The 57671-nt window shown below is 58.5% G+C and carries 50 protein-coding genes (2 of these 50 only partly in view); 37 read left to right on the top strand and 13 right to left on the bottom strand.

What is annotated here, in order from left to right:
* A protein-coding gene (gene ung / locus F3J41_RS18605) for a uracil-DNA glycosylase (RefSeq protein ID WP_127834787.1) crosses the window boundary here: on the bottom strand, positions 1–377 show its 5' portion. The gene continues 301 nt to the left of window position 1, outside the view; 377 of the gene's 678 nt are visible here — the first part of the coding sequence; the start codon lies at positions 375–377; the stop codon falls past the left edge of the window.
* 263 nt (positions 378–640) lie between these two features.
* On the opposite strand from ung, the gene grcA reads away from it, so the two are divergent.
* Positions 641–1024 carry an autonomous glycyl radical cofactor GrcA gene (grcA, locus tag F3J41_RS18600; protein WP_021506514.1) on the top strand — a complete coding sequence of 128 codons (384 nt, stop codon included), beginning with the start codon at positions 641–643 and terminating at the stop codon, positions 1022–1024.
* Positions 1025–1209: 185 nt separating this feature from the next.
* On the opposite strand, the gene srmB is transcribed toward grcA, so the two are convergent.
* Positions 1210–2538, bottom strand: a complete 1329-nt coding sequence (gene srmB, locus F3J41_RS18595) for an ATP-dependent RNA helicase SrmB (RefSeq protein WP_021506515.1) — start codon at positions 2536–2538, stop codon at positions 1210–1212.
* Positions 2539–2675: 137 nt separating this feature from the next.
* On the opposite strand from srmB, the gene F3J41_RS18590 reads away from it, so the two are divergent.
* A complete protein-coding gene (locus F3J41_RS18590; protein WP_021506516.1) occupies positions 2676–3425 on the top strand; it encodes a tRNA1(Val) (adenine(37)-N6)-methyltransferase in 750 nt (249 codons plus the stop codon).
* On the opposite strand, the gene nadB is transcribed toward F3J41_RS18590, so the two are convergent.
* Positions 3422–5029, bottom strand: coding sequence for an L-aspartate oxidase (gene nadB / locus F3J41_RS18585; RefSeq protein WP_166712057.1), 1608 nt, complete (start codon positions 5027–5029; stop codon positions 3422–3424). The genes F3J41_RS18590 and nadB overlap by 4 nt on opposite strands.
* Positions 5030–5471: 442 nt before the next feature.
* On the opposite strand from nadB, the gene rpoE reads away from it, so the two are divergent.
* The 11 genes from rpoE to acpS all read left to right on the top strand — a co-directional run bounded on the left by rpoE (position 5472) and on the right by acpS (position 14813).
* Entirely contained in the window at positions 5472–6050 is a 579-nt protein-coding gene (gene rpoE / locus F3J41_RS18580) for an RNA polymerase sigma factor RpoE (RefSeq protein WP_010617748.1), read from the top strand.
* Positions 6051–6077: 27 nt separating this feature from the next.
* Entirely contained in the window at positions 6078–6734 is a 657-nt protein-coding gene (gene rseA, locus F3J41_RS18575; protein ID WP_166712016.1) for an anti-sigma-E factor RseA, read from the top strand.
* Complete coding sequence (rseB, locus tag F3J41_RS18570) at positions 6734–7690, top strand: sigma-E factor regulatory protein RseB (RefSeq protein ID WP_031279374.1); 957 nt, start codon at positions 6734–6736, stop codon at positions 7688–7690. The genes rseA and rseB overlap by 1 nt, the downstream gene beginning before the upstream one ends.
* Positions 7687–8151: a SoxR-reducing system protein RseC gene (gene rseC, locus F3J41_RS18565; RefSeq protein WP_059009948.1), complete on the top strand. Its 465-nt coding sequence runs from the start codon at positions 7687–7689 to the stop codon at positions 8149–8151. Before rseB ends, rseC begins: the two co-directional genes overlap by 4 nt.
* 218 nt (positions 8152–8369) lie before the next feature.
* Positions 8370–10169, top strand: coding sequence for a translation elongation factor 4 (gene lepA, locus F3J41_RS18560; RefSeq protein ID WP_058758277.1), 1800 nt, complete (start codon positions 8370–8372; stop codon positions 10167–10169).
* Between the two features lie 9 nt (positions 10170–10178).
* Entirely contained in the window at positions 10179–11150 is a 972-nt protein-coding gene (gene lepB / locus F3J41_RS18555; protein ID WP_152390555.1) for a signal peptidase I, read from the top strand.
* A gap of 118 nt (positions 11151–11268) precedes the next feature.
* Positions 11269–11949 (top strand): ribonuclease III, encoded by a 681-nt coding sequence (gene rnc / locus F3J41_RS18550; protein WP_021506523.1) that lies wholly within the window; start codon positions 11269–11271, stop codon positions 11947–11949.
* Between the two features lie 48 nt (positions 11950–11997).
* Positions 11998–12900, top strand: a complete 903-nt coding sequence (gene era, locus F3J41_RS18545; protein ID WP_058758278.1) for a GTPase Era — start codon at positions 11998–12000, stop codon at positions 12898–12900.
* 3 nt (positions 12901–12903) lie between these two features.
* The gene (gene recO / locus F3J41_RS18540; protein ID WP_058775641.1) at positions 12904–13641 is read left to right on the top strand and encodes a DNA repair protein RecO; all 738 of its coding nucleotides are present in this window, start codon (positions 12904–12906) and stop codon (positions 13639–13641) included.
* A 60-nt stretch (positions 13642–13701) separates the two neighbouring features.
* Positions 13702–14433, top strand: coding sequence for a pyridoxine 5'-phosphate synthase (gene pdxJ / locus F3J41_RS18535; protein ID WP_021506526.1), 732 nt, complete (start codon positions 13702–13704; stop codon positions 14431–14433).
* Complete coding sequence (gene acpS, locus F3J41_RS18530; RefSeq protein ID WP_010617758.1) at positions 14433–14813, top strand: holo-ACP synthase; 381 nt, start codon at positions 14433–14435, stop codon at positions 14811–14813. Before pdxJ ends, acpS begins: the two co-directional genes overlap by 1 nt.
* On the opposite strand, the gene F3J41_RS18525 is transcribed toward acpS, so the two are convergent.
* The 5 genes from F3J41_RS18525 to F3J41_RS18505 all read right to left on the bottom strand — a co-directional run bounded on the left by F3J41_RS18525 (position 14810) and on the right by F3J41_RS18505 (position 19061).
* On the bottom strand, positions 14810–15058 hold the full coding sequence (locus tag F3J41_RS18525) for a YfhL family 4Fe-4S dicluster ferredoxin (RefSeq protein WP_010617759.1): 249 nt from the start codon (positions 15056–15058) through the stop codon (positions 14810–14812). The two genes, acpS and F3J41_RS18525, sit on opposite strands and share 4 nt — an antisense overlap.
* 296 nt (positions 15059–15354) lie before the next feature.
* The gene (locus F3J41_RS18520; protein ID WP_227746453.1) at positions 15355–16776 is read right to left on the bottom strand and encodes a glucosyltransferase domain-containing protein; all 1422 of its coding nucleotides are present in this window, start codon (positions 16774–16776) and stop codon (positions 15355–15357) included.
* A complete protein-coding gene (locus F3J41_RS18515; protein WP_152390556.1) occupies positions 16773–17684 on the bottom strand; it encodes a glycosyltransferase family 2 protein in 912 nt (303 codons plus the stop codon). Before F3J41_RS18515 ends, F3J41_RS18520 begins: the two co-directional genes overlap by 4 nt.
* Positions 17681–18043 carry a GtrA family protein gene (locus F3J41_RS18510; protein ID WP_166712055.1) on the bottom strand — a complete coding sequence of 121 codons (363 nt, stop codon included), beginning with the start codon at positions 18041–18043 and terminating at the stop codon, positions 17681–17683. Before F3J41_RS18510 ends, F3J41_RS18515 begins: the two co-directional genes overlap by 4 nt.
* Before the next feature lie 178 nt (positions 18044–18221).
* Complete coding sequence (locus F3J41_RS18505; protein ID WP_021506531.1) at positions 18222–19061, bottom strand: MurR/RpiR family transcriptional regulator; 840 nt, start codon at positions 19059–19061, stop codon at positions 18222–18224.
* A gap of 216 nt (positions 19062–19277) precedes the next feature.
* On the opposite strand from F3J41_RS18505, the gene yfhb reads away from it, so the two are divergent.
* Both yfhb and tadA read left to right on the top strand, forming a co-directional pair.
* Positions 19278–19916 (top strand): phosphatidylglycerophosphatase C, encoded by a 639-nt coding sequence (gene yfhb / locus F3J41_RS18500; RefSeq protein WP_010618503.1) that lies wholly within the window; start codon positions 19278–19280, stop codon positions 19914–19916.
* 57 nt (positions 19917–19973) lie between these two features.
* Positions 19974–20468, top strand: coding sequence for a tRNA adenosine(34) deaminase TadA (gene tadA, locus F3J41_RS18495; RefSeq protein WP_071813580.1), 495 nt, complete (start codon positions 19974–19976; stop codon positions 20466–20468).
* Here tadA and mltF read toward each other — a convergent pair.
* Positions 20465–21922: a membrane-bound lytic murein transglycosylase MltF gene (gene mltF, locus F3J41_RS18490; RefSeq protein WP_021506534.1), complete on the bottom strand. Its 1458-nt coding sequence runs from the start codon at positions 21920–21922 to the stop codon at positions 20465–20467. The two genes, tadA and mltF, sit on opposite strands and share 4 nt — an antisense overlap.
* 270 nt (positions 21923–22192) lie before the next feature.
* On the opposite strand from mltF, the gene purL reads away from it, so the two are divergent.
* From purL to glnB, 5 genes are all read left to right on the top strand, one after another.
* On the top strand, positions 22193–26083 hold the full coding sequence (gene purL / locus F3J41_RS18485; RefSeq protein WP_166712014.1) for a phosphoribosylformylglycinamidine synthase: 3891 nt from the start codon (positions 22193–22195) through the stop codon (positions 26081–26083).
* A gap of 642 nt (positions 26084–26725) precedes the next feature.
* Positions 26726–28153: a HAMP domain-containing sensor histidine kinase gene (locus tag F3J41_RS18480; protein WP_058770860.1), complete on the top strand. Its 1428-nt coding sequence runs from the start codon at positions 26726–26728 to the stop codon at positions 28151–28153.
* A gap of 3 nt (positions 28154–28156) precedes the next feature.
* Positions 28157–28828, top strand: a complete 672-nt coding sequence (qseG, locus tag F3J41_RS18475; protein ID WP_021506537.1) for a two-component system QseEF-associated lipoprotein QseG — start codon at positions 28157–28159, stop codon at positions 28826–28828.
* 2 nt (positions 28829–28830) lie between these two features.
* Positions 28831–30162 (top strand): two-component system response regulator GlrR, encoded by a 1332-nt coding sequence (glrR, locus tag F3J41_RS18470; protein ID WP_125309206.1) that lies wholly within the window; start codon positions 28831–28833, stop codon positions 30160–30162.
* 77 nt (positions 30163–30239) lie between these two features.
* Positions 30240–30578, top strand: coding sequence for a nitrogen regulatory protein P-II (glnB, locus tag F3J41_RS18465; RefSeq protein WP_007886217.1), 339 nt, complete (start codon positions 30240–30242; stop codon positions 30576–30578).
* Positions 30579–30629: 51 nt separating this feature from the next.
* On the opposite strand, the gene hmpA is transcribed toward glnB, so the two are convergent.
* Positions 30630–31814, bottom strand: coding sequence for an NO-inducible flavohemoprotein (gene hmpA, locus F3J41_RS18460; protein WP_166712012.1), 1185 nt, complete (start codon positions 31812–31814; stop codon positions 30630–30632).
* Between the two features lie 336 nt (positions 31815–32150).
* Here hmpA and glyA point away from each other — a divergent pair, with 336 nt between their 5' ends.
* Both glyA and F3J41_RS18450 read left to right on the top strand, forming a co-directional pair.
* Positions 32151–33404, top strand: a complete 1254-nt coding sequence (glyA, locus tag F3J41_RS18455; RefSeq protein ID WP_021506540.1) for a serine hydroxymethyltransferase — start codon at positions 32151–32153, stop codon at positions 33402–33404.
* 124 nt (positions 33405–33528) lie between these two features.
* On the top strand, positions 33529–34665 hold the full coding sequence (locus F3J41_RS18450; RefSeq protein WP_058758286.1) for a 3-phenylpropionate MFS transporter: 1137 nt from the start codon (positions 33529–33531) through the stop codon (positions 34663–34665).
* Here the strand turns inward: F3J41_RS18450 and csiE are convergent.
* Positions 34662–35930 (bottom strand): stationary phase inducible protein CsiE, encoded by a 1269-nt coding sequence (gene csiE, locus F3J41_RS18445; RefSeq protein WP_166712010.1) that lies wholly within the window; start codon positions 35928–35930, stop codon positions 34662–34664. The genes F3J41_RS18450 and csiE overlap by 4 nt on opposite strands.
* A 158-nt stretch (positions 35931–36088) precedes the next feature.
* Between csiE and F3J41_RS18440 the strand changes: the two genes are divergently transcribed.
* The 3 genes from F3J41_RS18440 to F3J41_RS18430 all read left to right on the top strand — a co-directional run bounded on the left by F3J41_RS18440 (position 36089) and on the right by F3J41_RS18430 (position 38897).
* Positions 36089–36715, top strand: a complete 627-nt coding sequence (locus tag F3J41_RS18440) for a DUF1007 family protein (protein WP_166712008.1) — start codon at positions 36089–36091, stop codon at positions 36713–36715.
* Positions 36706–37683: a nickel/cobalt transporter gene (locus tag F3J41_RS18435; protein ID WP_166712006.1), complete on the top strand. Its 978-nt coding sequence runs from the start codon at positions 36706–36708 to the stop codon at positions 37681–37683. The genes F3J41_RS18440 and F3J41_RS18435 overlap by 10 nt, the downstream gene beginning before the upstream one ends.
* A 200-nt stretch (positions 37684–37883) precedes the next feature.
* Positions 37884–38897: a hypothetical protein gene (locus F3J41_RS18430; RefSeq protein WP_059009926.1), complete on the top strand. Its 1014-nt coding sequence runs from the start codon at positions 37884–37886 to the stop codon at positions 38895–38897.
* Positions 38898–38944: 47 nt separating this feature from the next.
* Here F3J41_RS18430 and suhB read toward each other — a convergent pair whose 3' ends face one another.
* Positions 38945–39748, bottom strand: a complete 804-nt coding sequence (suhB, locus tag F3J41_RS18425; RefSeq protein WP_058758291.1) for an inositol-1-monophosphatase — start codon at positions 39746–39748, stop codon at positions 38945–38947.
* A gap of 122 nt (positions 39749–39870) precedes the next feature.
* Here suhB and trmJ point away from each other — a divergent pair, with 122 nt between their 5' ends.
* From trmJ to sseB, 5 genes are all read left to right on the top strand, one after another.
* Positions 39871–40614, top strand: a complete 744-nt coding sequence (trmJ, locus tag F3J41_RS18420) for a tRNA (cytosine(32)/uridine(32)-2'-O)-methyltransferase TrmJ (RefSeq protein WP_031279390.1) — start codon at positions 39871–39873, stop codon at positions 40612–40614.
* 135 nt (positions 40615–40749) lie between these two features.
* On the top strand, positions 40750–41247 hold the full coding sequence (gene iscR, locus F3J41_RS18415; RefSeq protein WP_031279392.1) for a Fe-S cluster assembly transcriptional regulator IscR: 498 nt from the start codon (positions 40750–40752) through the stop codon (positions 41245–41247).
* Positions 41248–41336: 89 nt separating this feature from the next.
* Positions 41337–42506: an IscS subfamily cysteine desulfurase gene (locus F3J41_RS18410; RefSeq protein WP_166712004.1), complete on the top strand. Its 1170-nt coding sequence runs from the start codon at positions 41337–41339 to the stop codon at positions 42504–42506.
* A 57-nt stretch (positions 42507–42563) separates the two neighbouring features.
* On the top strand, positions 42564–43850 hold the full coding sequence (gene pepB / locus F3J41_RS18405) for an aminopeptidase PepB (protein ID WP_166712002.1): 1287 nt from the start codon (positions 42564–42566) through the stop codon (positions 43848–43850).
* Positions 43851–43902: 52 nt separating this feature from the next.
* On the top strand, positions 43903–44670 hold the full coding sequence (sseB, locus tag F3J41_RS18400) for an enhanced serine sensitivity protein SseB (RefSeq protein WP_058758294.1): 768 nt from the start codon (positions 43903–43905) through the stop codon (positions 44668–44670).
* A gap of 191 nt (positions 44671–44861) precedes the next feature.
* Here the strand turns inward: sseB and sseA are convergent, their stop codons facing one another.
* On the bottom strand, positions 44862–45701 hold the full coding sequence (gene sseA / locus F3J41_RS18395) for a 3-mercaptopyruvate sulfurtransferase (protein WP_058781731.1): 840 nt from the start codon (positions 45699–45701) through the stop codon (positions 44862–44864).
* Positions 45702–45847: 146 nt separating this feature from the next.
* On the opposite strand from sseA, the gene F3J41_RS18390 reads away from it, so the two are divergent.
* From F3J41_RS18390 to ispG, 7 genes are all read left to right on the top strand, one after another.
* Entirely contained in the window at positions 45848–50728 is a 4881-nt protein-coding gene (locus tag F3J41_RS18390; RefSeq protein ID WP_166712000.1) for an alpha-2-macroglobulin, read from the top strand.
* Between the two features lie 6 nt (positions 50729–50734).
* Complete coding sequence (gene pbpC, locus F3J41_RS18385) at positions 50735–53053, top strand: peptidoglycan glycosyltransferase PbpC (protein WP_371815500.1); 2319 nt, start codon at positions 50735–50737, stop codon at positions 53051–53053.
* A 169-nt stretch (positions 53054–53222) separates the two neighbouring features.
* Positions 53223–53654 (top strand): nucleoside-diphosphate kinase, encoded by a 432-nt coding sequence (gene ndk, locus F3J41_RS18380; protein WP_021506555.1) that lies wholly within the window; start codon positions 53223–53225, stop codon positions 53652–53654.
* Positions 53655–53841: 187 nt separating this feature from the next.
* Positions 53842–55011, top strand: coding sequence for a bifunctional tRNA (adenosine(37)-C2)-methyltransferase TrmG/ribosomal RNA large subunit methyltransferase RlmN (locus tag F3J41_RS18375; protein WP_021506556.1), 1170 nt, complete (start codon positions 53842–53844; stop codon positions 55009–55011).
* A gap of 75 nt (positions 55012–55086) precedes the next feature.
* On the top strand, positions 55087–55821 hold the full coding sequence (pilW, locus tag F3J41_RS18370; RefSeq protein ID WP_058770850.1) for a type IV pilus biogenesis/stability protein PilW: 735 nt from the start codon (positions 55087–55089) through the stop codon (positions 55819–55821).
* On the top strand, positions 55811–56833 hold the full coding sequence (rodZ, locus tag F3J41_RS18365; protein ID WP_166711998.1) for a cytoskeleton protein RodZ: 1023 nt from the start codon (positions 55811–55813) through the stop codon (positions 56831–56833). The genes pilW and rodZ overlap by 11 nt, the downstream gene beginning before the upstream one ends.
* Positions 56834–56871: 38 nt before the next feature.
* Positions 56872–57671, top strand: the 5' portion of a protein-coding gene (gene ispG, locus F3J41_RS18360) for a flavodoxin-dependent (E)-4-hydroxy-3-methylbut-2-enyl-diphosphate synthase (RefSeq protein WP_021506559.1). The gene runs 322 nt beyond the window's last position; 800 of the gene's 1122 nt are visible here — the first part of the coding sequence; it begins with the start codon at positions 56872–56874; the stop codon falls past the right edge of the window.

Genomic DNA, 57671 nt, shown 5'->3' with positions numbered 1-57671 from the left:
AACACCGTATTCAGCAGCAGCACACCCTGTTTCGCCCAGCTTTCAAGAAAGCCGTGCTGCGGACGCTGAAAGCCAGGAATGTCCTGTTCCAGCTCTTTGTACATATTCAGCAGCGACGGCGGAATGGCCACGCCCGGCAGGACCGAGAACGCCAGGCCATGCGCCTGATTCGGGCCGTGGTACGGATCCTGCCCGAGGATCACCACTTTAATATCGCCCAGTTCGGTGAGACGGAACGCGTTGAACACGTCCTTTTGCGGCGGATAGACCGTCACGCCCGCCGCACGCTCTTCGGCTACCGCTTTCAGCGTTTCCACGAAGTAAGGTTTTTCTTTCTCTTCAGCCAGCACATCGTGCCAGGTCAGCTTCTCAGCCATCATTGACTCCCTGCAAATTGATGTCTTTAGCTTAGCGTGTCCGGCAGGGCAGCAGAAGGGTAAAAATAAGTTGAACAATTACAGAAAAAGTTAATGATAAAAATTATTATAAATCAATTTATTAGAGTGGAGGCAAAAATTCTGGCCAGACGAAATTGATACAGGTCAAAACGAGCCGGTCAGCACGGTGATATACCAGAGCGTCACATAACCCGAAGAACCGCGCTGTGCTCCTGCCGCAGCGCTAAGCCCTGGAGGCCTCTATGATTACCGGTATTCAAATTACTCAGGCACAAAATCCGCAGCTGCTGAATTCGTTCTGGCTGCTGGACAATGAGAAAGCCGAAGCCCGCTGCCTGTGCGCAAAAGGCGATTTCACGGAAGATCAGGTTGTTGCAGTCAGCGACCTTGGCGAGATTGCTTACCGTGAAATTCCACTGGAGCAGAAACCGCAGGTGCGCGTGGAAGGCGGTCAGCACCTCAACGTTAACGTGCTGCGCCGTGAAACGCTGGAAGATGCGGTGAAGCATCCGGAAAAATATCCGCAGCTGACCATTCGCGTGTCGGGCTATGCGGTGCGCTTTAACGCGCTGACGCCAGAACAGCAGCGTGACGTTATCACCCGTACCTTTACCGAAAGCCTGTAATTGATCGGCTGACGAAAACGCACACAGCAATACAGGCCGCGCCGGTGCTTACTGGCGCGGCTTTTTTATTTCCTGAAGAGAGAAGAGGGCTGATTGAGGGGTTGTACGCCGCGAAAACGCGATTTCAGCAGGTCAGAAAGCAAAAAATCGCCTCAGGGAGGCGATTTAATTGCCACGATGCTGTTTTATTCCGCACCGCTCTCCGGTGTGCTGCTGCCGCTTGGCTTGCGGCGTTTACCGATATTTTTAGTATCGCGGTGACGTTTCTTCACGCGCGGTTTCTCTTCTTCTTTCGCTTTCTTCTCTTTGCGCTTCTCAAGCGCCTTTTTCGACGGTTTACCGGTGACTTTAGCACTCGGTGCACGCGTTTCCGGACGCAGCTCATCGATTACGCGCGATTTCAGCGGCTCATTGACGTAGCGGCTGATTTTACCCAACAGCGGATGGTCATGTGCCTCTACCAGCGAGATCGCGGTACCTTTGCGTCCGGCGCGGCCGGTACGGCCAATGCGGTGCAGATAGACATCGGCGGTGCGCGGCAAGTCATAGTTGATGACGTGGGTGACGTTATCAATGTCGATACCGCGCGCGGCGACATCGGTCGCGACCAGCACGTTAACGCGACCGTCATTCAGGCGTTTGATCGCTTCGTTACGGTTAGCCTGTACCATTTCGCCTTCGAGGTAGCTGCTGCGCAGGCCGGCTTCGTGCATCCAGGTCACCAGCTCATGCAGGCGCTCACGTTTGCGCACGAACACGATGGCGCGCTTCACTTCCGGCTGCTTCAGCAGATGCACCAGCAGTTTGGTTTTGTGCTCAAGGTTGTCGGCGCGGTAATACCACTGCTGAATCTTCTTGCGCTCGCTTTTGCTTGGATCGGCTTCAATCGCTACCGGATCGTTCAGCAGACGCTCGGCGAAATCTTTGATGTTGTCGCCTTCCAGCGTGGCCGAGAACAGCAGCGTCTGTTTGCGCCAGCGCGTTTCACCGGCAATGGTCTCGATATCCTGCGCAAAGCCCATATCCAGCATGCGGTCGGCTTCGTCCAGAATCAGCGTTTCTACCGCGCGGCAGTCAAAGTTCTCTTCTTTGATGTATTGCAGCAGGCGGCCGGTGGTCGCGACCACGATGTCCTGATTTTCACTGAACACTTCCGCGTGGTTCATATAGGCCACGCCGCCGGTGATGGTGGCGATATCGAGATGGGTATGTTTGGCCAGCTCGCGCGCCTGGTCGGCAACCTGCATCGCCAGTTCACGCGTCGGCGTGAGGATCAGAATGCGCGGCGGCCCTGATTTTTTACGCGGGAAATCGAGCAGGTGCTGTAAAGCGGGCAGCAGGTAGGCTGCGGTTTTCCCCGTTCCGGTTGGTGCCGAACCCAGAACGTCACGGCCTTCCAGCGCGGCAGGAATGGCCTCAGCCTGAATGGCAGTCGGGCGCGTGAAGCCTTTATCCTGCAGGGCTTCCAGCAGGCTTTCGTCGAGTTCGAGTTCGGAGAATGTGGTTACGGTCATGGTCTACCTCAGTTTGGGGCGCTGATTATAGACAGTTCAGCCACAATCTTCATCTGTTTGTGTTGCACAGGTGAAGGTGAATTCACTTCGCGACCACGTTACACTTCCGGCAGGAGCAAATTCAATGGTCGTTAAGCATGTCTCAGCCGCAACCGCCAGCGCGGGCGATGTTAAGAAAAGATGGGTTCACGTTTAAGCAATTTTTTGTCGCGCACGATCGCTGTGCCATGAAGGTCGGCACCGATGGGGTGCTGCTCGGGGCCTGGGCGCCGGTGGCAGGCGTACGGCGCATACTGGATATCGGCTGCGGCAGCGGCCTGATTGCGCTGATGCTGGCGCAGCGCACGCCGGATGACGTCAGTATCGATGCCGTCGAACTGGAGTGCAGCGCCGCCGCGCAGGCGCAGGAGAACGTCGCCGCGTCGCCGTGGGCGCATCGCATCGCGGTGCATGCGCAGGACATCGTCAGCTGGAGTGAGCAGGCAGAAAAACGCTACTCGCTGATTGTCAGCAATCCGCCGTTTTTCACCCCGGGTATGGCCTCGGCCAGCGTCGAGCGCGATACCGCGCGCAGCACGGCAACGCTTGATCATCCCACCCTGCTGCGCTGTGCGGCACAGCTGATTGAAGAAGAGGGGCTGTTTTGCGTGGTGCTGCCCGCGGATGCTGGCGAAAACCTGATTGCACTGGCGCGCGCCGAAGGCTGGCATCTGCGTTATCGCTATGATGTGGCACCTTACGCGCAGCGACCGCCGAACCGGCTGGTGCTGGGCTTTTCACCCGCCGCAGGCGAACTCGTGCAGGAGCGTCTCGCCATTCGTGATGAAGATAAAAGCTACTCGGCGGACTGGCTGAGCCTGGTAACCGATTTCTATCTGTTCCGCTAGGCTACCGGCTGCAGCACCGTAAGCTGTGCCTCGGGCAGCATATGCGGATAGTCGCGGGTGAAGTGCAGCCCGCGGCTCTCTTTGCGCGCCAGCGCACAGCGCACCATCAGCTCTGCCACCTGTACCAGATTGCGCAGCTCCAGCAGATTGTTGGAGAGGCGAAAATGCGCATAGTATTCATCAATTTCCTGCTGTAGCAGCGTGATGCGGCGCAGGGCGCGCTCCAGCCGCTTGGTGGTACGCACGATGCCCATGTAATCCCACATTAACAGCCGCAGCTCATGCCAGTTGTGCTGAATCACCACCCGTTCATCGGCATCGTCGACGCGGCTTTCATCCCACGCCGGCAGGTGATCGACGGCGTGCATCTGCGGCAGACGGCGCACAATATCTTCGGCCGCCGACCAGCCATACACCAGACACTCCAGCAGCGAATTCGATGCCATGCGGTTAGCGCCGTGCAGGCCGGTGTAGCTGACCTCACCAATCGCATACAGCCCGTCGACATCGGTGCGACCATGCTGATCCACCATCACGCCGCCGCAGGTGTAATGCGCGGCGGGCACAATCGGAATCGGCTGCTGTGTCAGATCGAGGCCAAACGTCAGCAGCTTGTCATAGATCATCGGAAAGTGGGCACGCACAAAGCTGGCCGGCTGATGGCTGATGTCGAGATACATGCAGTCGACGCCCAGGCGCTTCATTTCGTGATCGATCGCGCGCGCCACGATATCGCGCGGTGCCAGTTCGGCGCGCGCATCGAAATCCGGCATAAAGCGCGAACCGTCCGGGCGCAGTAGCCAGGCACCTTCGCCGCGCAGCGCTTCGGTCAGCAAAAAGTTTTGCGCCTGCGGATGAAACAGGCAGGTAGGGTGAAACTGATTGAACTCCAGATTGGCCACCCGGCAGCCGGCGCGCCACGCCATCGCGATGCCGTCGCCGGAAGCGACATCCGGATTAGTGGTGTACTGATATACCTTCGCCGCACCGCCGGTGGCCAGCACCACGCTGCGGGCGCGGCAGGTTTCAACCTGTTCGCGATTGCGATTCCAGATCCACGCGCCCACCACGCGCCGCGTTCCGGGCAGGCCAATTTTATCGGAGAGGATTAAATCCACCGCGTTGGCGCGCTCAATAACGCGAATATTGGGATGGCTGAGCGCCTGGCTGACCAGCGTGGTTTCGACCGCGCGCCCGGTGGCGTCGGCGCTGTGTAAGATACGGCGATGGCTGTGACCGCCTTCGCGCGTCAGGTGATAGCGCGCATTGCCGTTATCCTGTGGCTCGCGATCAAACGCCACGCCGTTATCGATCAGCCACTGTACGCACGGGCGCGCATTGCTGGCGATAAAATTCACCGTCTCGCGATCGCACAGGCCTGCACCGGCAATCAGCGTATCTTCGACGTGTGATTCAATGCTGTCGTTTTCATCAAACACCGCCGCAATCCCGCCCTGTGCATACAGCGTGGAGCCTTCGCTAATCTGCGCTTTACTCAGCACCGTTACCTGATAGTGCGGTGCCAGCCGCAGCGCCAGAGATAAACCGGCCGCGCCGCTGCCAACAATCAGTACATCACAGCTATGATCGGGAATGGGGTTCATGATGTTTAATTTACTAAACAAAAGGTCCCCCGAGCATAAGCCCGGACGCCGCTGGTGTGAAGTATTTTGAACAAAAAACGCGGGAAAATTCGACGCAATAATCAGATTGTAATGCGATTTCAGTAAGTTATGTCTGAAAATAAGCGATTAGTGTTTTTTATACCAAACACGCTGAAAATTCAGGGAATAAAGGTGAAAAATGCGGCGTCATAGGGTACTCTGCCAGCGATTATCGGTGCCGCCAACGACACCACCAGTGCGGTAAGTCGCTACACTGAAAGACCATCAACAACAACGATGTCAGGGCACCGGTACAGAAAATATCAGGTCGTGGTGAACTTCAGGCCAGAACGGGACTCTAAGCGCATGCTTGCTCACAATAAATGAGATGTGCTGGCAGTTCACTTACGCATAAAAGAGATTTGGGGAGACATTACCTCGGATGAGCGAGCAGTTAACGGATCAGGTTCTCGTTGAGCGGGTTCAGAAAGGAGATCAAAAGTCATTTAATTTACTGGTGATCCGATACCAGCATAAAGTGGCGAGCCTGGTTTCACGTTATGTCCCGTCAGGCGATGTGCCTGATGTGGTTCAGGAATCTTTCATTAAAGCGTATCGCGCACTGGAGTCGTTCCGGGGTGATAGCGCCTTTTACACGTGGCTGTACCGCATTGCGGTCAACACCGCGAAGAATTATCTGGTGGCTCAGGGGCGCCGGCCGCCGTCCAGCGATGTGGACGCGATTGACGCGGAAAATTTCGAAAGTGCGGGTGCGCTAAAAGAAATTTCGAACCCTGAGAACTTAATGTTGTCAGACGAACTGAAACAAATTGTTTTTCGGACGATTGAGGCGTTGCCTGAAGATCTGCGTATGGCCATCACCCTGCGGGAACTGGATGGTCTGAGTTACGAAGAGATCGCCGCCATCATGGATTGTCCGGTAGGTACCGTACGTTCACGTATCTTCCGGGCCCGGGAAGCCATTGATAATAAAGTTCAACCGCTTATCCAACGTCAGTGATAACGGCTACTGGAAGGGTACCAAAACATGCAGAAAGAAAAACTTTCCGCTTTAATGGATGGTGAAACTTTAGATAACGAGCTGCTGGCGTCGTTGTCGAAGGATGCAGATCTACAAAAAAGCTGGGAGAGCTACCATCTGATCCGCGACACCCTGCGGGGCGATGTGAGCGAAGTGCTGCATTTTGATATCTCCGCACGCGTTGCTGCCGCGATCGAAAACGAGCCGGTGCGCAAAGTGACTTCGTTGATCCCGGAAGCACAGCCGGAGCCGTCGCGCTGGCAGAAAATGCCGTTCTGGCGTCGCGGTGGCGGCTGGGTTGCTCAGGTCACGCAGATCGGTGTGGCGGCCTGTGTGTCGCTGGCGGTGATCGTCGGTGTGCAGCACTACAACAGCTCACCAGCGGGTAGTGCGACGGAAACGTCGGATGCGCCAGCCTTCAATACCTTACCGATGATGGGTAAAGCGTCACCGGTCAGCCTGGGCGTGCCGTCTGATGCTTTTGACACCAACAGCTCAAATCAGCAGGTGCAGGAGCAGCGTCGCCGCGTGAATGCCATGCTGCAGGATTACGAACTGCAACGCCGTCTGCATGCCGATCAGGTGCAGTTTGAAAGCAATGCGCCGCAACAGGCGCAGGCTAACGTTCCCGGAACTCAGTCGTTAGGAACTCAACAGCAGTAATGAAGCAGCTTTGGTGTGCCGTTAGCCTGCTGGCAGGCAGCCTGCTTTGGTCATCTACCGCCCCGGCGCAGACATCTGCGTCCGGGGCGTTGTTACAGCAGATGGAGCAGGCCAGCCAGAACCTCAACTACGAATTCGCCTATATCAATGTCTCACGTCTGGGCATTGAATCCCTGCGTTACCGCCATGCGGTCATCGACAATCGCGTATTCGCCCAGCTATTACAGATGGACGGACCGCGCCGTGAGGTGATCCAGCGCGGCAACGACATCAGCTATTTCGAACCGGGTCTCGATCCGTTCTCGCTGCCGGGCAACCACATTATTGATGCGCTGCCGGCGCTGATGTTCGCTGACTTCTCACGCCTCGGCGATGCCTACGATTTTATTCCGGTAGGGCGTTCCCGCATGGCCGATCAGATGTGCGAAGTGGTGCGCATCGTGTCGCGAGACGGCACGCGTTACAGCTACGTGGTGTGGCTGGACGTCGATACCAAATTGCCGCTGCGGATTGATTTGCTGGATCGCGACGGTGAGACGCTGGAGCAGTTCCGCGTCATCAGTTTTGCCGTTGATGAAGGCGTGCGCAATCTGATGCAGGGGCTGGAAAAAGCCAATCTGCCGCCGTCGCTATCGTTACCGGCGGGCGACAAAGTGCAGCTCAGCTGGCAACCTGGCTGGCTGCCGGCCGGTATGAAGCTGATTTCGCAAAGCCGGCGCGACATTCCGGCGATGAACAAAACCGTAGAATCCCGTCTGTACAGCGATGGCCTGTTCAGCTTCGCTATTAACATCACGCCTGCCGATAAAAGCAGTTCGCCACAGTCATTGCGCACTGGGCGTCGTACGGTGCAGACCGAAGTGCGAGATAATCGTGAGATTACCGTGGTGGGCGAATTGCCGCCGACCACTGCCAAACGTATCGCGGACAGCATAGATTCAGGTGCGACAAAATGATGAGAGAATGGGCCACCGTGGTGGCATGGAAAGAGGGCGTTGCTACTCTGCATTCGGAAGCGAAAACCTCCTGCAACAGTTGTTCAGCGCGCAAAGGCTGCGGCAGCCATGCGCTCAACCAGCTGGGACCGAAAAACGCCCATGTGATGACTATCGCCAGTCCGGAGCCGCTGCAGCCGGGCCAGCGCATTGAGCTGGGCATTCGTGAAAGCAGCCTGCTCGGTTCTGCGCTGCTGGTTTATATGACGCCGCTGTTTGGTCTGTTCCTGGTCGCGGGCCTGTTCCAGATGCTGTTCCACAGCGACCTGGCGGCGGCCAGCGGTGCGCTGCTGGGTGGCGTTGGCGGCTTTATTGTTGCCAAAGGGGTTTCCAGCCGGTTTGGCGATCGCGAAGCGTTCCAGCCGGTGATTCTCAGCGTTGCGCTCCCGCCTGATGCGCTACGAGTGGAAAACCCCCGCTGATCCCCGTTCGGGCCGCGTATTGCGCGGCCTTTTCATTTCGTCTTAATCGCTGAATTCTGTTGCGATTCCCCGCAGTTCCATTCTTTAACGCGCGGCGTTAACAGTGTAATATGCGTCGTCATTAATGAGGCTGACAGGGTTCCGGGTAAAGCTCACTTGCCTGAATGTGTCTGTGCTCACGTTTTCAACTGATTTTCTACGTGAAGATATTCATATAAATGAAGCACATACGAAATTTCTCCATTATCGCTCACATTGACCACGGCAAATCAACGCTCTCTGACCGTTTGATTCAGATTTGCGGTGGCCTGAGCGATCGTGAGATGGCGGCGCAGGTTCTGGATTCGATGGATCTGGAGCGCGAGCGCGGCATCACCATTAAAGCGCAGAGCGTTACGCTCGATTACCACGCGCCAAACGGTGAAACTTACCAGCTCAATTTTATCGACACCCCAGGCCATGTTGACTTCTCTTATGAAGTTTCCCGCTCGCTGGCGGCCTGTGAAGGGGCATTGCTGGTGGTTGATGCAGGTCAGGGCGTTGAAGCGCAGACCCTGGCGAACTGCTACACCGCCATGGAAATGGATCTGGAAGTGGTACCGGTACTGAACAAGATCGACCTGCCTGCGGCTGACCCGGAGCGCGTGGCGGAAGAGATTGAAGATATAGTCGGCATTGACGCCGCGGATGCGGTGCGTTGCTCGGCGAAAACCGGCGTCGGCGTACCGGATGTGCTGGAGCGTCTGGTGCGGGATATTCCGCCGCCGGAAGGTGATGCGGAAGGCCCGCTGCAGGCGCTGATCATCGACTCCTGGTTTGATAACTACCTCGGTGTGGTGTCGCTGATCCGTATTAAAAACGGCACGCTGCGCAAAGGCGATAAAGTGAAGGTAATGAGTACCGGCCAGGTGTACAACGCTGACCGCCTCGGCATTTTCACGCCAAAACAAATTGACCGTACCGAGCTGAAGTGTGGCGAGGTAGGCTGGCTGGTGTGCGCCATCAAAGACATCCTCGGCGCGCCGGTGGGCGATACCCTGACGCTGCAGCGCAATCCAGCGGATAAAGCGCTGCCGGGCTTCAAAAAAGTGAAGCCGCAGGTGTATGCCGGTCTGTTCCCGGTAAGCTCCGACGACTACGAAGCTTTCCGTGATGCATTAGGCAAGCTGAGCCTGAACGACGCCTCACTGTTCTATGAGCCAGAGAGCTCCACAGCGCTGGGCTTTGGCTTCCGCTGTGGCTTCCTCGGCCTGCTGCACATGGAGATCATCCAGGAGCGTCTGGAGCGTGAATACGATCTCGACCTGATCACCACCGCGCCAACGGTTGTGTACGAAGTGGAAACCACTGACGGAGAAGTGGTGTACGTCGACAGCCCATCGAAGCTGCCGCCGCTGAATAATATTGCTGAACTGCGCGAACCGATCGCTGAGTGTCATATGCTGCTGCCGCAGGAGTTTCTGGGCAACGTCATTACGCTGTGTATCGAAAAACGCGGTGTGCAGACTAACATGGTTTACCACGGCAAACAGGTTGCGCTGACCTATGAGATTCCGATGGCAGAAGTGGTACTCGACTTCTTCGACCGTCTGAAATCAACGTCGCGCGGCTATGCGTCGCTGGACTATAACTTCAAACGTTTCCAGACCTCTGACATGGTGCGCGTCGACGTCCTGATTAACTCAGAACGCGTTGATGCGCTGGCGCTGATTACGCACCGTGATAACTCACAGTATCGTGGCCGCGAGCTGGTGGAGAAGATGAAAGATCTGATCCCGCGCCAGCAGTTCGATATTGCGATTCAGGCAGCAATCGGCAACCACATTATCGCTCGCTCAACAGTGAAGCAGCTGCGTAAAAACGTCCTGGCGAAATGCTATGGCGGTGACGTCAGCCGTAAGAAAAAGCTGTTGCAGAAGCAGAAAGAAGGTAAGAAGCGAATGAAGCAGGTCGGCAACGTTGAGCTGCCGCAGGAAGCATTCCTTGCCATTCTGCATGTCGGTAAAGACAGCAAATAAGGAACTTTAATGGCTAACATGTTCGCCCTGATTCTGGTGATTGCCACTCTGTTAACCGGCATCATCTGGTGTATCGATCGCTTTAAGTGGGCCCCGGCGCGCCGGGCAAAGCAGGCGGCGGCACAGGCTCAGGCAGGTAATTCGCTCGACAGCAAAACGCTGGCCAAAGTGGCCGCGCAGCCGGGCTGGGTTGAAACCGCAGCGTCGGTGTTCCCGGTGCTGGCGGTGGTACTGATCGTGCGCTCGTTTATCTTCGAACCGTTTCAGATCCCTTCTGGCTCGATGATGCCGACGCTGCTGATTGGCGACTTCATCCTGGTGGAGAAATTTGCTTACGGCATCAAAGATCCGATCACGCAAACCACGCTGATCCCGACCGGCCATCCGCAGCGCGGAGATGTCGCGGTGTTCAAATACCCGAAGGATCCGAGCGTGGATTACATCAAACGCGTGATCGGTCTGCCGGGCGACAAAGTGATGTTTGATCCTTACAGCAAAACCCTGACCATCAACCCAGGCTGCGGCACGGGCAAGTGTGACACGGCGCTGCCGGTGACCTATACCAACATTGAGCCGAGCGATTTCATCCAGACCTTCAGCGGCTTTGATGGTAACGAAACCGGCAACGGTTTCTACCAGGTGCCGCAGGGCGAAACGCTGCGGGGCGGCCTGCGTCTTGGCACGCGCAAAGAGACGCTGGGCAACGTCACGCACGATATCCTGCTGGTGAACGAAGCGCAGAGCCAGGCGAGCATGTATTATCAGCAGCCGGGTCAGCCGCAGGCCACGTGGATTGTGCCGCAGGGGCAATACTTCATGATGGGCGATAACCGTGATAACAGCGCCGACAGCCGCTACTGGGGCTTTGTGCCCGAGAAGAATCTGGTCGGCAAAGCGGTTGCTATCTGGATGAGCTTTGAGAAACAGGAAGGACAGTGGCCGACCGGCGTGCGACTGAGTCGCATTGGCGGTATTCACTGATTTAAAAACGGTTGGCTTCCTGCGAGTCAGGGAGCCACTGCACACCAAACAGAACGAGCTGGACCTTCAGCCCTGTTTGGTATGCAGAGTCACAGACGCACAGAACAACTGGAATCGCATGAACCCCATCCTCATTAACAAGCTGCAGCGCAAACTGGGCTACACTTTTACTCATCCGGAATTACTGCAGCAGGCTCTGACTCACCGCAGCGCCAGCAGCAAACATAACGAGCGTCTTGAATTTCTTGGCGATTCTATCCTCAGCTATGTGATTGCCAACGCGCTGTATCACCGCTTTCCGCGCGTGGACGAAGGCGACATGAGCCGCATGCGTGCCACGCTGGTACGCGGCAACACGCTGGCCGAAATGGCGCGCGAGTTTGAGCTGGGCGAATGTCTGCGTCTGGGGCCGGGCGAGCTGAAAAGCGGTGGGTTCCGCCGGGAATCCATCCTCGCGGATACCGTGGAAGCGCTGATCGGTGGCATCTTTCTCGACAGCAATATTCAGACGGTCGAGAAGCTGATTCTCGACTGGTACCAGAATCGCCTTGAGCAGATCAGCCCGGGCGATAAGCAAAAAGATCCGAAAACGCGCCTGCAGGAGTATCTGCAGGGCCGTCATCTGCCGCTGCCGTCTTATCTGGTGGTACAGGTGCGTGGCGAAGCGCACGATCAGGAATTCACCATTCACTGTCAGGTGAGTGGGATGGCTGAACCGGTGGTGGGCGTGGGCTCCAGCCGCCGTAAAGCAGAGCAGGCCGCCGCCGAACAGGCGTTAATCAAGCTCGGCCTCGAATAAATTGTCATTTCGCAGCCTCAGCAGTGAGGCTGCCCAATCAGGACCCGAATGAGCGAACTCGAAACATACAGCGGCTTTATCGCGATTGTCGGCCGGCCTAACGTCGGCAAATCCACCTTACTGAACCAGCTGCTGGGGCAGAAGGTGTCGATCACCTCGCGCAAGCCGCAAACCACGCGCCACCGCATCATGGGTATTCATACCGAAGGCGCTTATCAGGCGATCTACGTGGATACACCCGGCCTGCACATGGAAGAGAAGCGGGCGATCAACCGCCTGATGAACCGTGCTGCCAGCAGCTCCATCGGTGACGTTGAGCTGGTAATTTTTGTGGTGGAAGGCACGCGCTGGACGCCTGACGATGAGATGGTGCTGAACAAGCTGCGTGATGGCAAAGTGCCGGTGGTGCTGGCGGTGAACAAAGTAGACAACATCCAGGATAAAAGCATCCTGCTGCCGCACCTGCAGTTCCTCAGCCAGCAGATGAACTTCCTCGAGATCGTGCCGATCTCCGCCGAAACCGGTAAAAACGTGGATGCGATTGCGGAGATCGCCCGCAAGCGCCTGCCGCTGTCGGATCACCACTTCCCGGAAGACTACATCACCGATCGCTCGCAGCGATTCATGGCCTCAGAAATCATCCGTGAAAAACTGATGCGCTTCCTCGGCGCCGAGTTACCGTATTCGGTAACTGTGGAGATCGAGCAGTTCGTCTCTAATGAGCGCGGCGGCTATGACATCAACGGTTTGATTCTGGTCGAGCGCGAAGGGCAGAAGAAGATGGTGATTGGCAACAAAGGTGCCAAAATCAAAACCATCGGTATCGAAGCGCGTAAAGACATGGAAGAGATGTTCGAGGCGAAAGTCCATCTTGAGCTGTGGGTCAAAGTGAAATCGGGCTGGGCGGACGACGAACGTGCGCTGCGCAGCCTGGGTTATACAGACGACTAATTGATGGAAGGCTGGCAACGCGCCTTTGTGCTGCATAGTCGCCCTTACAGCGAAACCAGCCTGCTGCTCGACCTGTTCAGCGAAAGTCAGGGACGCGTCCGCGTCCTTGCCAAGGGCGCACGCTCGCGCCGTTCACAGCTTAAAGGCGCACTGCAACCCTTCACACCGCTACTGGTGCGCTGGGGCGGCCGTGGCGAAGTCAAAACCCTGCGTAACGCCGAAGCGGTGTCGCTGGCGCTGCCGCTCAGCGGCATCACGCTCTACTGCGGCCTGTATGTTAACGAGCTGCTGTCGCGGGTGCTGGAGCAGGAAATTCCCTTCTCCGAACTGTTCTTCGATTATCTCTCCTGTATCCAGACGCTGGCGGCGGCCAATGGTTCGCCCGAGCCAGCGCTGCGCCGTTTTGAGCTGGCACTGCTGGGCCATCTGGGCTACGGCGTTGACTTTCTGCACTGCGCCGGCAGCGGCGAGGCGGTCGACGACAGCATGACCTACAGCTATCGCGAAGAGAAAGGCTTTATCGCCAGTCTGGTGGTCAATCAGCGCAGTTTCACCGGCCGCCAGCTGCGTGCGCTGTGGGAGCGCGAATTTCCCGATGCTGATACGCTGCGTGCCGCCAAACGCTTCACGCGCATGGCGCTGAAACCTTATCTGGGCGGTAAGCCGCTGAAGAGCCAGGAGCTGTTCCGTCAGTTTGTGCCGAAAAAACGACCGAACGTGGCAAACGACGAGCGCGGGTGATGCACCTGACAGGCTCCGCGCGTTACACTGCAAACATACTGAACACATTTAAGGATTGTCATGGCTGAGTTGCTGTTAGGGGTCAACATCGATCACATCGCCACCGTACGTAACGCGCGTGGCACAAACTATCCCGATCCGGTACAGGCCGCGTTTGTCGCGGAGCAGGCGGGCGCAGACGGCATTACCGTGCACCTGCGTGAAGACCGCCGTCATATCACCGACCGCGACGTGCGGATTCTGCGCGACACCATTCATACCCGCATGAATCTTGAGATGGCAGTCACCGACGAAATGGTGGGCATCGCCTGCGACATCAAACCGCATTTTGTCTGCCTGGTGCCGGAAAAGCGCCAGGAAGTGACCACCGAAGGCGGCCTTGATGTGGCCGGTCAGCAGGACAAGGTCAACGCGGCAGTCAAACAGCTGAGCGAGGCGGGCATTCTGGTGTCGCTGTTTATTGATGCCGATCAGCGCCAGATTGAAGCGGCGGTCGCCAGCGGTGCGCCTTACATTGAAATCCATACTGGCGCCTATGCTGAAGCAGCGGAAGGGCTGGCGCGCGATGCCGAACTGGCGCGTATCGCCAGCGCTGCGACCTTTGCCGCCAGTCGCGGCCTGAAGGTGAATGCTGGCCACGGTCTGACGTATCACAACGTCCAGCCGATTGCTGCGCTGCCGGAAATGCATGAGCTGAACATTGGTCACGCGATTATCGGTCGTGCGCTGTTCAGCGGTCTTGCAGCAGCGGTCAGCGATATGAAAGCGCTGATGCGGGAAGCGCGCCGCTAATGGCCATTCTGGGGCTGGGCAGCGATATCGTCGAGATCGAGCGTATCGCCGGCGTGATTGAACGCTCCGGCGATCGTCTGGCGCGCCGCGTGCTGAGCGAAGCTGAGTGGCAGCAGTATCAGGCGCATCAGCAGCCGGTGCGCTTCCTCGCCAAACGTTTTGCGGTGAAAGAGGCGGCGGCAAAAGCGTTCGGCACCGGCATTCGCGGCGGCTTAGCGTTCAATCAGTTTGAAGTGTACAACGATGCGCTGGGGAAGCCTGGCCTGCGTTTCTTTGAACAGGCCAAAGTGATTGCCAGCCAGCTGGGCGTGCAGCATGTGCACGTCACGCTGGCCGACGAGCGCCACTACGCCTGCGCCACGGTGATTATCGAAGATTAAGCGTGCAGCAGCACAAATTTCTCCCACAGCGCGTCGCGACTTTCCACGTGCTGCGGGTCTGAAAGGATAGTGTTATCAATCGGGCAGACGCTCTGACAGGTCGGCTCATCATAATGACCCACGCACTCGGTGCAGCGGTCAGCGTCGATCTGATAGATCGATTCACCCATGCTAATCGCCTGGTTCGGGCACTCAGGCTCGCACATGTCGCAGTTAATGCAGCGCTCAGTAATTATCAGTGCCATTGCATAAGCTCATCAGTTGCTTGTTTTCATTGCATGTTTCTTGGTTAATTCCGCTCTCTGGCGCAAAACGCCTGCTGAAATAGCGCTTTGCAGTGTGATTGTTCAATCGATGCAGGCGTAAACCAGCGGGGCGTTCCGCTGAGCGGCACGCATATTATCACGCCGGGTGGCGTTCAAAAAATGACTTAGCGTAGTATTCAGCCGCCAGCCGATCTGATGTCGCGCCATAGCCAGTAAACCACGCAACGGTAAGCAGAGCCGTTGCGTGGTAAGCGAAATAGTGGCGGCGCTGGCCTTTATTTTACCGGTGCCAGCACGTGGGTGGCATCCAGCGTCAGACAGTCACCTGGACATTGATCGCTGCCGTAGATAACGGGCGCCTTTGGCAAGGAAAACTTCATCGCGTGCTCTTTTTTAATCGCGTCGGCCATACCGGCAAAGGACCATGGCATACCCAGCGAAAGCGAACCGAACTCATCGTATTTTTTGGATTTTGCGACAGCAGGTAAGTTGTCACTATCGATACGATAATAAAGCTGGCCAGAATATTCTGCAGGCACGTTCTCTATGATTGCGTTGCTTAACAACTGATACTCGCGCTGCTGAGGCGTAGAAAAGCCCTTCTTAATATTCAGCATGCATGAGAGCACTGCAATAACGAGGCAAACGATACTGGCAGACGTGGTTATCTTCAGCTTATTAAAGATCACGAATAAGCCAGCAATGAAGGCTGAGGTAGTGATTAACGACAGCGCGATAACCGTGCGATAGGCTGCCCAGTCTTCGCTCACCAAAAGATTAGGAATGCCCGCCGCGACCAGGAAAAACAGGAACAGAAAAGCTTTATGCGGTTTGAAATCGGGTGCCTTCACAATGCCCACGATGATCAGTGAGCAGGAGATGATAATGCTGACAATCGAGCGCCCGGTATCAAAGTTGCACAGCGCATTTCTGAGCGGCTCAGCGATAAACCAGGTGATTTTTTTCAGCGGCGCTAAGGTGATATTGGTTCTGGCCAGTACTTCATTAAACAGCACGAGCGGCAGAACTTTCGCCAGCACCAGCGCCATCACCATGCCAAATCCCAGCATCAACATCAGCTTGATCACCGCGCTGCGCTGATAATTATTCCGGGTCATGCCCAGATCGAGCAGGGCAAAGAATAAAAAGCTCATGGCTGCGGGTTGGTAAATCGCAAAGGAAAGCGTCAGGCAAATAGCCGACAGTAGCACCCGGCCCAGGCCTTTGTTTTCCGCCAGTGTTGAATAACTGATGCCCGCCAGCAGCACGGACAGGACATAAGGAAAGCAGACTGTCCAGCCGACAAAAACCTGAAATGAGGGCAGCAAACAAATCAACGTGGCAAACGTCAGACGCTGGACCGCGCTGGCAAAAATGCTGCGACGCTCAAGGAAACGGATGATGTACCCGCCCAGTAAAATCAGACTGAATAAAGAAAGCACCCTGAGATACGTCAAATCCTGCACGTCATCGATCAGGAAAGCGAAGAAGTAGCGGATAGCACCATAAAAAGGTCGGCCCGATAAGATATCCCATTTGAAAATACTGAATGCATCGGTAGTGGATGCGTATAAATAGAACCAGTCGTCGGAAAATCCGTATGTTGATAAATAAACCGGGCTATAACCGATGAGTAAAGCGATGGCCAGTATCAGATACATGGCGGAGGGATGACGCTCAAAAACTGTTTTTTTCATTTCCTGCTCTTAATCACGTAGCGTGGTCTTTGTTTGGACTCAATGTAGATTCGGCCAATATATTCGCCCAGAACACCGATGCCGATAAGTTGCACTCCACCCAAAAACAGAATGGAAACCAGCAACGAAGGGTAACCCGCCACCGGATTGCCCCAGAGCAGTTTATCGATGATCATCCAGAATCCATAAAGAAAGGAGAGTAACGCGACGCTACCGCCGATGTAACTCCAGATGCGCAAGGGGAAGGTGGAAAAACTGGTTAATCCTTCTAATGCCAGATTCCACAATTTCCAGCCATTAAATTTCGACACCCCTGTGACGCGTTCAGCCCGATCATATTCCACAATCGCTGTTTTACCGCCCACCCAGGATAAAATGCCCTTCATGAACAGATTTCTTTCCGGCAGGCTTTTTATATGTTCTACCGTCTCGCGCGACAGCAGACGAAAATCGCCAACGTTTTCCTCTATTTTCGGCGAGCTGATTTGGTTGTGAAAGTGATAAAACCACTCGGCTGTTTTACGTTTGACATGCCCATCGGCGCTGCGATCTTTCCGTTTAGCCAGAACCAAATCGGCACCCGCTTGCCAGCGTTCAACCAGTTGATGGATAACGGCGATGGGATCCTGCAGATCAACATCAATCGGAATAACCGCGTCACCGGTGGCATGCTCCAGTCCGGCAAACAACGCGGGTTCTTTGCCGAAATTGCGGGTGAATGACAGCGCAATGACCAGCGGATCCGAGATGGCCAGGGCATTGATGATGTTTTCGCTGCCATCGCTACTGCCATCATTGATAAAAACAATTTCCACCTGATAGCCGGCTAATTCATGACGAACCGCCTGATAAAAGAGTGGAATGGTCTCCTCTTCATTGAAGACGGGCACGACGAGAGACAATTTCATTTTGCTTCCCTGAAAACGATGTAATTAGAGTAGATGAAGCCGCAACCCAGGCTAATAAAGGAAAAGAGTATCAAGGTAACCACCGGGGAAAGCGTGCAGGCGTCGGCCATCCAGCCAACCAGCGCCGCCATGCCTCCCATAAAGCTGACATAAAGCAGGTAACGCAAGGGCGTGGCTGCAGAAGAGAAGGTCCAGCGGGCATTAGCAAAAAAGGAAAACGTCACCGCAACGCAGAATGCACCAAAGTTTGCCATAGCCTGACCTGACTCGAACAGCTTGAGAATAAGCGCAAACACCGTCCAGTGAATCGCGGTGTTGATAACGCCAATTCCTGCATAACGGGAAATAAGTTTCAGCATGACGAGAGAGATGAGTAAATTTGCCCTGATCATATACATCGGAAATTATCCTGCAAGCCCGATGCTGAAAATGCGTTTAATCGGGCCGAAAAGGATAGCGACAGGCAACAAAATCATTGCCCCGCCCGATGATCAATTTCGGGCTAAGGCAGGGGGGAATATCCTGATCATGGGGCAATCAGACCAGCTTTTTCACCAGCTCCTCGCTGTGACGAATATGGCTGGAGGCGCGTTCCGGATCGTTCTGCACCAGCGCCATAAACAGCAGATCGGTCAGCGCCAGCTGGGCGCTGGTGGAGGAGATGGCCGCACTGCGCGTGCTCTGCTCCTCGGCGACGGTATACAGGCAGACCGTCGCGCACTGCTGCAGCGAATTCGGGGTAAAGCCGGTGAACGCCAGCACATCGGCGCCAATGGCTGCGGCTTCCTGTGCCGCGAGGTTGATCTCGCGACGTTCGCCGGTGTAGGAGATTGCCAGCAGCACATCGCCGGGAGCCATCGCCTGAACACTGGCCAGCAGCGCGTGCATGTCCTGCTCGGCGACGGCGTTGATGCCAATCTTCATCAGCTTCCACGAAAAATCTTTCGCCACCAGCCCGGAGGCGCCAATGCCGACCAGCAGAATACGGTTGGCGTTTTTCAGCAGCTGCAGCGTTTCCGTGAGTTTCTCTTCGCTGTTGATATCCAGCGTGGCGCGAATCGCCGAAATTTTTTCCGTCAGCAGCTTTTCGCCGACGACTTTGAGCGGATCGTCACTCAGAATGTGGTTGTGCACGGTGATGGCATCGCGGTCGGCCAGCGACTCACTCAGCGCCAGCTTCAGCGCCGGAAAGCCTTTGTAACCTAGTTTCTGGGCGAACTTCACCACGCTCGACTGGCTGACGCCTGACTCTTCCGCCAGTTTTTGTGAACTCAGATGCCGTGCCCGATCAGGCTGCGACAGCAAAAAATCCGCCAGCCGACGCTCGTTCAGCGCCAGGCGTGGGTAGAGCTGGCGAATTCGCAGCAATGAACTCATGTCCGATCCTTAATCCATAGTCCCGCACACAGCTTAGCCGCTCGCGGAAGGAAATGTCTGGCCAGGAATGTCAGATGACATCGCGCCGACGCAGAGAATAAACTATTCAAATGGCATTGTAGCCACTGGAATTAAAAATGACAGCTTTCGCCCCGGCGCGCGATGCTGGCTACACTGTAGAGCAGGTATCGCCGCGTTTAGAAAAAGGAGTCGGGTTTGACAAAGGGTTCGCATCGCCGCGTAGTATTTTTTGACCTGGACGGCACGCTGCATCAGCAGGACATGTTTGGCACATTTATGCGTTATCTGCTGCGCCGCCAGCCGCTCAATCTGGTGCTGGTGGTGCCGCTGCTGCCGGTCATCGGCATGGGTATGCTGATAAAGGGCCGCGCTGCGCGCTGGCCGATGAGCCTGCTGCTGTGGGCTATCACCTTTGGCCATCGTGAGGCCACGCTGCGCCAGCGTGAGGCCGAATTTGCCCGCTGGTTTCGCGAGCGCGTTACCGCGTTTCCGGTGGTGCAGCAGCGGCTGACTGACTACCTCAGCAGTGAAGATGCCGATGTCTGGCTGATTACCGGCTCGCCGCAGTCGCTGGTGGAGCAGGTCTATTTTGATTCCGCGTTTCTGCCGCGCGTGAAGCTGATCGCCAGCCAGATGAAGCCGGGCCGTGGTGGCCGGGTATTAGCCATGCGCTGTCTCGGCCATGAAAAAGTGGCGCAGCTCGAGGAAAAAATCGGTACGCCGCTACAGCTGTACAGCGGCTACAGCGACAGCAAGCAGGATAACCCGCTGCTGTTTTTCTGCCAGCACCGCTGGCGCGTGACGCCGCGCGGTGAACTGCAACAGCTGGAGTGAATCGCAGCTGGATTCCGTCTATAATGCGCCGCCTTGTTAATCCGCAGGAGTTGCCCGTTGAACCCACAAACTGATGAATACTGGATGCGCCACGCGCTTGAACTGGCGCGGCGTGCGTGGGAGCAGGGCGAAGTGCCGGTCGGTGCGGTGCTGGTGCAGGGTGACCGAGTGATTGGCGAGGGCTGGAACCGGCCGATTAGCCAGTGCGATCCCACCGCGCATGCCGAGATTATGGCGCTGCGTCAGGGCGGAAAAGTGATTGATAACTACCGGCTGCTCGACACCACCTTATACGTGACGCTGGAGCCGTGCGTGATGTGTGCCGGTGCCATGGTGCACAGCCGGATTACCCGTCTGGTCTATGGCGCGAAGGATGAGAAAACCGGTGCCGCCGGTTCGCTGCTGGATGTGATCGGCCATCCGGGCATGAATCATCAGATTGAGATTGCGCATGGCGTGCTGGCCGAGGAGTGCGCCACGCTGCTGAGCGACTTTTTCCGTATGCGGCGCGAACAGAAACGTGCGCAGCGGCAGGCGCTGCGCGCCGATTAGTTCATCGCAATCTTCGGTTCGACAGCCGGATAACCGGCACCGAGTTCCGCTTCCAGCGCCGACTGCTGCGCCAGCCGTTTCTCCTGCTCCTGCAGATAGCCTACCAGGCTGATCTGATACTTACGGATGTTCTCAACGTAGTTATAAGCTTCGTGGCCGCGCGCATAGCCGTATGTGGTCTGCGCGTAATAGCGCTTCTGGCTCAGCATCGGCAGGCGCAGCTTAACGTCGGCCCAGCTGTCCGGATTGCCGCCCTGTTTAAGCGTCAGCCGGCGTGCATCCAGCATATGTGCGTAGCCCATGTTATAGGCCGCCAGGGCAAACCAGATGCGTTCATCTTCCGGGATGGTCTCCGGCACTTTTTCCATCATGCGCCGCAGGTATTCGCTGCCGCCGCGAATGCTCTGTTCCGGATCGAGACGATCGTTCACGTCGAGGCTGTCAGCGGTATTGCGCGTCAGCATCATCATGCCGCGCACGCCGGTGGGCGAGGTCGCCTGCGGATTCCAGTGCGACTCCTGATAGGAAATCGCCGCCAGCAGGCGCCAGTCGATACTGGACGCGTACTTCTCAAACAGCGGCTTGATATCCGGCAGCGTGTTATCAATCGCCCGCAGGAAGGTGCGGGTATCGACATAATCAAAGGTGCCGACGTGGCCGAGATACTTCTCTTCCAGCCGCGCCATGGTGCCTTCTTCCCCCATCTGACTGTAGAAGTCGAGCATGGCGGCGTTCAGGCTATCGTCATCGTTACGCGGCAGATACCAGGTCACCGGCTCTTCATCGGTAATATCAAACGCCACCGCCAGCTGTGGATGGATGCGCTGCAGCAGGCCGATGGTCACCGAATCCCCCACGGTATAGTCAAGCTTGCCGTCGGCAACCGCTTCCAGCAGCGCTTTCTGGCCCATATCGGTGGAAATGGCCCAGTCGAGATCGGGATAGCTGTCCGCTTTGGCGGAACGTAACGTTGACAGATAGGCCGAACCGGACTGCACAATCAGCCGGCCTTTCAGATCACCAAGGTTTTTGGGCCGCGGCTTGTCGATGCGATACACCAGCTGCTGCGACACGGAATAGTAGCTCGGGCCACTCTGATAACGGCTGAGGCGCTCGCTGTTGTAGATCAGCCCGGCGGCCAGCAGGTCGGCTTTGCCGTCGTCGAGGTCGTCAAACAGGTCGCCGAGGTTGGGCCGCACCGTGACTTCCAGCTTCACGCCAAGATAATCGGCGAAACGCTTCGCCAGCTCGTAGTCCATACCGGCTGGTGCATTATTGATGGTGTAGTAAGTCAGCGGCGAGTTGACGGTACTGATGCGCAACACTCCCCGCGATTTGATCTGTGATAACGCGTCTTTTCCGCCCCCGTACCAGGGGATGGACGGCCACAGCGCCAGCGCAAGCAGCACGGTGATCAGACCGATAAACAGATAATTTAATTTCAGGCGTTTCAAATAGTTGTCTCGTAATGGCTCACAGGCCTCTGTCTTTTAAAGGCAGTATTTATGTTGTTTTGCACTCCCAGAGCGAGGGGCATTTTGCGCAACAAAGCGCAACAGGGCAACTTATATAGCAAGATTTGCGCAAAATTCAGGCAAATCCTGAGGCTCAGTTTTTCTGCGCAAACGGTTTCGTAACCCGTGCCATTTCTCTATAATACCGCCCGTTTTCCCTGTTGCGCCCCATGAAGCGTCGCCCGGCGCTTCGAAGACGAGAGATCTTTAATGATGGAAATTCTGCGTGGTTCGCCCGCTCTGTCGGCATTTCGTGTAAACAAACTGCTGACCCGCTTTCAGGACGCTCATCTGCCGGTGAGTGATATTTACGCCGAGTACGTCCATTTCGCCGATGTCAGCGCACCGCTCAGCGCGGAACAGCAAGCCCGCCTGCAGCGTCTGCTGAAATACGGTCCTTCTCTCGCCGAACATGCGCCACAAGGGCGTCTGTTGCTGGTGACGCCGCGTCCCGGCACCATTTCTCCCTGGTCATCGAAAGCCACCGATATCGCCCACAACTGCGACCTGCCACAGGTATTGCGCCTGGAGCGCGGTCTGGCCTTCTATGTACAGGCACCGCAGCTGACTGACGCGCAGTGGCAGCAGCTGGCCAGCCTGCTGCACGACCGCATGATGGAAACCGTGTTCACGGAGCTCAGCGCGGCAGAACAGCTGTTCGCGCATCATGAGCCGCAGCCGCTGAAAAGCGTAGACGTGCTGGGCGGAGGGCGCGAGGCGCTGGAGCAGGCTAACCGTACGCTCGGCCTGGCGCTGGCCGATGACGAAATTGATTACCTGCTTGATGCCTTCACCAGACTGGGCCGCAATCCGAACGACATTGAGCTCTATATGTTCGCTCAGGCGAACTCCGAGCACTGTCGCCACAAGATTTTTAACGCCGACTGGATTATCGACGGCGAAAAACAGCCGAAGTCGCTGTTTAAAATGATTAAAAACACCTTTGAGCAGCATCCGGAACACGTCCTGTCGGCGTATAAAGACAATGCCGCGGTGATGGAAGGCTCCGAGGTCGGGCGTTTCTACGCGGATGCGCAGCAGGGCGAATATGAGTTCCATCAGGAAGCCGCGCATATCCTGATGAAGGTGGAAACCCACAACCACCCGACGGCCATTTCGCCATGGCCGGGCGCCGCCACCGGTTCCGGCGGGGAAATCCGTGACGAAGGTGCCACCGGACGTGGCGCGAAGCCGAAAGCGGGTCTGGTCGGCTTCTCGGTTTCCAACCTGCGTATTCCCGGCTTTGAACAGCCGTGGGAAGAGGATTTCGGCAAGCCGGATCGCATTGTTACCGCGCTGGATATCATGACCGAAGGCCCGTTAGGCGGCGCCGCGTTTAACAACGAATTTGGTCGCCCGGCACTGAACGGCTATTTCCGTACTTATGAAGAGCAGGTCAACAGCCACAATGGCGTTGAGCTGCGCGGCTATCACAAGCCGATTATGCTGGCCGGCGGCATTGGTAACATCCGCGCCGATCACGTGCAGAAGGGTGAGATCGTGGTTGGCGCGAAGCTGATTGTGCTGGGTGGTCCGGCGATGAATATCGGCCTTGGCGGCGGCGCGGCGTCCTCGATGGCGTCCGGCCAGTCGGATGCCGATCTCGACTTCGCCTCGGTGCAGCGTGATAACCCGGAGATGGAGCGTCGCTGTCAGGAAGTGATTGACCGCTGCTGGCAGCTGGGCGAAGCCAACCCGATTCTGTTTATTCACGACGTCGGTGCCGGTGGCCTGTCTAACGCCATGCCGGAGCTGGTGAGCGACGGTGGCCGCGGCGGCAACTTCAACCTGCGCGACATCCTCAGCGATGAGCCAGGCATGAGCCCGCTGGAAGTGTGGTGTAACGAGTCGCAGGAGCGTTATGTGCTGGCGGTTGCGCCGGACAAACTGGCGCTGTTCGATGAGCTGTGCCAGCGCGAACGTGCGCCGTACGCGGTGATTGGTGAAGCGACCGAGGAGCAGCACCTGAACCTTGCCGACAGCCATTTCGATAACAAACCGATCGACATGCCGCTCGACGTGCTGCTGGGTAAAACGCCAAAAATGACGCGCGACGTGGCCAGCCAGCAGGCGAAAGGTGATGCGCTGGTGCGGGACGGCATTACCATTGCCGATGCGGTAAACCGCGTGCTGCACCTGCCAACCGTGGCGGAAAAAACCTTCCTGGTGACCATCGGTGACCGCAGCGTAACCGGCATGGTGGCGCGCGATCAAATGGTCGGGCCGTGGCAGATCCCGGTGGCGAACTGCGCCGTGACCACCGCCAGCCTCGACAGCTACCACGGTGAAGCGTTTGCCATGGGCGAACGTGCGCCGGTAGCGCTGCTGGATTTCGCTGCGTCCGGCCGCCTGGCGGTGGGCGAAGCGCTGACCAACCTGGCCGCGACCGCGATCGGTTCGCTGAAGCGCGTGAAGCTGTCGGCAAACTGGATGGCTGCAGCCGGTCACCCGGGCGAAGACGCAGGCCTGTACGCTGCGGTGAAAGCGGTGGGCGAAGAGCTGTGCCCGGCGCTGGGGATAACCATTCCGGTGGGTAAAGACTCCATGTCGATGAAAACCCGCTGGCAGCAGGGCACTGAACAGCGCGAAATGACCTCGCCGCTGTCGCTGGTCATTACGGCTTTTGCACGCGTTGAAGATGTGCGTCGCACCGTGACGCCACAGCTGCAGCCGGAAGGCGACAACCTGCTGCTGCTGGTGGACCTCGGCAACGGTGCTAACACCCTCGGCGCCACGGCGCTGTCACAGGTGTATCGCCAGCTGGGCGACAAACCGGCCGACGTGCGCGATGCCGCGCAGCTGGCCGGCTTCTTCAATGCAATGCAGACGCTGGTCAGCGAGCAGAAACTGCTGGCTTACCACGACCGCTCGGATGGCGGTCTGCTGGTCACGCTGGCTGAGATGGCCTTCACCGGCCACTGCGGTATTGAGGCGGATATCGCCGCGCTGGGCAGCGATGCGTTGGCAGCACTGTTTACGGAAGAGCTGGGCGCAGTACTGCAGATTAACGCTGCCGACCGCGCGGGCGTGGAAAAAGTATTTGCCGATCACGGTCTGAGCAGCAATGTTCACGTCATCGGTAAAGCGTTGCCGGGTGACCGTTTTGTTATCCGCTCCGGCGACAGCGCGGTATACAGCGAAAGCCGTACCACCCTGCGTACCTGGTGGGCTGAAACCACCTGGCAGATGCAGCGCCTGCGCGATAACCCGGCCTGTGCCGATCAGGAACATGAAGCGAAGAAAGACGATAACGATCCTGGCCTGAACGTGCAGCTGACCTTCCGTCCGGAAGAGGATGTGGCGGCACCGATGATCGCCACCGGCGCGCGTCCGCGCGTTGCCGTGCTGCGCGAGCAGGGCGTAAACTCGCACGTTGAGATGGCCGCTGCCTTCCACCGCGCAGGCTTTACCGCGGTTGACGTGCACATGAGCGATCTGCTGGCGGGCCGTCGTGGTCTGGAGGAATTCCACGCACTGGTCGCCTGTGGCGGCTTCTCCTACGGCGACGTGCTGGGTGCGGGCGAAGGCTGGGCGAAATCGATTCTGTTCAACAGCCGCGTGCGTGACGAGTTTGAAAACTTCTTCCATCGTCCGCAGACGCTGGCGCTGGGCGTATGTAACGGCTGCCAGATGATGTCGAATCTGCGTGAACTGATTCCGGGCAGCGAGCTGTGGCCGCGCTTTGTGCGTAACCAGTCCGAGCGCTTTGAAGCACGCTTCAGCCTGGTGGAAGTGGCCGCCAGCCCGTCACTGCTGCTGGACGGCATGGTCGGTTCACGCATGCCGATTGCCGTCTCGCACGGTGAAGGTTTTGTTGAAGTACGTGACGGTGCGCATCTGGCTGAGCTGGAAGCGAAAGGGCTGGTGGCGCTGCGCTTCGTCGATAACTTCGGTAAAGTCACCGAGACCTATCCGGCGAACCCGAACGGCTCACCAAACGGCATCACCGCCGTGACCAACGAAAGCGGGCGCGTCACTATCATGATGCCGCATCCGGAGCGCGTGTTCCGCACCGTCAGCAATTCGTGGCATCCGGCGGAGTGGGGCGAAGACAGCCCGTGGATGCGCATTTTCCGCAACGCGCGCAAGCAGCTGGGTTAAACCTGCATCCTGTCTCTTACCGGTGCCCATTCACGGGCACCGTGCCAAGGCCGCTCAACGCGGCCTTTTTTATTTTTTTGTCGCGTGGGCACTGCTCTCGATCCGCTGTTATTCGCTGACCTCTGTGGCATGTCGGAAAATGACGACAATCCCATGGCTGAGTTGTCGCCAAAAGGTGACATTTAAATCGTTGTTTTTTATGGGCGCGAAGTTAGCGCGTTAAAGCCGTTGCTAATCGGCGACACTTTTTCCAGACCAGCCGGTCCGAAAGCGTCGTTAATTCCCTCTCTGAGCTGGCAGTATGCTGATTAACAAGGCTATTTATTTTCTGGCACGATAGTTGCTATACTCATTACGTTGCTCATTCTCCTGTCTATGATTGCCCCGCACTGCGGTTGAGCTCATAAAATATCGAATGACGCACCAAACGGAGCCTGCCGTCCACCCAACCGATAATCGCTTGCTTTGCAACGTTATCAAGCACCGGACGCAACGTTGAGTTAGGCTCCACCTATTTTGCAGGCGATGCTGCGGCGTCGCTCTCACGGCAGGCCAAAAGGCCTGCCGTTTTCGTTTTCAGCCTTTCTAACCTTGCCGGACTTCGCTAGCATGCCTGCAACTCACCTCAAAGGAAGCGCGGTTGTGAAGAGATGGCGTCTGTTTCCCCGATCCCTGCGGCAACTGGTTCTAATGGCCTTTCTGCTGGTGCTGCTGCCGCTGCTGGTGCTGGCATGGCAGGCGTGGGAAAGCCTTTCAGCATTGAGTAATCAGGCGGCGGACACCAACCGCAACACCTTCACCGACGTGCGTCGCAGCGAGGCGATGGCGCGCACGGCGCTGGAGCTGGAGCGTAGCTATCGCCAGTATTGCGTGCTGGGCGATGCCAGTCTGGCACGCCTGTATCAAACGCAGTGGAGTCGCTATGGCCAGATGCTCAGCAGCCATGCCGCCAGCCTGCCCGATTTGCCAACGTTCAAAATATTGCAGAGCGCGCTGCCGCAGCTGGAAAAGCTGCAGTGTGATAACGGCAATCTGCTGGCACCGGCGGCGAGCGCGCTGGAGGCATTCTCCGCCGCCAACACCCGCATGGTGCAGGCCACGCGTGAAGTGGTGTTTTCACGCGGCCTGCAACTGCAGCGCGAAATTGCCGATCGCGGCCAGTTTTTTGGCTGGCAGGCGCTGATACTGTTTTTAATCAGTCTGGTGCTGGTGCTGCTGTTCACCGGCATGATTATCGGCCCGGTTAAGCGCGTCGAACGCATGATCAACCGGCTGGGTGAGGGCAAAACGCTGGGCAATAGCGTCAGTTTTCGCGGGCCACGCGAAATTCGCTCGCTGGGACAGCGCATTGTCTGGCTCAGCGAACGTCTTAGCTGGCTGGAGGCACAGCGGCATGAGTTTCTGCGCCACCTGTCGCACGAACTCAAAACGCCGCTGGCCAGCCTGCGCGAAGGCACCGAACTGCTGGCCGACCAGGTTGCCGGCCCGCTCAATGCGGAGCAGCAGGAAGTTGTCGCCATTCTCGACACCAGCAGCCGTCATCTGCAGCGGCTAATTGAACAGCTGCTCGACTACAATCGCCGGCTGGCGGAGAGTCCAATGCGGCTGGAACCGGTGGCTATCGACGCTATCATTGATAGCGTCGTCAGGGTGCACTCACTGCCCGCCAGCGCGCGCCAGATGCATACGCATATCGATCTGCAGGCCCGCTATTGTCTGGCGGAACCGACGCTGTTGCAGCGGGTGATTGATAACCTCTACTCGAACGCCGTGAACTACGGTAGCGAATCCGGTAACATCTGGCTGCAGAGCCAGCAGAAGGGCAACCAGGTGTGGATTGAGGTGGCCAACACCGGCACGCCGATTCCGGCTGAAGAGCAGGCGATGATCTTTGAGCCCTTTTATCAGGGGAGCCAGCAGCGCAAAGGGCCGGTGAAAGGCAGCGGGCTGGGATTAAGCATCGCCAAAGATTGCCTGCGCAGGATGCAGGGTGATTTGCAGTTGGTCACGCGCACGGACGCGGACGTCTGTTTTCGTATCATTTTGACTACCAGCGCCGGGAATGCCTGATTAATGAAACTCACATCCAGCCGATTTCTCGTCGGCGCACTGATCGCCATCGGCCTGAGCGCCTGTCAGGCGCCTCCCCAGAGCAGTACGCCGCGCGGTGCGGTGAACCTGCCGGAGCCGGACGTGCGCCTGGCGGATTATCTGGCCACCGATTGCCAGAATGTCTGGCAGATTGAAGCACCGGCGGCCATGAGCAATCCACTATACTGGCAGCGCGCTATCGACTGCGGTGAGCGGCTGTCGGCGGCCGAAGCGCGGGCGGAAGCGCGGCGCTGGCCGGTACAGAACTGGGCGCGCGCCTTTAAGCAGGGCATCCTGCTGGCGAACGGCAACGTGACGCCGGTGGAGCGCCGTCAGTACGTTGATACGCTCGACAGCTATAGCGCGGATTATCCGGCGGCGGTGCGTCCGCTGCTGCAGCTGTGGCGCAGTAACCAGGCCGCGCAGCTGGAGCTGAGCGAGGCGCGCGGCCGCTACGCCGCGCTGCAGCAAAGCAATGACGCCGAACTGGATCGCCTGCGTCAGCAGCAAACGCAACTGCGGCAAACGCTGGACGATACCCAGCGTAAATTGCAGCGACTGACTGACATCGAGCGTCAGCTGTCATCGCGCAAAGCGCCGGACAGCGGCGACAGCACACACGGTGCCAGCGATGCCCAAAGCGAGGAGCAGTAACCATGAAACAGGCCGCACGCTTACTGCTGGTGGATGACGATCCGGGCTTACTCAAGCTGCTCGGTATGCGTCTCAGCAGTGAAGGCTATCAGGTAGCGACCGCGGCCAGCGGGCCGGAAGCCCTGCGTCATCTGCAGAAAGAGAAAGTCGATTTGGTGATCAGCGATCTGCGCATGGATGAAATGGATGGCCTGGCGCTGTTTGCTGAAATCCAGAAGCGCCATACCGGACTGCCGGTCATCATCCTGACCGCGCACGGCTCGATTCCGGACGCGGTAGCCGCCACGCAGCAGGGCGTGTTCAGCTTTCTGACCAAACCGGTCGATCGCGATGCGCTATACAAAGCGATTGACGAAGCGCTGGCGCAGCGCGCGCCGGTCAGCGACGACGGCTGGCGCGAAGCGATCGTCACGCGTAATCCGCTGATGCTGCGGCTGCTGGAGCAGGCGCACATGGTGGCGCAATCTGACGTCAGTATATTGATTAACGGCCAGAGCGGCACCGGCAAAGAGGTGCTGGCGCAGGCGATTCATGCTGCCAGCCCTCGCGCCGGCAAACCTTTCATTGCCATCAACTGCGGCGCGCTGCCGGAACAGCTGCTGGAGTCGGAGCTGTTTGGCCACGCCAAAGGCGCCTTCACCGGTGCCGTAAGTGCGCGCGAAGGGCTGTTTCAGGCGGCGGAAGGCGGCACGCTGTTTCTCGATGAGATTGGCGACATGCCGCAGGCGCTGCAGGTAAAACTTCTCCGCGTGCTGCAGGAGCGCAAAGTGCGCCCGCTGGGCAGCAACCGCGATCTCGACATCAACGTGCGCATCATCTCTGCCACGCACCGCGATCTGCCGAAGGCGATGGAGAAGAAAAGCTTCCGCGAAGATCTCTACTATCGTCTCAACGTGGTGAATCTCAGGATCCCGGCACTGCACGAACGCGCCGAAGACATCCCGCTGCTGGCCAACCATCTGCTGCGCCAGTCGGCCGATCGCCACAAACCGTTTGTGCGCAGCTTCTCGGTCGATGCGATGAAACGGCTGGTGAGTGCCAGCTGGCCGGGAAATGTGCGCCAGCTGGTCAACGTGATTGAGCAGTGCGTGGCGCTTACTACGTCGCCGGTAATTAGTGACGCGCTGGTAGAGCAGGCGCTGGCTGGCGAGAACACGGCGCTACCGACCTTTGTCGAAGCACGCAACCAGTTTGAGCTTAACTATCTGCGCAAGCTGCTGCAGATGACCAAAGGTAATGTGACGCATGCGGCGCGTCTGGCTGGACGCAACCGTACCGAGTTTTATAAGCTGCTGTCGCGCCACGAACTGGACGCCAGCGAATTTAAAGAGTAGCTTGCTGCGGCAGCGTCAGGAACACTTATACTCATAGTTACCCGTCCATCATGGAGGGAGCGAAAAAAGGATCTGTGATGAAAAAGATCGATGCAATTATCAAACCATTCAAACTCGATGATGTGCGTGAAGCCTTAGCGGAAGTGGGCATCACCGGGATGACGGTTAGCGAAGTGAAAGGCTTCGGACGTCAGAAAGGCCACACCGAGCTGTATCGCGGTGCCGAATACATGGTCGATTTTCTGCCAAAAGTGAAAATCGAGATGGTGGTGGGCGATGATATCGTCGATACCTGCGTAGAAACCATCATGAAAACCGCGCAGACCGGTAAAATCGGCGACGGCAAAATCTTTGTCTTTGACGTGGCGCGCGTCGTGCGTATTCGTACCGGCGAGGAAGACGAAGAGGCCATCTGAGCCCTTCGCTCCTCACCAGACACAAAGCCTGCCGCGTGCAGGCTTTTTCATTTACAGCACTTTGTGCGGACCGAACACTTCGTAGTGGATACGGTCGGCGCTGATGCCGGCATCAGTCAGCTGGCGCGCAACAAACTGCATGAACGCCAGCGGGCCGCAAATCCAGAACTCACCCTCGGGCTGGGTCAGTGCGGTTGAGACGGTGGCTAAATCCATCAGACCCTGCGCGTCGTAACGTCCCGCGTCGTCAGCTTGCGGCTGGCGATACCAGACGTGGCGGCTAAAGCGCGGCAGTTGCGCGCCCAGCGCCGCGACCTCATCAGCAAACGCGTGCTGCGCGCCGTTTTCGGCGGCGTGCAGCCAGCATACCGCGGCCGAATGCTGCTGCTCCGCCAGGCTGGCCAGCATGGCTAACAGCGGCGTTTGCCCGACGCCTGCTGAGATCAGCGTCACCGGCGTCTGCGCTGCTGCCTGCAGGAAGAAATCCCCGGCCGGCGCGGCGCACTGCACGATATCGCCGACCTTCGCATGCTGATGCAGCCAGCCGGAGACGCTGCCCTGCGCTTCGTGCTTCACTGCAATGCGATAGGCTTTGCCATCCGGCAGATGCGTCAGCGAATACTGGCGGTGCTGAATGTAGTCGCTGTCCGCCGGGCGCAGACTGAGGGTCAGATACTGGCCGGGCAGGAAGTCCGCCACCGGCTCTCCATCATTCGGCACCAGCTCAATGCTTTTGATCACCGAGCTCTGCGCGGTAATCGCACGGATACGAAAATCGCGCGCGCCGCGCCAGCCGCCGACCTTTTCTTCCGACGCACGGTAAATCGCTGCTTCACGCTGGATAAACACCTCAGCCAGCACGCCATAGGCTTTGCCCCACGCCGCCAGTACTTCATCGCCTGGATTGAGCAGCTCTTTAATCGTCGCCAGCAGGTTTTCCCCGACAATCGCGTACTGCGCCGGCTGAATATTCAGGCTGGCATGCTTCTGCGCAATTTTCTCCACCGCCGGCAGCAGCGCCTCAAGATTTTCCAGGTTGCTGCCGTACGCGCAGATCGCGTTAAACAGCGCTTCACGCTGATTGCCGCTGCGCTGGTTGTTCATGTTAAACACGTTCTTCAGCTCGGGATGCTGCGTCAGCATCCGCTGATAAAAGTGACCGGTCAGCTGCGGGCCGAGTTGAGCAATCGCGGGCAGGGTAGATTTCACGGTGGCGATGGTTTGTGCGTCAAGCATGGGCTGATCCTCAGAGTAATTTTAAACATGTATTTTAAATGCATGTTATGCCTGTTGCCGCGCACTGTAAATCCCCCGTTTTGTCTGGGGTGACGAGTGCCAATCTGCTGGCGGGCGCGCAAAGCTGAAAAATTTTCCCGCTGCTGATGAACAAATATCCGGTTTTCTTCCCCGGCTAAAAAGCGTAAAAATCCCGTGCCAGCGCCTTGCCAATCGTTTGCGTAAAAAGAGGGGATTGGCGCTACCGTCCCCTGGCAAAACCGTTTACACTGTTGGCCTTCGCCCCCAGCCGGGGCTTAAACTGCCGTTAAAAAGTTGCTGAGTCAGGAGATGCGGATGTTAAAGCGTGATATGAACATTGCCGATTATGATGCCGAGTTGTGGCAGGCTATGGAGCAGGAGAAGGTGCGTCAGGAAGAGCACATTGAACTGATTGCTTCGGAAAACTACACCAGCCCACGCGTTATGCAGGCGCAAGGTTCACAGCTCACCAACAAATATGCCGAAGGCTATCCGGGCAAACGCTACTACGGCGGATGTGAATATGTGGATATCGTTGAGCAGCTGGCGATCGATCGCGCCAAAGCGCTGTTCGGCGCGGATTACGCTAACGTGCAGCCGCACTCCGGCTCCCAGGCTAACTTCGCGGTGTATACCGCGCTGCTGCAGCCGGGCGACACCATTCTGGGCATGAACCTGGCACACGGTGGTCACCTGACCCACGGTTCGCCGGTCAACCTGTCCGGTAAACTGTACAACGTTATCCCTTACGGCATCGATGAAACCGGCAAAATCAATTACGAAGAGCTGGCCGAACTGGCGCAGACCCACAAGCCAAAAATGATCGTGGGCGGCTTCTCTGCTTACTCTGGCGTGTGCGACTGGGCCAAAATGCGTGAAATCGCCGACAGCATCGGCGCCTGGCTGTTTGTTGATATGGCCCACGTTGCCGGTCTGATCGCTGCTGATGTCTACCCGAACCCGGTACCGCACGCGCACATCGTGACCTCGACCACGCACAAAACGCTGGCCGGCCCGCGCGGTGGCCTGATCCTGGCGAAAAACGGCGACGAAGAGCTGTACAAGAAACTGAACTCCGCGGTGTTCCCGGGTGGTCAGGGCGGCCCGCTGATGCACGTTATCGCCGGCAAAGCCGTGGCGTTCAAAGAAGCCATGGAGCCGGAGTTCAAGGCTTATCAGCAGCAGGTCGCGAAGAACGCCAAAGCGATGGTGGAAGTGCTGCTGGAGCGCGGTTACAACATCGTCTCAGGCGGTACTTACAACCACCTGTTCCTGATCGATCTGGTGAGCAAAGGTCTGACCGGTAAAGAGGCGGATGCCGCTCTGGGCCGCGCTAACATCACCGTGAACAAAAACAGCGTACCTAACGATCCGAAGAGCCCGTTTGTGACCTCCGGTGTGCGTATCGGTACGCCAGCAGTGACCCGTCGCGGTTTCAAAGAAGCGGAAGTGCGCGAACTGGCGGGCTGGATCGCTGACGTTCTCGACAATATCAACGACGAAGCCACTATCGAGCGCACCAAACAGAAAGTGCTGGATATCTGTGCCCGTCTGCCGGTTTATGCCTGATAAGCGCTAAACCCGCAGTGTGAAGAAGGATGGCGCAAGCCATCCTTTTTTTATTCCCTTTCGCAGGCGGCTTTGAGAAAGTAACGGCCATTCCGCGCACGGCGGAGCGTCAACAGGAGCAAACATGACCATCGGATCGGCCAGGTGGCTGGGACTGAGCTACTTCACCTACTTTTTCTGCTATGGCATCTATCTGCCGTTCTGGAGCGTGTGGCTGAAAGGCAACGGGCTGGATGCGGAAAAAATTGGCCTGCTGCTCGGCTGTGGCATGGTGGCGCGCTTTGCCGGCAGCCTGTTGATTGCTTCGCAGGTGAAAAATCCAGCGCAGCTGATTGTTGCGCTGCGCCTGCTGGCGCTGGCGACCTGTCTGTTCGCGCTCGGTTTCTGGCTGGGCAGTCAGTGGCTATGGCTGCTGCTGGTGATGATTGGTTTTAACCTGTTCTTCTCGCCGCTGGTGCCGCTGAGTGATGCGCTGGCGGCCACCTGGACACAGCAAATCGGGCTGGCCTATGGTCCGGTACGGCTGTGGGGCTCGCTGGCGTTTGTTATCAGCTCGGCGCTTACCGGTATGCTGGTCAGCGCCTGGTCATCGCAGGTGATTCTGCTACTGCTGAGCGCAGGCGCGCTGGCGATGCTGTCAGGCATGCTGCTGCCGCCACAAACCCGACCGCAGGGTGAGCTACGCCAGGGCGCGAGCGGTGGCTGGGCGGCGTGGCGCGACCTGCTGCGCGAAAACAGCGTCTGGCGTTTCATGCTGTGCGTAACGCTGATGCAGGGCGCACATGCCGCGTATTACAGCTTCAGCGCCATCTGGTGGCAGGAAGCGGGCTACTCCGCGTCGGTCGTGGGCTACCTGTGGTCGCTGGGCGTGGTGGCCGAAATCGTGATTTTTGCCCTGAGTAACCGGCTGTTTCGCCGCTGGAGCGCGCGCGATCTGCTGCTGCTATCCGGCGTGTGCGCGCTGGTGCGCTGGACGCTGCTGGGTGCCAGCACAACGCTACCGCTGTTGATTGTGGCGCAGATCCTGCACTGCGGCAGCTTTACCGTCTGCCATCTGGCGGCGATGCGCTTTATTGCCGCGCGCAAAGGCGCAGAAGTGATTCGTCTGCAGTCGCTCTATTCGGCGCTGGCAATGGGCGGCGGCATCGCGGTGATGACGATGGTGTGCGGCGTGCTGTTTACTCACCTGCACGGCCAGCTGTTCTGGGTGATGGCGCTGGTGGCGCTGCCGGCGCTATTCCTGCGGCCACGCGCGGCTTAAGACTCCAGCAGCTGACGAATGCGCTGCTGCTGGTGATCGCTCAGCGGCAGCTCAGCGTGGATCAGCGGCGGCGAGTAGAGCGGCAGGGCGGTGGCGTAGGGCGTCACCACCAGCGCCACATCGCGCGGTGCGCCCTCACGCTGAAAGTGCAGCATATCCTGATAGGTAATATTGATTGGCAGCAGCATCATTTCCCGCAGCTGCTGCTCCAGCAGCTGTTCCAGCGCCGCGTCAGCGCCGGTCAGTAACAGCACCTGTTTCTCCTGTAGCGCGCTCTCCTGCATCAGCCAGCCTCCAAACTGCACCGCCACCAGGCTCACTTCTTCCGCGCTAAACTGCGTGCCGAAATCGCTGCTGAAGTGCTGCAGCGCGCGCGCCGTGGTGCGCAGCAGGCGCGGATAGAGACGCGCCACGTCCAGCGCCACGCTGTTATCAATGCCGATGGCAAAGTGGCTGCGATCCAGCGCCTGCGCCAGGTGAGTATAGAGCTGTAGCTTCAGCTGCTGCTGATTTTTGATGCGCGTCTGCGCCAGTTGCTCAAAGCGGGCAATCAGCGCTTCCACCGCGGCCATCAGCTTGTGTGCCTGACTGTCCGCCAGCTGACTGCCGTCGGGCGCGTGAATCAGGCTGAACAGCAGCGTCCAGAAATCGGTTTCGCTGACGTCCGGTGCCAGATGGCAACGTTTCTGCCAGTGATGGATCACGTCATCCGCTGCGCTACGTTCAATCTTCGCCGCCAGCCAGGCGCGCTGGCGCTCGCTGAACAGCGCCGTCTGACACTGACACAGCGCATATTTCATGAAGATTTGCAGAAACAGCCGGTCGCGCGGCGTGAAATCGCGCGCCAGCCGCAGGCTGCAGTGCTGTATCAGCGCCTGCAGATTGGTTTCATCCCACAGCGCTTTCTCAATTTTCAGCACCTTCAGCCGCTGGCGCAGTGCCGGCGCAAAATGGGTGCAGACGAAATCCTGCGACAGGCGCAGCGCGCGGCGCAGCCAGTGCAGCAGGCACAGACGCCGGTCCAGTTCCGTGCCATGAATGCGAAAGCTGCCATCCACCATCTGGTGTAATTCCAGCTGGTGAAAGCGCTGTATCTCATCTCCGACATCCGCGATATCCTGTCGGGCGACAACAGGGTCCACGCCATTCAACTGGCAGAGCTTTTCAAGCGTTAACGCGGGAGCAGGCAGAAACAGCAGCAACAGCAGATGGCAACGACGCTGGGCGCGGCTGAAGAGGGGAGCAGTAGAATGCGCTGAACTCATCAATCGTGTTATCCGCAGGTCATTTTTCAGCTAAGAATAGCCAACTCCACGCGCTGACCCTGGCCTTTGTCATGACTTTTGTTCAGAGCTTCAGGGCGGGTCACAGTTTTTTCTGGCCCGGTATCCTTCTGACTTTAAAATTTGTTACTTTATAACATATGAAAATTGCGCTCGTTAGCTTTACGCTGTTGTTCAGCGGCGCCGTGTGGGCGCATCCACACAGCTTTATTGATATGCAGACCGAACTGCTCGGTAAGGACGATCATCTCAGCGCGATGAAGATGGTATGGACCATGGATGAAATCACCTCCGCCGATCTGCTGTACGATGCCGGCAACGCCAAACCCGGCGAGGTGGTGTGGAAAAAGCTGGCGGCGCAGGTGATGGCCAATGTGCTGGGCCAGCACTATTTTACCGAAGTGTGGCAGGATAAAAATCGGGTGAAGTTTCTCAACCTGCCGCAGGAGTATCAGCTGTCGCGCAAGGGCAACAAAGCAGTGCTGGAGTTCATTGTGCCGTTCGGCGAACCGCAGTCGTTAAGCGCCAGGCAGTACCGCATCCAGACCTTCGATCCCAGTTACTTTGTTGATATGTATTATGACAATCCGCAAGCCATCACCATGGATGAGACCGTGAAAGCCCATTGCCAGTTTGACTTACACACGCCCAAACCGAATGACTCGCTAAAACAGTACGCGCTGTCGCTGGATAAAGCTGACGCACCGCCCGAGGATATGGATCTCGGCCAGCAGTTTGCCCAGACGGTAACCCTGACATGTCATTGATTTCACTGCCTGGCGCTTCCCGTCGCTGGTGGCCGCTGTGGCTGCTGGCTGCGCTGCTGATTTCTGCGGGCGGGATGCTGTGGCTGCACTGGCCGCAGATTCTGCTGCAAAGCGTACTGTGGCAGAAGGTTCTGCACCGTGAGATGACGCAGCTCCTGCAACAGGTGGCGCAGCAGCCGCAGCAGGCCGGTGTCACGCTGATGCTGTTCAGCCTGGCCTATGGCGTGCTGCATGCGCTGGGGCCGGGCCACGGCAAAGTGGTGATCAGCACTTTTCTCGCTACCCACCCGGCGCAGCTGAAAACCAGCATGAAGCTGACGCTGCTGGCGGCGCTGTTGCAGGGCGCGGTGGCGATTGCTCTGGTGACGCTGATGCTGGTGGTGCTGCAAACCTCGTCGCGCCAGCTGCATCTCACCAGTTACTGGCTGGAGAAAGGTAGCTATTTGCTGGTGATGGCGCTCGGCGTCTGGGTGGGCTGGCGCGCGCTGCAGGGGTTACGCCGCGCGTTCCGTCCGGCGACCGGGCTCCAGATTCGCGCGGTACGGCCACATCATCAGCATCATGCTGACTGCGGCTGCGGTCATGCCCACCTGCCGAGCGCGCAACAGCTGGCCGGTGCGGTGAGCGGCAGAACCCAGGCGCTGGTGGTGCTGTCGATGGGGCTGCGGCCCTGTTCCGGTGCCATCATGATGCTGTTGTTTGCCAAAGTGATTGGCGTGTATGGCTGGGGCGTGGCCTCGGCGCTGACCATGGCGCTGGGCACCGCGCTCACCGTGTCGCTGCTGGGTTTGCTGGTGCAGCGCTCGCGCGTGCTGGCGGTGCGCCTCGGCAGGGTCAGCAGCAGAGGGGCAGCGGAATGGTTGTTGCCGGCCGTGATGCTGGCTGGCAGCCTGCTGTTGCTGCTGGCCGGCTTTATTTTATGGCACAGTGCTACGCCCGGCTTCGGTGGCGGTCTGCGTCCTTTTTAATTAATACGCTTTAAAAAATAAGCGCAGCATGTTCACTGAATATGCTGCGTTTTTTTCTGCCCGTTACGCATAGTTAAATTTCTGTTGCCTGGCGATCTGGTGAAAAGAGTTTTCTCTGTCTACGCTAGATAATATCAAAAAGACAGGGTGTGCTCTTATATGCGTTACTCTTTATCGTCAATGTTTGCGAGGAAATAAATATGCCTGAAACCTGGACTAATAATGGCAGCACGGAAACGGTAGTGGAAACGCATGGCGGTGTTCCGTTAAAACGCATTTCCTGGAGTGCCGTATTTGCAGGGGTGATTGCGGCCTTAATCATTCATATTCTGCTGGGGCTGCTGGGGACAGCGATCGGGGCCACGACTATCGATCCGCAGCAGGAACAAAATCCGCTGGAGCACCTTGGCACTGGTGCGCTGATCTGGACCGGCGTCAGCATGCTGATTGCGCTGGCGGTCGGTAGCTATGTTGCCGGGCGGCTGGCACAGCGCGAAGGTGCGCTGCACGGGCTGCTGATGTTTGGCGTCAGCACATTGATTACGCTGTGGCTGGCGATCTCACTTGCCAGCGGTATTATCGGTGGCGCCTTTAATATTTTAGGCTCCGGTTTTAACGCCCTGGGTAACGGTATTTCTGCGGTAGCACCTTCGGTAACCAATATGGCGAAAGAGAAGCTGCAGGAAAATAATATCAACCTTGATGATCTGCAAAATGAATTGCAGACCACGCTGCGCCAGACGGGCAAACCGGAATTGCAGCCGGAAAATTTACAGCAGGATGTAAATAGCGAAGCGAATAATGCGCAAAACCAGGCGAAACAGACGGCACAGAATCCACAGAATGCCGACAATGATATTGCCAATTGGATCCGTGGTGTACTGAGTCGTCATGCCGATACGCTGCAAGCTGCAGACCGTGATGCGCTGAAAAACATTATTAAAGCGCGGACCGGAAAAAGCGATCAGGAAGCGGAGCAGATCGTTAATCAGACTGAGCAGAGCTATCAACAAGCGATGCAGAAATATCAGCAGCTGAAGCAGGAAGCGGAGCAGAAAGCGCGTGAAGCCGCAGAGAAAGCCGCGGCGGCAACGGCGAAAGCCAGCTGGTTTGCCTTCTTCATGATGCTGATCGAGGCGGTGCTGGCGGCGGTCCTCGGTGGTGTCGGTCGGCGTACCCAGCCGCGCACCGTGTTAACCCACGAGCGTCGCTAATAAAGTCGGTAATAAAAAAGGCGGCTGATTTAGCCGCCTTTTTTTGCTTAGCGCTTCAGCGCTTCGCTCAGTTCTTCGCGCATACTGGCCAGCATCGCCTTCACCACACGCGGGTTACCGGCCACCAGGTTGCCAGACAGCATATAGCCGTGGTTACCGGTGAAATCGGTCACCAGACCGCCCGCTTCACGCACCAGCAGTTCACCGGCAGCGAAATCCCATGGCTTCAGGCCAATCTCAAAGAAACCGTCAACGCGACCTGCGGCCACATAGGCCAAATCCAGCGCAGCAGAGCCGGTACGGCGGAAATCAGCGCACTGGGTAAACAGTTTTGCCACGATGTTGATGAACGGCGTGGCGTGCTGCTTCAGCTTGAACGGGAAGCCGGTAGCCAGAATGGTGCCGTCGAGGTCACGCGCCGTGCTGCCGCGCAGGCGATAGCCGTTAAGCTGCGCACCCTGACCGCGTACCGCGGTGAACAGTTCGTTACGCATTGGATCGTAAACCACCGCCACTTCGGTGCGGCCTTTGATGCGCACGGCGATTGAAACAGCAAAGTGGGGCAGACGTTTGATGAAGTTGGTGGTGCCATCCAGGGGATCGATTACCCATTGAACATCCTGATCGTCGCCCGCCAGCTCACCGCTTTCTTCGGTGATGATGGTGTGTTGCGGGTAGGATTTGCGAATCACTTCGACAATCAGACGTTCTGCGTCGCGGTCAACATTGGTAACGAAGTCGTTGCTGCCTTTCTGGCTGGCTTCGACGGCGTCCGGGGTTTCATAATTCTTGGCAATTAAATTTCCGGCCTTGCGCGCTGCGCGCACGGCGATGTTGAGCATCGGATGCATCGGTATCTCTCACTGGATGTTAAAGAACGGGGTGAAAACGGCGCGGAGTATATCAGGGTGTTCAGCAAATGTCCTGCTTTTATGTTAGGATGCGCGCCATCATTTCCTTATCGCTATCTATTATGCTGCAAAATATCCGAATCGTACTGGTAGAAACCTCGCACACCGGCAACATGGGTTCCGTTGCCCGCGCCATGAAAACCATGGGCTTAAGCAACCTGTATCTGGTCAATCCGCTGGTGAAACCGGACTCGCAGGCTATTTCACTGGCTGCCGGTGCCAGCGATGTGATCGGTGAGGCGAAGATCGTCGATACGCTGGATGAGGCGATTGCCGGCTGTAGCCTGGTGGTGGGCACCAGCGCACGCTCGCGCTCGCTGCCGTGGCCGATGCTTGACTCGCGTGAATGCGGCATCAAAAGCGTGGAAGAGGGCCAGCAGGCGCCGGTGGCGCTGGTGTTTGGTCGCGAGCGCGTGGGCCTGACCAACGAAGAGCTGCAGAAGTGCCACTATCATGTCGCCATTCAGGCCAACCCGGAGTACAGCTCGCTCAACCTGGCGATGGCGGTGCAGATTATTGCCTATGAAGTGCGCATGGCGTGGCTGGACGCGCAGGAGAAAGCCAGTCCGCAGCCGCAGTATGAAGCCTCACCGTATCCGCTGGTTGACGATCTGGAGCGCTTCTATCAGCACATCGAGCAGATGATGCTGAACAGCGGTTTTATCCGCCAGGGCACACCGAGCCAGGTGATGAGCAAACTGCGTCGCCTCTATACCCGTGCGCGTCCGGAGCGCGACGAACTCAACATTCTGCGCGGCATGCTGTCGTCGTTTGAAAAACCCAAAAATGACAAGGGTAATAGTTGAGTAAAACACCAGGTTAAATAGTTGAGCGAAATACTCGGTTAAATAGTTGACCAAAATACTCGGGAATGTCAGACTGGCCTCCATTCTTCAGATAACCCGCCGACTCGCTGGCGGACGCTTACGAGGTTGTATGCTATGAGACTGACATCCAAAGGACGTTATGCCGTAACCGCTATGCTGGACGTTGCCCTGCACTCGCACGAGGGCCCGGTACCGCTGGCCGATATTTCAGAGCGTCAGGGCATTTCGCTCTCCTATCTGGAGCAGTTATTCTCGCGTCTGCGTAAGCACGGTCTGGTGGCCAGCGTGCGGGGGCCGGGTGGCGGTTATCTGTTAGGCAAAGACGCCGGGGCGATTGCAGTTGGTGCGGTGATCACCGCGGTGGACGAATCCGTTGATGCTACTAAATGCCAGGGTAAAGAGGGTTGCCAGGGCGGCGAGCGCTGCCTGACCCACGTTCTGTGGCGCGACCTGAGCGAGCGCATCAGCGATTTCCTCAACAACATCACGCTGGCGGAACTGGTGAATAACCAGGAGATCCTCGACGTGGCCGATCGCCAGAACAGCGTTGATAACCGTCGCTTCCAGCAGCATCGCGTGCAGGAAACCATCAACGTCAATCTGCGCGCCTGATCCTCTATCGTTCAGCCTCTGCTGTTAACCCAGGAGAGGCTGAATCGTGCTATAAAGACGTATGATTTTTTATACGGAGTTTTAGCGCAATGAAATTACCGATCTACCTGGATTACGCAGCGACAACGCCTGCGGATCCGCGTGTCGCCAGCAAAATGATGCAGTTCCTCACTTTGGATGGCACCTTCGGTAACCCCGCTTCCCGTTCCCACCGTTTTGGCTGGCAGGCTGAAGAGGCCGTTGACGTGGCGCGCAACCAGGTTGCCGAACTGATCAACGCCGATCCACGCGAAATCGTGTTTACCTCCGGTGCCACCGAAGCCGATAACCTGGCGCTCAAAGGCGCGGCGCAGCAGCATCAGGCGCGCGGTAAACACATCATCACCAGTCAGACCGAACACAAAGCGGTGCTCGACAGCTGTGCCCAGCTGGCGCGCGAAGGCTTTGAGGTCACCTTTCTGCAGCCTGGCGCGGACGGCATCGTCACGCCTGCGATGCTGGAAGCGGCACTGCGCGACGACACCGTGCTGGTGTCGCTGATGCACGTCAATAATGAAACCGGCGTGATTCAGGACATCGCCGCGCTGGGCGCGCTGTGTCACGCGCGCGACATCCTGTTCCACGTGGACGCCACGCAAAGCGTGGGCAAACTGCCGCTCGATGTCAGCGCGCTGCCGGTGGATTTGATGTCGTTCTCAGCGCACAAACTGTACGGGCCGAAAGGCATCGGCGCGCTGTGGGTGCGGCGTAAACCAAAACTGCAGATCGACGCGCAGATGCACGGCGGTGGTCACGAGCGCGGCATGCGTTCGGGGACCTTGCCGGTGCACCAGATTGTCGGCATGGGCGAGGCCTATCGCATCGCGCGCGAAGAGATGGCGGACGAGAGTGCGCGTCTGGCTACGCTGCGCCATCGTCTGTGGCAGGGCATCAGCACGCTAAGCGACGTACAGCTCAACGGTTCACTCGAACAGGGCGCGCCGAATATCCTCAATATCAGTTTTGCCCACGTCGATGGCGAATCGCTGATCATGGCGCTGAAAGATCTGGCGCTGTCGTCGGGATCCGCCTGTACTTCTGCCAGCCTTGAACCTTCCTACGTTCTGCGCGCCATGGGCGTGGATCAGCAGCTGGCCTACAGCTCGCTGCGCTTTTCGCTGGGTCGCTTTACCACGCAGGAAGAGATCGATTATGCCATCGGGGTGGTACATAAGGCGGTAACGCGCTTACGGGCGCTGACGCCGGCCACTTCCCGCTAAATTTTCGCCCTGCGCCGGTCAGTGTGCAGGGATAACAAACGCAAACGGAGCCACGCGATGACAACACAACCCATGACGATTACGCTCAGCTCCCAGGCCGCCGACGCGCGCTGGGGCGAGAAAGCCTTGCTGAGCAGCAATGAAAGTGGCATGACCATTCACCTGACCGGTGCCGATGCGCTGATGAGCATTCAACGTGCCGGACGCAAGCTGGACGGTCAGGGCATCCGCCACGTCGCGCTGAGCGGCGAAGGCTGGGATCTGGAGAAATGCTGGGCGTTCTGGCAAGGTTTCCGCAGCCCGAAAGGCCAGCGTCAGGTCGAATGGCCGACGCTGAGTGAGGCCGATCGGGCCGAATTCGATCGGCGCCTGAAGATCGTTGACTGGGTGCGCGACACCATCAACCTGCCTGCGGAAGATCTCAGTCCGGAGCAGCTGGCGCACAGCGCCATCGATCTGATCAGCGAAGTAGGCGGTGACGCGGTGAGCTATCGCATCATCAAAGGTGAGGATCTGCGTGAGCAGGGCTATGCCGGGATTCATACCGTGGGCCGCGGCTCGACGCGTCCGCCAGTGCTGCTGACGCTGGACTTTAACCCTGGCGGCGACGACAGCACACCGGTGTACGCCTGCCTGGTGGGCAAAGGCATCACCTTTGATACCGGCGGCTACAGCCTGAAGCAGAGCGCATTTATGGATTCGATGAAATCCGATATGGGCGGCGCGGCAACGGTAACCGGTGCGCTGGCGCTGGCGATTGCGCGCGGCCTGGATAAACGCGTGAAGCTGTTCCTGTGCTGCGCCGATAACATGGTGAGCGGCAACGCGTTCCGCCTTGGCGACATCATCCGCTATCGCAACGGGAAATCCGTTGAAGTGATGAACACCGACGCCGAAGGGCGTCTGGTACTGGCCGATGGACTGATCGACGCCAGCGAACAGCGTCCGCAGCTGCTGATTGATGCGGCGACACTGACCGGTGCCGCGAAAACCGCGCTGGGCAACGATTACCATGCGCTGTTTACCTTTGACGACGTGCTGGCGGAGTCGCTGCTGGGCAGCGCCACCAGCGAGAACGAAGCCTTCTGGCGTCTGCCGCTGGCCGAATTTCACCGCAACCATCTGCCGTCCAACTTTGCCGATCTGAATAACATCGCCAGCGCGGCACATGCAGCGGGCGCCAGCAGCGCGGCAGCGTTTCTCTCGTGGTTCGTCAGCAACTATCAGCAGGGCTGGCTGCACATTGACTGCTCCGCGACCTATCGCAAAAGCGCGGTGGATCAGTGGTCTGCCGGTGCGACAGGTCTTGGTGTGCGTACCATTGCCAATCTGTTACTGAAATAATCCCGACAACGGCAGGCTGCAACCTGCCGTCTTTTTTGGAAGCCTATCCCTTATGAGTAACCGTCTTGAAGAGGTGCTGAAGCTGGCGGCCACCGAGCCTGCGCACCGTCCGGAATTTTTTCAGCTGTTGCTGGAGGCCGATGTCTGGGTGCCGGGCGAAAGTCCCGCGGAGCAGTTTGATGCCACCTCGCCGGTAGAATTACAGCACTGGGAGAAAGAGGGCGGCGGCAGCGTGATCCCTTTCTTTACCTCAGAAGCAGCAATGAGCGAAGCCATCCAGGGTGAGCAGCCGTATCTGCGTTTACCGACGCGCACGCTGTTTGAAATGACGCTGGGCGAAACGCTGTTCCTCAATCCAAAACTGCCGGCCGGCAAAGAGTTTTCACCCGGCGAGATCGCGCATCTGCTGGGCGAAGAGGGCAGTGCGCTGAGCCAGCAAACGGTGCTGGAGGGCGGTCATGCGCTGCTTCTTTCAGAAGTGGCCGAGCCGCCAGCGCAGATGATCGATTCGCTGACCCAGCTATTTGCGAAATACAAACAGGTGCGTCGCGCCTACGTTGCCAGCATTCGTGAGCGTGCCGATGAACAGGCGAATCTGTTGATTGGGATTGAAGCCGACAGCGATATTGATGCGATTATTCAGGCGGCCGGCAGCGTGGCGACCGATACGCTGCCCGATGACGCGCCAATTGATATCTGTGAAGTGGTCAGCAACGAGCAGGGTGTCAGCCATTTCTTCACCGCGCACATTACGCCGTTTTATGAGCGCCGCTGGGGCAGTTTCCTGCGCGATTTCAAAGGCAGCCAGCGGATTATTTAGTGCCGGTGTGCATCAGTGCGCCGGTAAATCGCACCGATGCTACCAGGTGCGCATAAATGCGTCATCAACATCGTACCGATTTCACCCAGGTGCGCATTAATGCGCACCCTACATGTAGGGTCGCCGTTCACGGCGACCGGATAAATGTGTGTAACATCCGACAACGCGCACCTTACGGCGACCGGATACACTTATTTCTCAATCGGTAAATCGTCGCGGCTGCCCCATTCTCCCCATGAACCGTCGTACAGCGTCACGTCACGCACGCCCAGCGCGGTCAGCGCCAGAATCACCACCACCGCCGTCACGCCGGAGCCACAGCTGGCGACAATCGGCTGATCCAGCTTAATGCCTGCCTTTGCAAACAGATCGCGCAGTTCGGCGGCCGGTTTCAGCTCACCGTTGGCCACCAGATCGTTCCACGGCATATTCAGGCTGTGCGGGATATGGCCGCGCAGCAGGCCGGGACGCGGCTCATCCACTTCGGCATTGAAACGGTTGGCCGCGCGCGCATCGACAATCTGCGCGCCGCCCTCGTGGCTGATCAGCAGCACATCGGTCAGGCGCTTTACCTGGCTGCTGTCGTACTGTGCGTCGAACTCGCCCTCAGGCAAATCAACCGGACCGGTAGCCAGGCTGAAGCCAGCGGCTTTCCAGCCCTGCAGGCCGCCCGCCAGAATCGACACCTGTTCACAGCCAAAGGCGCGCAGCATCCACCAGGCGCGCGGCGCGGAGAACAGATTGCCTTCGTCGTACACCACCAGATGCTTATCCTGGCTGATGCCCAGCTCGCGCATCGCCACGGCAAAGGTCTCTGCGCGCGGCATCATATGCGGATACGGACTGGTGTGATCGGACAGCGCTTCGATGTTGAAAAAAGGCGCATCCGGCAGATGCCCGGCCAGATACTCCGCCGTGATATCGCGCACCGCTTCCTGACCTGGCGGCAGCATGCGGGCATCCAGCACCTGCAAACGCTCTTCGTGGTAATGTTCATTCAACCAATCAGCGGACACAAACATGGCTGTCATAGCAACCTCTTCTCCATCAGCGGCAAAGGCCCAGTGTCCGGGAATGTGAAGGCTATCTCAAGGGTAACATTGCTAAAGTTGGCGGCTTGATGTGAAATTGCGCAGCACAACACGTTTAACCTTTTGGGGCTGGTGAGGGAATTACCATGGCAAGATGTGTAAAACGACTGCTGTTCAGCGTGCTGATCGGCGGCGCATTACTGGGCGGCGTGCAGCCGTCGCTGCAGGCGGCTGATACGCCTGCGCCGCAGGCCGCGACACGCGCTCTCGCGGTGATCGATCTTTCCGAACTGCAGCTGGACGGCGCGGCGGCGCTGGTACTGACCTTCAACCGCGCGCTCGACGGTCAGCAGGATTTCAACCATTGGATCAGCCTCACCGACGACAGCAGCGGTAAGGTCGACGGAGGCTGGGAGCTGGCGCAGAACGGCAAAGTGCTGCGCTTCCGCCATCCGCAGCCAGCGCGCAAGCTCACCGTCACCGTCAATGCCGGCCTGAAGGCCGCGGATGGCAGTGCCTTAGCCAGCCCATTCAGCCAGACACTCACCACGCGCGACATCCAGCCGATGGTCGGTTTCGCCAGTCGTGGCTCGCTGCTGCCGCTGCGCCTGGCGCAGGGCCTGCCGGTGCTGGCGCTCAACGTTAACCAGATCGATGTTGATTTCTTCCGGGTGAAAAATGCCACGCTCGCGGATTTTCTCGCCCAGTGGAATTACGGCAACAATTTGTCGTACTGGGAATCGCGCGATCTGCTGAAAAACGCCGATCTGGTTTACAGCGGCCGCTTCGATCTCAACCCGGCACGCAATACGCGGGAAAAAATGCAGCTGCCGCTCGGCGACGTCGCGGCGCTGAAACAGCCGGGTGTTTATCTGGCGGTGATGAAACAGGCCGGCACCTACAACTATACGCAAGCGGCGACACTGTTCTCGTTAAGTGACATTGGATTGTCGCTGCATCGCTTCCCGGGCCAGCTCGAACTCTTTAGCCAAAGTCTTGCCAGCGGTGCGCCGTTAGAAGATGTCACCATTCAGCTACTGGATGAGAAAGGCCAACAGCTGGCGACTGGCAGCAGCGACAGCGAGGGTCATTTGCGTTTAGCGGCTAACGCCAAAGGCAAGCTGCTGCTGGCGACCAGTAAAGGCCAGACTTCGCTCATCGACCTTAATCGCCCGGCGCTGGATCTGGCCGAATTCCCGATTGATGGCCCGCAAGGCTACGACAAACAGTTCTTCATTTTTAGCCCGCGCGATCTCTATCGCGCCGGCGAAACGGTCATCGTTAATGCGCTGCTGCGCGATGCCGATGGCAAACCACTGCCGCCGCAGCCGGTGAAAGCTGAAGTGGTGCAGCCGAATGGTGAAGTGGCACAAACCTTCGTCTGGCAACCAGAGAACGGCGTTTATCAACAACGTTTTGCCTTACCGGCCTCGGCGATGACCGGTAAATGGACGCTGCGTATTAACAGCGGCGACAACCAGCCGCGCAGCTGGCCGTTCAATGTAGAAGATTTCCTGCCCGAACGGATGGCGCTGTCGCTTAAAAGCAACACTCAGCCACTGTCGCCAGATGCCGACGTCACCTTCGATATCGAAGGTCGCTATTTGTATGGTGCGCCAGCGGCAGGCAACGAACTTCAAGGCCAGCTGTTCCTGCGTCCGGCGCGTGAAGCGGTCGCTGCGTTGCCAGGTTACCAATTTGGCGACATCACTGAAGAACTGAAACGAAGCCTTGATGATGTGGATGAAAAGCTGGACGACAGCGGCAGGTTGCAGCTTAAGGTCGAAAGCAGCTGGGCGGAGAGCCACTCTCCGCTCAACCTGATTTTGCAGGCCAGCCTGCTGGAGACCGGCGGTCGTCCGGTAACGCGGCGCGCCACGCAAGCGATCTGGCCTGCGGCCGCGCTGCCGGGCATTCGTCCGTTGTTTAACAGCGAATCGGTGTACGACTATCGCACCGATCGTTATAACGATGAGCCAACCGTGCCGGAAAACAGCCTCGCCGAATTTGACGTGGTGTACGCCAATGCGCAGGGCGAAAAGCTGGCGGCGCAGGATCTTGATGTGCGTTTGATCCACGAACGTCGCGACTACTTCTGGAGCTTCTCCGACAGCGAAGGCTGGCAGTCACGTTACGATGAAAAAGATCTGCAGGAAGAGCAGCAGCGCATCAGCATTGCGGCGGGCGGCAGCCAGAAAGTCAGTTTCCCGGTAGAGTGGGGCACCTATCGTCTTGAAGTGCATGCCGGTGACAACATCGTCAGCAGCGTGCGTTTCCAGGCAGGTTACTGGTGGCAGGACAACACCAACGGCACCGGCGCGCTGCGTCCGGATCAGGTCAAACTGAAGATCGACAAAGCCGCCTATCAACCCGGCGACACCGCGCGTGTCACGGTGGAATCCCCGGCGGCTGGCAAAGGCTATTTGCTGGTGGAGTCGAGCAGCGGCACCTTGTGGTGGCAACCGCTGGATGTGCCAGCGGGCGGCGCTACCATTAATGTGCCAGTCAGTGCGGAGTGGAAACGCCACGATCTGTATCTTAGCGCGATTGTGGTGCGCGACGGCGACAAAGCGAACGGCACTACGCCAAAACGCGCGGTCGGCTTGTTGCATCTGCCGATGGCAACCGCCGCGCGCCGCCTGACGCTGGCGCTTGAGGCACCGGACAGGATTCGGCCGGAACAAACTGTGCAAGTGAAGGTTAAAGCCCGCCGCGAGGGCGGTGCGCTGCCGCAGCAGGTACAGGTGTTGCTGTCGGCGGTGGACAGCGGCGTGCTGAGCATTACCGACTATGCCACCCCCGATCCGTGGAACGGCTTCTTTGGCCGCAAGCGCTACAACGCCGATCAATATGACGTATTCGGACAGTTGATTGAGGGCGGTGGCAAACTGGCGGCGCTGCGTTTTGGCGGTGACGGGGATGATGCCGATGCGCTGTCGCGCGGCGGTAAAAAGCCGGTCACCGAGGCGCAGATTGTGGCGCAGCAGCTGCAACCGGTGACGCTGGATGCCAGCGGCGAGGGCACGCTGGAACTGCCGGTACCGGCCTTCAACGGCGAGCTGCGGCTGATGGCGCAGGTGTGGAGCGAAGACAGTTTCGGCGCGGCGGATCGTAAAATGGTGGTCGCCGCACCGCTGGTAAGCGAACTGGCGACGCCGCGCTTTCTTGCCAGCGGCGATCAATCAACACTGGCGCTGGATTTGACCAACCTCACCGATCAACCTCAAACGTTGAACGTCGCGGTCAACGCAAGTGGCTTGATTGCACTCAACGGCCAAATCCCGGCCAGGGTGCAGCTGGCGAAGGGGGCGCGAACCACGCTGGCGATTCCGGTTAAAGCGCAGGACGGTTTTGGTGAGGGCGACGTGCAGGTGACCGTTTCGGGGCTGAGCCTGCCGAATGAGACGCTGGCACCGAGCGTGCGCCGCTGGAAGATTGGCGTGCGTCCGGCTTATCCGGCGCAAACCCTGAGTTTCGATAACGTAATGAACAGCGGACAGCGCTGGCAGGTGATGGCAAGCGCGTTCAACGGCCTGCAGGCCAGCACGCTGAGCGGCCAGCTGTCGCTAAGTTCTCAGCCGCCGCTGAATATCGCCAGCTACATCAGCCAGCTTTACGCTTATCCCTATGGCTGTCTGGAGCAGACCGCCAGCGGTATCTGGCCTTCACTCTTCACCAATCACGCCCAGCTCAGCGCGATGGGCATCAAAACCAGCAGTGATGAGGCGCGCCGCGCGGCAATTGACACCGGCATTGCGCGCCTGGCCGGCATGCAGCGCGGTAACGGCAGCTTTGGCCTGTGGAGCAAAGAGAGCAGCGAGGAGTTCTGGCTCACCGCTTACGTCACTGACTTCCTGCTGCGCGCCAGCGAAGCAGGCTACAGCGTGCCGGAGGGCGTGATTAATCGCGCCGACCAGCGCCTGCTGCGTTATTTGCAGGATCCGGCGCAAATCGAAACCAGCTGGAGTAGCGATGCCGATGCGCTGCGTTTTAGCGTGCAGGCCTATGCGGGGCTGGTACTGGCGCGTCAGCAGCAGGCGCCGCTCGGCGCGCTGCGGGCGCTGTATGACCAACGCGCCCAGGCGAAGTCCGGACTGGCGCTGGTGCAGCTTGGCGTGGCGCTACAGCAGATGGGCGATACGCAGCGCGCGCAGCTGGCGCTGATGCAGGGCATCGCGCTGCAACGCCAGCCTGACATGTGGCTGGGCGATTACGGCAGCCCGCTGCGTGACCGCGCGCTGACGCTGGCGCTGCTGAGGGAAAATCAGCTGCTGCCGGCGCAGCAGGGGCCATTGCTGATTGAACTGGCGCAAACGCTGCACGGGCAGCGCTGGTTCTCCACTCAGGAGAACAATGCGCTGTTCCTCGCCGCGCGGACGCTGCAGCAGCATCCGGGTGAAGTCTGGCAGGCCACGCTGCAGGACCAGCCGCTGCGCAGCGATCGGCCGCTGAGTCTCGGGCTGAGCGCGCAGCAGTTGCAGCAGGGCCTGACGCTGACCAGCGACACGCCGTCGCCGCTGTACGGCACGCTCAATGTGGTCGGCTATCCGCGCACTGCGCCGTCACCGGTCAGCAACGTGCTCAGCATCAGTCGCGAATACTTCACGCTGGACGGCAAACCGGCCGATCTCAATAACCTTAAGAGCGGTGAGCTGCTGGTGGTGCGGCTGAAGGTGGGCGCCAGCCAGCGCGTCAGCGATGCGCTGGTGGTGGATCTGCTGCCGGCCGGGCTGGAGCTGGAAAATCAAAACCTGAGCGACAGCAGCGCCAGCCTGGGCGACAGTGCCGATGCGCTGAAAGAGAGCATGATGGACATGCAGCAGGCCAACATCAAACATCTTGAGTTCCGCGACGACCGCTTTGTCGCCGCGCTGGCGCTGGATGGCTACACCCCCGGCACGCTGCTGTATCTGGCGCGCGCGGTGACGCCGGGCAGTTACCGTCTGCCGCCACCGCAGGTGGAGTCGATGTATGTGCCCGCGTGGCGCGCCATCGGCACCACGCCGGAAAAACTTCATGTGCGTTAAGCACCCGTGACGCAGCGCCACCGACGCCTGTGCGGGCTGGCGCTGCTGTTACTGCTGCTGATGGGCGCAGTATGGCTGCTGGACCGGCTCGATCCGCTGCCGCTGCGCCAGTTACAGCCGGCGCGGGTGGTGGTAGCGGAAGATGGCACGCCGCTGTGGCGCTTTGCCGATCGACAGGGGGTGTGGCGCTATCCGGTGACGCTGGACGAGGTGTCACCGGCCTATATCGAGGCGCTGCTGACCTACGAAGACCGCTGGTTCTGGCACCATCCCGGCATTAACCCGCTGGCGATAGTGCGCGCCGTCGGGCAAAACCTGCTGCAGCACGGCATTGTCTCCGGCGGCAGCACGCTGACCATGCAGGTGGCGCGGCTGATTGATCCGCAGCCGCGTACCCTGCGTGGCAAAGTGGTGCAGGCGTGGCGCGCGCTGCAGCTGGAGTGGCATCTGTCGAAGCGCGAGATCCTGACGCTGTATCTCAATCGCGCCCCGTTTGGCGGCACGGTTGAGGGCGTCGGCGCCGCCAGCTGGATGTGGCTGGGTAAACCGGCGTCGCAGCTTACCCGCGGCGAGGCGGCGCTGCTGGCGGTGCTGCCGCAGGCACCCAGCCGTTTACGCCCGGACCGCTGGCCGCAGCGCGCTGAAGCTGCCCGCAATAAAGTGCTGGATCGCCTGGCGCAGTATCAGGTGTGGCCGGCGCATACCGTCGCCGAAATCAAACAGGAGCCGGTATGGCTGCCGCCGCGCCAGCTGCCGCAGCTGGCACCGCTGCTGGCGCGCCGGCTGCTGTCGCTGTCGCCCGACAGCAAAATTACCTCCACGCTGGATGTGTCGCTGCAGCGCGAACTGGAGAACCTCGCTGCGTCGCTGCAAACCCGGCTGCCGCCGCGCACCTCGCTGGCACTGCTGGTTGTTGACCACAGCAGCATGAAGGTGCGCGGCTACGTCGGCTCGGTGTCTTTCAATGACGACAGCCGCTTTGGCCATGTGGATATGATTGCCAGCGTGCGTTCGCCGGGATCGCTGCTCAAGCCGTTTGTCTACGGCATGGCGCTGGATGATGGCCTGATTCATGGCGAATCGCTGCTGCAGGATGTGCCACGCCGCTTTGGCGACTATCGTCCCGGCAATTTCGACAGCGGCTTTCACGGCCCGGTCAGCGCCAGTGAAGCGCTGCAGCGTTCGCTCAATCTGCCGGCGGTGCAGCTGCTGGAGGCGCTTGGACCGAAAAACGTCGCCGCGCGGCTGCGCAACGTCGGCCTGAATCTGCGCTTTCCGGCGGGTGGTGAACCGAATCTGTCGCTGGTGCTGGGCGGCACCGGCGCGCGGCTGGACGACATTGTCGCCGCCTACAGCGCCTTTGCCCGCCACGGTAATGCTGCACAGCTGCGCTGGCTGCCACAGCAGCCGTTGCTGCAGCGCCCGTTACTGTCGCCCGGCGCGGCGTGGATTGTGCGCCGCATTCTCGCCGGTGAGGCACAGCCTGCCGCCAGCGGGGCGGTCGCCGATATCGTGCCGCTGGCGTGGAAAACCGGCACCAGCTACGGTTATCGCGATGCCTGGAGCGTCGGTATCACGCCGCGCTATCTGATTGGCGTCTGGGTGGGCAGGCCGGATGCTACGCCGGTTGCCGGCCAGTTCGGTTACGCGTCGGCGGTGCCGGTGATGCAGCAGGTTAATCACCTGCTGGCGGGACACCTGCCGGCGCGCGGCGTGCCCGGCGATCCGCGCCCGGCGACGGTCAGCGCCGTCAGTATCTGCTGGCCCGGCGGCCAGCCGTTGCCCGCTGGCGACGAGAACTGCCGGCAGCGGCGTTACAGCTGGGTGCTGAATCAGACCGTGCCGCCAACGCTGCTGGCGCCGGGTCAGGAGGGCGTCAATGGCTTACGCCAGCGCTTCTGGCAAAACAGCAAAGGGCTGCGCGTGGCGGCGGATTGTCCGGATGCGCAAAGCCGGGAACGCGTGATGTGGCCGCTGCCGCTTGAGCCGTGGCTGCCACCGGGCGAACGGCGGGCGCAGCGCCTGCCGCCGATGGATGTGACCTGTCCGCCGCTGAATCAGGGGGACAGCGCGCCGCTGCTGGTAACCGGCGTGATCAATGGCCAGCGCGTGCAGCCGCTGCCCGGTAAGGTCGTATTGCTGCTGCCGGTGGCGGTGCAGGGCGGGCAGGGTATGCAGCGCTGGTGGTTTTTAAACGGGCAGCCGGTGGAGCTTGCTGCGGGAAAAAGCAGCGCCTCGCTGGTGCTGCGCGAGCCCGGTCGTTATCAGCTGGTGGTGATGGATGAGGCCGGGCAGCTGGCTTCGGTGTCTTTCACGCGCGGCTAAACGCAGCGCTATGGCATATTTTTTGCGTGTTTGCCCCGACAGAAATCAATTATTTTCAATAATTCCTCTCTTCACTCATAGGCAAGGCGCACCGATCTCCCTATAATCGGCGCGTTTTCTTACCGGGAGCGGGTTCCCGGTTTCTTCAGGATGCTAATCAGAGGTAATCATGGCAATCGAACGCACTTTCTCCATCATCAAACCAAACGCCGTCGCTAAGAACGTGATTGGTGCTATCTACAACCGTTTCGAAAGCGCTGGCTTCAAAATCGTTGGTGCGAAAATGCTGCACCTGACCAAAGAGCAGGCTGAAGGCTTCTACGCGGAGCACAAAGGCCGTCCGTTCTTTGATGGTCTGGTTGAGTTCATGACTTCTGGCCCGGTTGTGGTATCTGTTCTGGAAGGCGAAAACGCTATCCAGCGTCACCGCGATCTGATGGGTGCAACTAACCCGGACAACGCGCTGGCCGGTACGCTGCGTGCTGACTACGCAGACAGCTTCACCGAAAACGCCACCCACGGTTCTGACTCTGCAGAATCTGCGGCACGCGAAATCGCTTACTTCTTCGCAGAAAACGAAGTCTGCCCACGTACCCGCTAAGTGCGCGGTAGCGGATGCGGACAGACGTCTTTACACCTTGTAACCGGTGGCTAAGACGTTCCCCTGGCATCACGCAGCAGATGTAGTACAATTATGCGCCCTTGTTGAGCCTGGCTCAGCGAGGGCGCTGTTTTTTTCCTATTCTTAACCAGAGCCGTAACGTGTAACAACGAGGCCAGAGAACATTATGTCCGAACAGATTGTGACGCCGTCGTCCGCTTCCCCCGTGGTTGTTTCCCCGAAAAACGAAAAAATTAACCTGCTGGATCTTAACCGTCAGCAGATGCGCGAATTCTTTGTTGAGATGGGCGAAAAACCGTTCCGTGCCGATCAGGTCATGAAGTGGATGTACCACTACTGCTGCGATGATTTCGAGCAGATGACAGACATCAATAAAGTGCTGCGTGGCAAGCTGATGCAGCGCGCTGAAATTCGTGCGCCGGAAGTGGCGGAAGAGATGCGCTCCAGCGATGGCACCATCAAGTGGGCGATTCGCGTCGGCGATCAGCTGGTGGAAACCGTGTATATCCCGGAAGCCGACCGCGCCACGCTGTGCGTCTCCTCGCAGGTAGGCTGTGCGCTGGAGTGTAAATTCTGTTCGACCGCGCAGCAGGGCTTTAACCGTAACTTGCGCGTGTCTGAAATCATCGGTCAGGTATGGCGTGCGGCAAAAATTATCGGTGCCGCTAAAGTGACCGGCCAGCGTCCGATCACCAACGTGGTCATGATGGGCATGGGTGAGCCGCTGCTTAACCTTACCAACGTGGTACCGGCGATGGAGATCATGCTGGATGACTTCGGTTTCGGTCTCTCCAAACGTCGCGTGACGCTGTCGACCTCGGGCGTAGTGCCGGCGCTGGACAAGCTCGGCGATATGATCGACGTGGCACTGGCGATTTCGCTGCATGCACCGAATGACACCATCCGCGATGACATCGTGCCAATCAACAAAAAGTACAACATCGAAGCTTTCCTGGCGGCGGTGAAGCGCTACATTGGCAAATCCAACGCCAATCAGGGCCGCGTAACGATTGAGTACGTGATGCTGGATCACGTCAACGACAGCACCGAACACGCGCATGAGCTGGCGGCGCTGCTGAAAGAGACGCCGTGCAAGATCAACCTGATTCCGTGGAACCCCTTCCCGGGCGCGCCGTATGGCCGCAGCTCGAACAGCCGTATTGACCGCTTCTCCAAAGTGCTGATGGAGTACGGTTTCACCACCATCGTGCGTAAAACGCGCGGCGACGACATTGATGCCGCCTGTGGTCAGCTGGCCGGCGATGTTATCGACCGCACCAAGCGTACGCTGCGTAAAAAAATGGCCGGTGAAGCCATCTCTGTGAAGGCGCTCTGAAAGATCGCGCCCGCTGCTACGCATCGGGCGTCAGGCATGGCAGTCTCTGCGCTGAACTGACAGGGAGAGACTGAGATGCGTAAAGGATTACCCGCCGCGCTGCTGGCCGGCTTTGTTGTAACCGGGTGTGTCGAAGCACCGGCGCGGCACGGCGCGGCCGATATCCGCCTGCAGCTGGGATTGCACTATCTGGCGGTGAAGGATTATGCCGCGGCGCAGCGCAATTTGCTGCGCGCGCAGCAGGCCGCGCCGCGCGATTACCGGGTGCCGCTGGCGCTTGCGCGCGTCGCGCAGGCACAGCAGAATAACGCCCGGACGCGCCATTACTACCAGCGCGCGCAGCAGTTAGCGCCGCTGAATGGTTATGTGGCTAACAATTACGGTGCGTTTCTCTGCGGTTTGAGGCAGTATGACGAAGCGCATCAACAGTTTAAGCTGGCAACTGAAGCGCAGCACAGCGACGCCGCTCAGGATGCCCTGCTGTTTTCGGGCTATTGTTACCTGCAGGCGGGAGAGGATCGCGCCGCGCGCCAGCAGTTCGATCTCGCGCTGGATGCCGCACCGGAGCAGGGCAGTATGCTGCTGACGGAAGTGGAACGACGGCTTGAACAGCAGCAGTGGGCTTCAGTGCCGCTGCTTTTAGAAGTTTACCATCAGCATTTGCCGGCAACGGCAGAGAGTCTGGGGTTACAGATACGTTTCGCCGCGCAACAGGGAAACGCTGCTGACGTTACACGTTATGGCGACCGGTTGGCGCGAAGTTTTCCACAATCGATACAGTACCAGCGTTATTTAGCTAATGAATACTGAAGCCACTCAAGAGAATTCTGCAGTACATTCCACAGGTGAACGCCTGCGTCTGGCCCGTGAGCAGATGGGGCTGACCCAGCAAAACGTCGCTGAGCGCCTGTGCCTGAAACTTTCTACCGTGCGTGATATTGAAGAGGATAAATCCCCGGCGGATTTGGCCTCGACCTTCCTGCGCGGCTACATTCGCTCTTATGCGCGTCTGGTGCATGTACCTGAAGATGATCTGCTGCCGATGATGGCGAAGCAGGCTCCGGTGCGTGCGGCGAAAATTGAGCCGATGCAGAGCTTCTCACTGGGTAAGCGTCGTAAAAAGCGTGACGGCTGGTTGATGATCTTCACCTGGCTGGTGATTTTCGTGGTGGTCGGCCTGACCGGCGCCTGGTGGTGGCAGAACCATAAAGCCTCGCAGGCGGATCTGGTGTCGATGGCTGATCAGAACGGCAGCAGCAGCGACAACAGCCAGTCGATTCCGCTGGGTGACAACAGCACGGACAGCGCCGCCGACAGTGACACTAACGCGGCCGGTACGCCGATTGACACCGGTGCCGGTGCGGTCAGCACGCCAGACAACGCGGGCAGCACTAATACTGCGCCAGCAGCGACCAGCAGCAACACGGCAACCAGCAGCGACAACGCGGTGGTGTCGCCGAGCCAGGCGCCGATTGATAACGCACCGCCAGCGGCCACCTCACCGGCGCCGGCCAACAGCGTGCCGGCAGGCTCAATGCCAACCGGTACCGCTGCCGTCAGCCAGCCCGCAGGCGATCCTAACGCCGTGGTGATGAACTTCAAAGCTGACTGCTGGCTGGAAGTCACCGATGCGACCGGTAAGAAGCTGTTCAGCGGATTGCAACGTAGCGGCGGTAAACTCAGCCTGTCCGGCACCGCTCCGTATCGTCTGAAAATTGGCGCTCCGGGTGCGGTTGACGTGCAATATCAGAATCAGCCCGTTGATTTAAGTCGTTTTATCCGTAATAACCAGGTTGCCCGTCTGACGCTGGGTGCGCAATAACGCGCAGCGCGCTTTCCGGGTAATTGTGGAGAGAGAATATGCATAACGAAGCACCCATTATCCGTCGCAAATCTACACGTATTTACGTCGGCAAGGTGCCGGTTGGCGATGGCGCACCTATCGCCGTTCAGTCAATGACCAACACCCGTACCACGGACGTCGAAGCCACGGTGAATCAGATCCGTCAGCTGGAGCGCGTCGGCGTGGATATCGTGCGTGTGTCCGTGCCCACCATGGATGCGGCGGAAGCCTTCAAACTGATTAAGCAGCAGGTCAACGTGCCGCTGGTAGCGGACATTCACTTTGACTACCGCATCGCTCTGAAAGTGGCCGAGTACGGCGTCGATTGCCTGCGCATTAACCCGGGCAACATCGGTAACAACGAGCGTATTCGCCAGGTAGTGGATTGCGCCCGTGACCACAATATTCCGATCCGTATTGGCGTTAACGCCGGTTCGCTGGAAAAAGATCTGCAGGAAAAATACGGTGAGCCAACGCCGCAGGCGCTGCTCGAATCCGCGATGCGTCATGTTGATCACCTCGATCGCCTCAACTTTGACCAGTTTAAAGTGAGCGTCAAAGCCTCCGATGTGTTCCTGGCGGTGGAATCTTACCGTCTGCTGGCAAAAGCCATCGATCAGCCGTTGCACCTTGGCATCACCGAAGCCGGTGGCGCGCGTGCGGGTGCCGTGAAGTCGGCAATTGGCCTTGGCCTGCTGCTGGCGGAAGGGATCGGCGATACGCTGCGCATTTCGCTGGCCGCCGACCCGGTTGAAGAAGTGAAAGTCGGCTACGACATCCTGAAATCACTGCGCATCCGCTCACGCGGCATCAACTT

The sequence above is a fragment of the Pantoea sp. Ap-870 genome (assembly GCF_011752515.1).
Lineage (GTDB): Bacteria > Pseudomonadota > Gammaproteobacteria > Enterobacterales > Enterobacteriaceae > Pantoea > Pantoea dispersa.
This window is presented reverse-complemented; position numbering and strand designations above follow the sequence as displayed.

What these genes read in the sequence shown, in the direction of transcription:
- grcA (WP_021506514.1), top strand. Translation starts at nt 641, where the DNA reads ATGATTACCGGTATTCAAATTACTCAGGCACAAAATCCGCAGCTGCTG.
- srmB (WP_021506515.1), bottom strand. Translation starts at nt 2,538, where the DNA reads ATGACCGTAACCACATTCTCCGAACTCGAACTCGACGAAAGCCTGCTG.
- F3J41_RS18590 (WP_021506516.1), top strand. Translation starts at nt 2,676, where the DNA reads ATGTCTCAGCCGCAACCGCCAGCGCGGGCGATGTTAAGAAAAGATGGG.
- nadB (WP_166712057.1), bottom strand. Translation starts at nt 5,029, where the DNA reads ATGAACCCCATTCCCGATCATAGCTGTGATGTACTGATTGTTGGCAGC.
- rpoE (WP_010617748.1), top strand. Translation starts at nt 5,472, where the DNA reads ATGAGCGAGCAGTTAACGGATCAGGTTCTCGTTGAGCGGGTTCAGAAA.
- rseA (WP_166712016.1), top strand. Translation starts at nt 6,078, where the DNA reads ATGCAGAAAGAAAAACTTTCCGCTTTAATGGATGGTGAAACTTTAGAT.
- rseB (WP_031279374.1), top strand. Translation starts at nt 6,734, where the DNA reads ATGAAGCAGCTTTGGTGTGCCGTTAGCCTGCTGGCAGGCAGCCTGCTT.
- rseC (WP_059009948.1), top strand. Translation starts at nt 7,687, where the DNA reads ATGATGAGAGAATGGGCCACCGTGGTGGCATGGAAAGAGGGCGTTGCT.
- lepA (WP_058758277.1), top strand. Translation starts at nt 8,370, where the DNA reads ATGAAGCACATACGAAATTTCTCCATTATCGCTCACATTGACCACGGC.
- lepB (WP_152390555.1), top strand. Translation starts at nt 10,179, where the DNA reads ATGGCTAACATGTTCGCCCTGATTCTGGTGATTGCCACTCTGTTAACC.
- rnc (WP_021506523.1), top strand. Translation starts at nt 11,269, where the DNA reads ATGAACCCCATCCTCATTAACAAGCTGCAGCGCAAACTGGGCTACACT.
- era (WP_058758278.1), top strand. Translation starts at nt 11,998, where the DNA reads ATGAGCGAACTCGAAACATACAGCGGCTTTATCGCGATTGTCGGCCGG.
- recO (WP_058775641.1), top strand. Translation starts at nt 12,904, where the DNA reads ATGGAAGGCTGGCAACGCGCCTTTGTGCTGCATAGTCGCCCTTACAGC.
- pdxJ (WP_021506526.1), top strand. Translation starts at nt 13,702, where the DNA reads ATGGCTGAGTTGCTGTTAGGGGTCAACATCGATCACATCGCCACCGTA.
- acpS (WP_010617758.1), top strand. Translation starts at nt 14,433, where the DNA reads ATGGCCATTCTGGGGCTGGGCAGCGATATCGTCGAGATCGAGCGTATC.
- F3J41_RS18525 (WP_010617759.1), bottom strand. Translation starts at nt 15,058, where the DNA reads ATGGCACTGATAATTACTGAGCGCTGCATTAACTGCGACATGTGCGAG.
- F3J41_RS18520 (WP_227746453.1), bottom strand. Translation starts at nt 16,776, where the DNA reads ATGAAAAAAACAGTTTTTGAGCGTCATCCCTCCGCCATGTATCTGATA.
- F3J41_RS18515 (WP_152390556.1), bottom strand. Translation starts at nt 17,684, where the DNA reads ATGAAATTGTCTCTCGTCGTGCCCGTCTTCAATGAAGAGGAGACCATT.
- F3J41_RS18510 (WP_166712055.1), bottom strand. Translation starts at nt 18,043, where the DNA reads ATGCTGAAACTTATTTCCCGTTATGCAGGAATTGGCGTTATCAACACC.
- F3J41_RS18505 (WP_021506531.1), bottom strand. Translation starts at nt 19,061, where the DNA reads ATGAGTTCATTGCTGCGAATTCGCCAGCTCTACCCACGCCTGGCGCTG.
- purL (WP_166712014.1), top strand. Translation starts at nt 22,193, where the DNA reads ATGATGGAAATTCTGCGTGGTTCGCCCGCTCTGTCGGCATTTCGTGTA.
- qseG (WP_021506537.1), top strand. Translation starts at nt 28,157, where the DNA reads ATGAAACTCACATCCAGCCGATTTCTCGTCGGCGCACTGATCGCCATC.
- glrR (WP_125309206.1), top strand. Translation starts at nt 28,831, where the DNA reads ATGAAACAGGCCGCACGCTTACTGCTGGTGGATGACGATCCGGGCTTA.
- glnB (WP_007886217.1), top strand. Translation starts at nt 30,240, where the DNA reads ATGAAAAAGATCGATGCAATTATCAAACCATTCAAACTCGATGATGTG.
- hmpA (WP_166712012.1), bottom strand. Translation starts at nt 31,814, where the DNA reads ATGCTTGACGCACAAACCATCGCCACCGTGAAATCTACCCTGCCCGCG.
- glyA (WP_021506540.1), top strand. Translation starts at nt 32,151, where the DNA reads ATGTTAAAGCGTGATATGAACATTGCCGATTATGATGCCGAGTTGTGG.
- F3J41_RS18450 (WP_058758286.1), top strand. Translation starts at nt 33,529, where the DNA reads ATGACCATCGGATCGGCCAGGTGGCTGGGACTGAGCTACTTCACCTAC.
- csiE (WP_166712010.1), bottom strand. Translation starts at nt 35,930, where the DNA reads ATGAGTTCAGCGCATTCTACTGCTCCCCTCTTCAGCCGCGCCCAGCGT.
- F3J41_RS18440 (WP_166712008.1), top strand. Translation starts at nt 36,089, where the DNA reads ATGAAAATTGCGCTCGTTAGCTTTACGCTGTTGTTCAGCGGCGCCGTG.
- F3J41_RS18435 (WP_166712006.1), top strand. Translation starts at nt 36,706, where the DNA reads ATGTCATTGATTTCACTGCCTGGCGCTTCCCGTCGCTGGTGGCCGCTG.
- F3J41_RS18430 (WP_059009926.1), top strand. Translation starts at nt 37,884, where the DNA reads ATGCCTGAAACCTGGACTAATAATGGCAGCACGGAAACGGTAGTGGAA.
- suhB (WP_058758291.1), bottom strand. Translation starts at nt 39,748, where the DNA reads ATGCATCCGATGCTCAACATCGCCGTGCGCGCAGCGCGCAAGGCCGGA.
- trmJ (WP_031279390.1), top strand. Translation starts at nt 39,871, where the DNA reads ATGCTGCAAAATATCCGAATCGTACTGGTAGAAACCTCGCACACCGGC.
- iscR (WP_031279392.1), top strand. Translation starts at nt 40,750, where the DNA reads ATGAGACTGACATCCAAAGGACGTTATGCCGTAACCGCTATGCTGGAC.
- F3J41_RS18410 (WP_166712004.1), top strand. Translation starts at nt 41,337, where the DNA reads ATGAAATTACCGATCTACCTGGATTACGCAGCGACAACGCCTGCGGAT.
- pepB (WP_166712002.1), top strand. Translation starts at nt 42,564, where the DNA reads ATGACAACACAACCCATGACGATTACGCTCAGCTCCCAGGCCGCCGAC.
- sseB (WP_058758294.1), top strand. Translation starts at nt 43,903, where the DNA reads ATGAGTAACCGTCTTGAAGAGGTGCTGAAGCTGGCGGCCACCGAGCCT.
- sseA (WP_058781731.1), bottom strand. Translation starts at nt 45,701, where the DNA reads ATGACAGCCATGTTTGTGTCCGCTGATTGGTTGAATGAACATTACCAC.
- F3J41_RS18390 (WP_166712000.1), top strand. Translation starts at nt 45,848, where the DNA reads ATGGCAAGATGTGTAAAACGACTGCTGTTCAGCGTGCTGATCGGCGGC.
- ndk (WP_021506555.1), top strand. Translation starts at nt 53,223, where the DNA reads ATGGCAATCGAACGCACTTTCTCCATCATCAAACCAAACGCCGTCGCT.
- F3J41_RS18375 (WP_021506556.1), top strand. Translation starts at nt 53,842, where the DNA reads ATGTCCGAACAGATTGTGACGCCGTCGTCCGCTTCCCCCGTGGTTGTT.
- pilW (WP_058770850.1), top strand. Translation starts at nt 55,087, where the DNA reads ATGCGTAAAGGATTACCCGCCGCGCTGCTGGCCGGCTTTGTTGTAACC.
- rodZ (WP_166711998.1), top strand. Translation starts at nt 55,811, where the DNA reads ATGAATACTGAAGCCACTCAAGAGAATTCTGCAGTACATTCCACAGGT.